The following is a 57,671-nucleotide window of genomic DNA, read 5'->3' as shown; positions in this document are numbered from 1 at the left end:
AGCAGGAGGGCATCTTTCGAAAGCCGGATCCCTGCCGAGTTACGAGCCTGAATGGAGGCGGACTGGCCACGGAAGAAGACCGAGGGTGGAAGCACGGCTCCAGCTTCTCCCGATTTCATAATTGTGGAGGCGGAGCTGGAAGCTGCCGTCTGTGAGATGCCGAAGGGCGTGCAAACGAGGACAAGGGCGATCGCAACAATCAGGAGGCGGCGTGGCATGCGCTGCCATCGTACTTCTGTTCTTCAGGCGCCGCAAGAAGCGAAACAGGCTCGAACCTCAGTCGCCGCTTTTGAGAAGGATGGCCGCGGGCTGCCGCGCCGACCCATGCTTTCTAGAGGGCGACTTCGCGGCGGGTGCGCTGATCTGCAGCCGATTAAGAACCGGATCGGGATCGTAGTCTCGGTATGCTGCTGCTGCGGCACGTTTTTTCGCGGCCGTGGCCAATAAATTTTTCATCTGCAGGTAAACGCCATTGGTCCAGCCAAAACCCACCACGTTGCTTTTGTAGCCGGTCGCCACGGCCACGTTGGCCGATCCGCTTACGACGTTGTACTTCTCGCGGATGGTTCTGTCGTGGAGGAAGTTATCGAGAATGGTGGCTGAGAACTTGGAAGCAATGCGTTCTGCGTCCGAGGTGAAGCCGTACTGCGACAGTCCCTTCACAGTGAGCCAGGTGGTGGGTGCCCAACCGTACGGAAGGTCCCATTGGGTACCGGAGTCCAGATCGCTCATGGCGATGCCCCCGGCTCGCTCCATCAGGGGAAGATGGAGGCGTAGCGCAGCGGCCTGCGCCGGAGTCGCCAATCCTGCCCAGAGCGGATAGAAGGCGGTGATGTAGTTGTAGGTGGAAGGACGGTCGTTCACGAAGTCGTAGTCGTAGAACATGCCTGCCTTGGCGTTCCAGAGATATTTGTTGACCGCGGTTTTGCGAGCCTCCGCTCGCCGAGTCCACTCTGCCGCCTCCTCGGAGCGATGAAGGAGGGTTGCGAAGTGAGCCATGTCGCGTTCGTATTTATAGAGCAGGCTGTTGAGGCAGACGGGCGCATAGTGATCGGTCGATCCACTGAACGGACCGAAACGGAAGCTGGGATCGAAGCCGGATTCGCGCATGGCCCGGTCGCCCCGATAGAAGGCCGCCGTTAGACGGTGTCCGTCGAGATGGGCGGCGGCACAGACCTTTGAGGCAGCGATATCGCAGCTGGTCTGGGCTAGAGTAGCCGCCTCGGAAGGGGTGGGATCGTCCGGCGCATCGATGAGGTAGTCGGTGTGTACGCTGGGATGCGAGAGAAGCCACCGGATGACGTCCGAATAGTAGGTGCTGTCGTCGGCCATCTCTGGCACCGGCCCTGCGCCGACATCGAAGTAGCGAGCAAGTCCAGTATCTCCGGCGAGATGCGGCGGGGTGATCCAGACGTTGTAATCGCGTTTGGCGTAGTCGTAGGCGCGGGCCAGCCAGGCTCGGGTCACTGGGTGTCCGGAGGGATGCTCATAGAGCTCCCGGATCATCGACGTGAGAAACGGGGGCTGGGAACGAGTGAGCTGATACGTTCGATTGGCGTTGAGGATGGACCCGTAGTTCTCTATCTCGAAGAAGAAGTTTTCCACCATGCCACGCGCCAGGTCGGTACGGCCGTCGGCGACGAGGCCCAGGATGATGAAGTAGCTGTCCCACCCATACATCTCGTTGAAGCGTCCACCCGGAACGACATAAGGATTTGGAAGATAGAGCAGGCCTTCGTCCTTGAGGTCTGAGGCAGATACATCTCCCATGTGGGAGATTTTGCGGGGTAGATTCTGAACTTCCACCTTGCATTGTTGCTGCATCGTTGCGACCGATGCCGGAACTCCCATTCCCGCAGGGAGGTAAAGTACTGAAACGGTCGTAACCTTGGGGTCGACTACGGATTTACAGCTGAACATGGAGCGCGACAGGGTGTTCCAGCTGTTGTGGATGTAAGAAAGGATCTTCGCCTTGTCTTGAGCGGATGGACCGGCAGGCTGTGCGCTCGCCGTAACTGCCGAGAAAGGCAGGAGAAGAAGCAGCAGCAAATGGCGGCGAAGGAATCGCTTCATTGAGATATCTCCGCTGTGTAGCGCATGGTCTTTCTGTTATTGTAGGCTGCTGCGGAAGGCAGAGGACAGTGGTCAGACAACTTTGCCGGTCCGGTAAAAAGGTCCAACTCTTCATGAGGTGTCCCTTGTACGAAAAACCCGATTTGAAGGCTTCGAATCGCTTGCATAAAAGTTAGTTTCAATAGAGACTTATTTTCGGAAAGGGAACAGTGAGCACCATGACAAACAACGGAACGTCGCAGTCAAAGAAGGATAGGGTCTGGGCGGCTCTCGATCAATTCCGAATTGAGATTCCTTCATGGGGGTTCGCCAATACCGGCACTCGTTTCGGAAAGTTCGTTCAGAGTGCTGCGGCTACCAGCATTGAAGAGAAGTTCGCAGACGCCGGCGAGGTGAATCGCCTTACCGGAGCCAGCCCTACCGTAGCGTTGCACGTGTTGTGGGATGTTCCTAATGGAACAGCTGACGTGGCGAAGATCCGGGCACTCGAGAAGCAGCACGGAGTCAAGGCGGGTTCCATCAATCCGAACCTGTTTCAGTCGCAGGAGTACAAGTTTGGCTCGATCGCCAGTCCGAGCGCCGAAGTCAGAAAGATCGCCCTCGGTCATCTGCTGGAGTCCGTAGAGATTGGCCGAGCGCTGGAGACGCGGGACATCTCGATCTGGGTCTCGGACGGATCGAATTATCCCGGAACACAGTCCATCAGCCGTCGAATCGGATGGATGGAAGAGGTGCTGTCGGCTATGCACGCCGCGACCACCGAAGGCCAGCGTCTGCTGATCGAATACAAGCCGTTCGAGCCGGCCTTCTACCACACCGATATCGCAGACTGGGGGATGGCGCTGCATCTTGCGCAGAAGGTGGGTCCGCGCGCCAAGGTGCTGGTCGATACAGGACACCACTATCCCGGAACCAATATCGAACAGATTGTCGCGTGGCTGCTGCACCTGGATGCACTGGGTGGTTTCCACTTCAATGACCGGAAGTACGCAGATGATGACCTGACGATCGGCTCCATCGATCCGTACCAGGTCTTCAGGATCTTCCACGAGATCCTGAGTGCTCCGAAGGCTGCGACCGAGGGCATCGCTTACATGATCGATCAGAGCCATAATCTGAAGGGCAAGATGGAAGCGATGGTGCAGAGCGTCGTGACCGCGCAGGAGCTGTATGCGCGTGCCGCACTGATCGACCGGGAGGCACTCAGCAAGCTGCAGGACGATTGCAAACTGGTGGAAGCCGAGGAGATGTTCCGGGACGCTTTCTGGACCGATGTGCGGCCGATGGTGAGGGCATGGCGTGAGGCGCGTGGGATTCCTGCTGATCCTCTGCAGGAGTTGCGCGACAGCCGATACGTCGAACGCATCTCGCAGGATCGCGGTCAGCGGAACAGCAATGCGGTTTCAAGCTATGCCTGATAGTTTGAGCATGAAAATAATCCGAGGGTTCAGGTAATAATGGTCGCGAGCTATTGAAGGAGTTGTACGCGTTGGCCAAGACATCGAAGCGTCTTTACCTTATTCCGGTCCTCTCGAAATCCCTCGACATACTTGAGTTGCTGCAGGCCGAAACCCGGCCCATGACTCTTGAGGCCATTCACCGCCGAACCCGTATCTCCAAGACGACGGTTTACCGCGTCTTGAAGACCCTCGTCCACCGTGGCTACCTGGCCCAATCGCCGGATGGGATGTACCGGCACGTGATGCGGCCCAAGAAGCTGCGTTTTGGATTCGGCGGTCAGAGCGCCGACATGCCGTTCTCCGAAGAGGTCACGCGCAGCCTGCGGGACGCAGCTTCCGCCTCCGGCGTCGACCTGGTTGAATTGGACAATCGCTACGACGCCACCACGGCCGTACTGAACGCGGAGGAATTTATCCGCAGCCGCGTGGATCTGATCATCGAGTTCAACGTCGAGCAGTCCGTCGCCGCCATTATTGGCGACAAGGTTGCCTCCTCCAATATTCCGCTGATTGCCATCGATATCCCTCACCCCAATGCGACTTACTTCGGGGTCGACAATTACCGGGTCGGGGTGGAGGCAGGAGAGATGCTGGCCCGCTACGCTCAGAGCGAGTGGAATGGCAAGGTCGATCGCGTCATTGGGCTGGATCTGCGGGAGGCCGGTCTATTGGTTCAGGGCAGAATTTCGGGCGCCTTTGAAGCAGTAAGGTCCGCACTGCCGAACCTTCCGCCGGAGGCTTTTCTTCGATTGGACGGGCGCGGCCTGCGGGATACGAGCACCCGGCTGATCACCGATTACCTGAAAAATCATCCGAAAGAGAAACATATCCTTGTGGCCGCGGCTACGGATACGAGCGCACTGGGCGTCGTGGACGCTGCTCGCCAGCTCAAGCGTCAGCGCCATATCGTTGTCGTCGGTCAGGACTGTATTCGGGAGGCCCTGGAGGAGATCAAGTCCGGCACCTCGCCCCTCATCGCATCGGTCTCGCACGAGACAAACGCCTATGGTCCCAACCTGATGCAATTGGGGCTCGCGCTGCTGAAAGGGCAGATCGTTCCTCCTTATAATTATGTGTCGCATAAGCTGGTGACCCGGGATTCGTTGCCCTGACTCACTTTGAAGTCGAGCAATCGAAGAAGGTTCAAATACCAGGTTGGTCAGCGTTTTCAATAACTCCCATGCGATGATTTATTTCGAATAAGGAACATTTGCCGTATTGGTCGTCGCTATGGAATGATGGTGGTCGAATTTCTGAAGGAGAGAGCTCAATGGCAGCGCAAGGAAAACTGAAGTTTCTGGAAGATAAATGGGATGAGGCGATCGCTCAAAAGCTCGATCCGCCAGAGCTTCTGCGCTATCGCAGCAATCTTCTGGGCTCAGACCTGCGGATTACGAACTTCGGGGGCGGAAACACCAGCTCCAAGCTTGACGAAGTGGACCCGGTCAGCGGGGAGAAGGTCAAGGTTCTATGGGTGAAGGGGTCTGGCGGCGACCTGGGCAGCATTAAGCGCTCCGGTTTCGCGACGCTTTACCTCGATCGCCTTCTGGAGCTTGAAAAGCAATACAAGGGAGTAGCGGAAGAGGACGCAATGGTGGCGCTCTATCCGCTGGTCACCTTCAACAACAATCCGACGGCAGCTTCAATCGACACGCCGTTGCACGGATTCCTTCCCTTTGCTCACGTCGACCATCTCCATCCCGACTGGGGAATTGCGTTGGCTGCCTCTGCGAACGGAAAGCAGAAGATGGAAGAGTTCAACAAGGAGTTCGGACACAAGCTGGCTTGGCTTCCCTGGCAGCGGCCCGGTTTCGAACTGGGCATGATGTTGCGCAAGATCGTCGAAGACACGCCGGGATGCGATGGTGTGGTGCTGGGCGGCCACGGCCTGTTTACGTGGGGTGAGACGCAGCGGGAAGCCTACCTCAATACGATTACGATCATCGATCAGCTGGGGCAGTTTATCGAGCGCCACGCGTCTCAGGCGGGCTACAGCCGCTTTGGCGGCGTGAAGAGCAAGCCCCACGCAGAGCGAGAAAAGATTGCCGCCGAGGTAATGCCTTATCTGCGCGGCGCGGTCTCTCGCAAGCAGCGCTGGATCGGGAGCTTTACGGACTCCGATGCGGTGCTGGGCTTTGTGAACTCAAAGAACGCAGAGCAGCTGGCCCATCTCGGAACGAGCTGCCCGGACCACTTCATCCGCACCAAGATTCGCCCCATGTTCCTCAAGTGGGATCCGACAGGGGATCCGAAGGAGATCCCGGCGATCATCGAGAACTCTCTCGAGACGTATCGCGCCGAGTATTCGGAGTATTACACCCGGCATGCTCTGCCTGATTCTCCCAAGCAGCGCGACGCCAGCCCGACGGTGGTGCTGCTGCCCGGAGTAGGCATGTTTACCTTCGGCAAGAGCAAGACCGAAGCACGTCTTACGGGTGAGTTCTACATCAATGCCATTGGGGTGATGCAGGGAGCAGGAGCGCTCGGCGGCGGCGTTGAGTGCAAGGACATTCCGCAGGCGGGACCCGCAGCCTCGGCAGATCAGTTCACGGTGTACGACAACTATGTTGCGCTTCCTCCAAGCGAGGCCTTCCGGATTGAATACTGGGCTCTCGAAGAGGCCAAGATTCGTCGCCAGCCGGCCGAGAAGCAGTTGAGCCGCCAGGTTGCGCTGATCGTCGGTGGGGGTAGCGGCATCGGCCATCAGGTCGCGTTGATTGCCGCTGAGCGTGGAGCTCACATTGTGATCGCGGATCGCGATGTTGCAGGCGCGGAGCGTGTCGCAGAGGAGTGCAAGGCCATTGCGGGCAAAGAGGCCGTAGGCTTCACCTCCATCGACATCCGTGATCGGGGTGCCATTCGGGGCGCACTGGAGGCGGCGATCCGGCAGTTTGGCGGAATCGACATTCTCGTGAATACCGCCGCGATGTTCCCGTCTTCCGCCGATGGCATTATCACCGATGCCCAGTGGGCGTTGACGCTTGAGGTGAACGTAACCGCCAACTACCTTCTGGTGGACGAAGCGAAGAAGGTCCTCAAAGACCAGGGACTGGATGCAAGTATTGTTCTGACCAGCTCGGCGAACGCGGTGGTTGCAAAGCGCGGAAGCGAGGCCTACGACGTCAGCAAGGCAGCATTGAGCCACCTGGTGCGCGAGCTTGCAGTGAGCATGTCGCCCAAGGTGCGGGTGAACGGCATCAGCCCGGCAACCGTGGTGAAGGGCTCGACGATGTTCCCGCGCGACCGGGTCAAGGCGTCTTTGACCAAGTACAACATCCCGTTCAGCGAGTCGAGCTCGGATGACGATCTGCGGAATGCTCTCGCAAAGTTCTATGCGGAGCGCACGTTGACGCACACGCCCATCGACCCGAAGGACTGCGCGGAGGCGATCATGTTCCTCGCGGGCCCGCTGTCGCGATGCACGACCGGCCACATCATCCCCGTTGATGGTGGCCTGGTGGAGGCTTATCTGCGATGAGTGAGGCGGCGGGGACACGTTTACCCTACGACAGGCGTGCCTCCATCGCGATTGATCTGGGCGCGGAAAGCTGTCGCGTAAGTCTGTTGCGCTGGCATGATGGCACACCGCAGATGCAGCTGGTCCATCGCTTTGGGAATGGTCCGGTGCAGCGCGAGGATGGGCTGCACTGGCCGCTCGATCGGATTGTGGAGGGAGTGGAAGAGGGCTTGCGCATGTGTGCTGCCCTCGTCCCTGAAGGAGTTCGATCGATTGCGGTCGACGGATGGGCGGTAGACTACGTCCGTCTTGATAGCCAGGGAGCCCCTCTGGCGGAGCCCTTCTGTTACCGGGATGAGCGCAACGTCCGCGCGGAGACCGATCTGCATAAGACGATCTCCGCTGAAAGGATGCGTGAGATTACCGGCGTCCAACAGCTTTCCATCAACACGGTCTACCAGCTGTTCGCGGACCGGCAGGCCGGGTACGCTCCCGCACGCTGGCTAAACCTGCCGGAGTACATGCTGGCGCGGCTCGGAGGCTCTCCGGTGGCTGAGTTTACCAACGCCACCCACAGCCAGCTCATCGATCTGCACAGCCGCGAGTGGAGCCCTGAGATCTTTCGCGAGGCGGGCCTCAGCCTGGAGCTGGCGCCGAAGATTGTTCCTCCTGGAACCCGCGTTGGCAGGTTGTCGGGGCCTCTACAGGAGCTGGATGCGTTCCGCGATACTGAGCTGATCGCGCCGGCCTGCCACGACACGGCATCAGCAATTGCGGGGATTCCTGCACTGGGCGAGGACTGGGCCTATATCAGCTCCGGAACGTGGTCGCTGGTCGGTGCGTTGATCCATCAGCCCGCCAACAGTCCTGCTGTCCGTGCGGATAACTTCACTAATCTCGGAGCGGTGGGCGGCGCCATCTGCTTTCACAAGAATGTCAATGGCATGTGGCTGCTCAAGCAGTGCGAGAGCGCATGGGCAGAGAAGGGTTTCAACCCGGGAGTGGTCGAGCTGCTGCGCTGCTGCGAAGATGTGGCTGCCCCGAAGATGCTGCTCGACGTTGATGATCCCGACCTTCTGTTGATGGGCGAGATGCCACAGCGGATCAATCGGCAACTTGTGGCAAAGGGCGCGAAAGCGCTGGATGAATCTCCCGATGGAGCGCCGGCGATGGTATCGCTCATCCTGCACAGTCTGGCTTCTCGCTACGCTGAGGTACTCCGCCGGGTGGAGCAGCACACGGGAAAGAAGCTGCGGCGCCTGTTTGTTGTTGGCGGCGGATCGCGGAATGCTTTCCTGAACCGTCTTACCGCGGAGATGACCGGACTTGAGGTCTGTTGCGGCTCCGCGGAAAGCTCGACCCATGGAAACTTTGCGGTTCAACTGGCCGCCCTGGAGTCATCCTGGCTGCCTGACTCCTCCGGGTTTGCTGCGGAGGTCTATGAATGGGCTCGTCAACTGTCCTGAAAACATCCTGAAGTGGAGCGGTCGATGAAACGTATTGCGGGTTCTGGAAGAGGCCGTTTTCTTACGGCTATGCTGTCCGTTGCAGTCGTGACAGCAGTGGGAGCGGCTTCGCTGCAGGCGCAGCAGAACATCGATCAGCTTAGGAAAGAATTCGCTGAACCTCCTAACGACGCGCGACCCATGGTCCGCTGGTGGTGGTTCGGTCCCGCAGTCACCAAGGAAGAGATCGCGCGAGAGATTCACCAGATGCAAGAGGGCGGGTTCGGGGGATTCGAACTCGCATCCGTCTACCCGCTCGCCCTCGACGACCCTCAGAAGGGAATCAGGAATCTCCCTTACGCCTCGCCGGAGATGGTGGACATGCTTCACTTCGCCCGGCAGCAGGGAAGCGCGCTCGGCATGCGGGTCGACCTTACCTTAGGCAGCGGCTGGCCCTTCGGAGGGCCCCAGATACCGATTGACCTCGCAGCGGGACGTCTCAAGATTGTTACGCTGGCTTTGCCTGCGGCAAAGTTGCCGGAGATGGCAAAGGGCGACACGCCGATCGCAGCATTCGTCGCAGCGGGGACTGTCGACCACTACGATGCCGCGACCGCGAAGCAGATCGAATTTCCCGACACAACGGCTTCTCTCCCTGCGTCTTCTGGCCCACAGGTTCTGCTGCTGTTCATCAGCAGCCATACGCGTCAGATGGTCAAGCGTGCGGCGGTGGGCGGAGAAGGCTACGTGCTCGACCATATGTCACGCGAGGCAATCGACACCCATCTGCATACGGTCGGAGACGCTCTGCTGAAAGGTTTCTCTGATGCGCCTCCATACGCTATCTTCTCCGACTCGCTCGAGGTCTACGGCAGCGACTGGACCCGAACCCTGCCGGAGGAGTTCAAGAAGCGTCGCGGCTACGATCTGATTCCTCATCTTCCGGAGCTGGTGGAAGGCGGAACTCCCCAGGCGGAGGCCGTTCGCCACGACTGGGCCGAAACACTCTCCGATCTGGTTCGTGAAAATTATCTTCGCCCCATGGCTGAGTATGCCACGGCTCACAAGACGCGCTTCCGGTCGCAGACCTACGGAACTCCCGCCGCAACTCTGAGCGACGAGAGTATCCCCCAACTGCCGGAAGGCGAAGGCCCGCAATGGGATCGCTTCTCCTTCACTCGTTGGGCTTCCTCAGCCAATCACCTCTTTGGAAACAACGTCACCTCCGCAGAGACATGGACATGGCTCCACTCGCCTGCGTTTCGCGCGACTCCATTGGACATGAAGGCAGAGGCGGACCGGATGTTTGTTGAGGGAGTCAACCAGATCATCGGGCATGGATGGCCCTATTCGCCGCCTTATGCGACCGAACCGGGATACTCGCTCTATGCCGCGGCGGTCTTCGATGCGCACAATCCCTGGTGGCCGGTGATGCCGGACGTGACGAAGTATCTGCAAAGGGTAAGCTGGGTTCTGCGCCAGGGCGAGCCTGCCAACGACGTCGCCGTGCTGCTGCCTGAGGACGACGCACAGGCAGACTTCCGGCCTGGGCATGTCTCCGTCACCGATGAGATGAGGACCAGGATCTCTCCCGCTTTGATGGAGGCGATCCTTGGGACCGGTCACAACGTCGATTACGTGGACGCGGCTGCCCTTGCACGCCTTCATGAGCATCCGTTGCTTATCGTTCCTCCAACCCAGCGTATGCGCCTGAGCGAGGTCGAACAGATGTCCGCCTATGCCAAGGCGGCAGGCAAGATCCTCTTCGTCGGCACCACGCCTTCCATGGCGACGGGTATGGAGGACGCGAAGGAGACTCCGCAGATCAAGGCCGCGGTGCAGCAACTGGTCGCCAAATCGACGCACGTGCAGAGCGAGACTGAGCTGCCGTCTGCCATCAACCGCAGTCTTCGTCCTGACCTCGATGTTCACTCGGCAGAGGGCGCCATTGGGTTCATCCATCGTCGCCTGCAAAACGCGGACGTGTACTTCATCGCGAACACCTCGCCACAGCCGCAGACGCTTCCTCTGCATACCGCAAGCAGCTACACGACTGCGGAGTGGTGGGACCCTGAGGATGGCGCAATTACAGCCGCTCACCTGGAGAAACCACTTACGATCGAGCCTTATGGTTCCCGCCTGCTTATCCTGCATGCAGGCCCCTCTTCGGCAGGCGTCACCAAATCCATGGTGCTGACCGCGGAGGCAAGCGCACCTATCGATCTCGCGCATTGGTCAGCAGCTTTTCCGGGGAGCAAGGGATCGCCTGCCTTGCCCGCGAAGAAAGATGCCGATACCGTCTGGACCGACGACTCGAGTGAGAAGTTCTACTCCGGGGAGGTGCGTTACAGCACCAGCTTCGAGGCTCCCGCCCCGAAGACTGGCGAGCACTTCCTGCTACGATTCGCCGATGGCAAGGCCGTGCCGGAGACTAAGCCGGAGCCCCGGGTCGGCATGCGCGCCTGGTATGATCCACCGATCCGCGAAGCAGCGATCGTCTTCCTGAATGGCAAGCGGGTCGGCTCCCTCTGGCATCCGCCCTACCAACTTGACCTGACGAAGTTCATGCATGCCGGCAAAAACACGGTCGAGATTCGCGTTTACAACACGGCCGTCAACGAGATGGCCGCACAGCCACCGCGCGACTACACCGCTCTCAAGGCAAAGTATGGAGATCGGTTCCAGATGCAGGATATGGAGAATCTCCAGCCGGTTCCGTCCGGAATCTTTGGTCCGGTCACGATTGTGCGCGAGAGGGAGCAGTAGCGAATACCTTCTTTCGAAGGGGGCTGTCCCTTCGAGTTGGGCGATTTTATTGAACGTGCCCTTCATACCAGCCAGAGAATTTGCTGCGTTCTGCTCCTACGAAGTGGAAGGCATACCTCTCTCTGAGATCAGCGCGCAGATGCAGCTTCCGGAGTCGTCGCTGTTCCATGTGCTCAGGACGCTGGAGCACCATGAGTACCTGCAGCAGCATAGTGACGGAACGTACCAGCTCTCTCCGCGGCTGATCTCTGGATGGCTGGTCCGTGCTGCGGAGCATGTGCGCGAAGTCGCTCGCCCCGAGATGGAGAAGCTGGTTAATGCCTTCAACGAGACGGTCAGCCTGGCCTACCTCTTCGATGACCGGATTCATATGCTGGACTGTCTGGAGACGTTTCACGAGATCCGTATGACCAACAAGATCGGACGCGTTCTTCCCCCACACTGCTCCGCGATGGGAAAGTCGATCACAGCCTTCCAGGACCGTGCACTTGCAGACCGAATGCTCGAGGTCTACGGTCTGACGCCGCGCACGGAACACACCATCACAGACCGCAAGAAGCTCTTCGCCGAATTTGAGGATATCCGCAAATTCGGAATTGCCTGGGACAGGGAAGAGTCGATCCGTGGACGAATCTGTTTCAGTGCGCCCATCCGCACGGAAGGAGACCGGGTGGTTGCAGCGATCAGCCTTTCCACCCCGACCATTCGCATGGACAAGAAGCACGAAGCAGAGGTTCAGGCGGCTCTTCTGGAAACGGCCAGAGCGATCTCGCGTAGCTTGGCGAAGGGATAGAGTGGCCGGGAGCCGAACCTAGCCAGGGACCTGGACCATGATCTTTGTGAATGATGCCGGCGCATCTGACCATTCCTTCAGTATTGCGGGGGCTTCTTCCATTCCTACCACCGCCGACACGGCGCGTTCGACAGGGAAGTTTCCCCGCTCGAGCATTGCAATCACTTCGCGAAAGTCTGTGGGCAGGGCGTTCCGCGAGCCCATAATATCCAGCTCTTTCTGGACAAAGAGCTTCGTCTCGTAAGCGACGGGCTCTTTCGCATAGCCGATGTAGACGACGCGCCCGGTAAACGCAACCTCTTCCACCGCCGCGCGAAATGTCTCCGGCAGGCCGATCGCTTCGATCACGACATCCGGGCCGTGGCCATCGGTAAGCTCGCGGAGACGCTGGCGAAAGTCTTCGCGGGCGGAATGAATCAACTCAGTGGCACCCGCGGCACGTGCTGTCTCGAGCTTTGTATCGTCAAGATCAACTGCGATCGTGCGTGCTCCGCGAAAGGCTGCTCCAGCAATCGCACCCAGCCCAACGCCGCCACATCCAAAGACAACGACCGTATCGTCCGCTGTGACCCGGCCTCGGGAGACGGCGTGTACTCCGACCGTCAACGGTTCCACCAGGCATAGTTCCTTCAGAGACAGATGCGATGGATAGACCTTCTCCTCGGGGACCGAGAGCCACTCCGCCAAGGCTCCATCCCGCTGCACGCCGAAGGTCTGGTTCCCCTGGCAGGCGTTAAACCTCTGTCTGCGGCAGGAGGCGCAGGTACCGCAACTTGTGTACGGGGACACCGTGACCCGTGTGCCAGCGGGCATCGTCGCCGATCCCCTGGCAACGGTTGCTGCGATCTCGTGTCCAAGAATGCGAGGGTAGCTAACCAGTGGGTTTTTGCCGCGGAAACTATTCAGATCGGTGCCGCAAAGTCCAACCATCTCGACCTTCAGCAATAGCTCCCCGGAAAGATTTTCAGGCTCAGAGGTCTCAATAACCCTCGCCTCTCCGGCCCGCAGCAGTGATACAGCCTTCATCTCGCCTCGATTCATGGCATTGCTGCCATAACCGTCTATCTAGTTTCAGTAAAGGATAAACGTTTATCGATGCAGGTGTTGCTGTGGCTGGACAGATGCATCAGCCTTAGCTTCGATTCAGGAGCGCTGGTATAGGATGCGGCCAGAGGGCATGAAGGGTCCAGCAGGCTGAACGATGCTTCGGACCTTGCTCTCAGGAGTGAGAAGAAGGTCCGGAGCATCGTACGCACTCCAGAAATTTGCCTGAGCCAGAGCGGCGGACGAATAACTAAAAGTTTGGCTTAAAAGAGACCAGAAACGTGACGAAGATAATTCCGTAAAGAATCACAAGCCAGTACCAGTTACGATCAAGCCAGTGGCTCGATTCACTCGACAAACTCATCAATCTCCTCCTACTTCGAAAATCCTATCACTTCGTGGGAGGTCAGCTTAAATTAGCTGAATGGTTCGGCTTCTTGACCGTGAAGCAAGCATGGCAGCTTTTGTTCGTCAAAAACGTCTTGTGCCGCCGATGCATGGATCAGGGCTCAGCGTACTATCTGGTGCAAAGCAAGATTCAGTTGGAGAACATTGACTCTTGGCTCCCCGAGCAGACCAAACTGTCTGGGCGTAATGAATCTCTGAACCAGGCTGCGCACCGTCTCGGGACTAAGATGACGCTCTTTCGCTACACGATCTACTTGATAAAAGGCGGTCTCGGGGCTGATGTCTGGATCGAGCCCTGAACCCGACGTGGTCACCAGATCTACGGGCACATCGGCGCCGTCTTTCTCTTTTGCCACGCTCGCCGCTACGCGATCGGGCAGCGCCTTATTCGTAGGCGCAAGGTTTGAGCCGGATGAAGCGGATGCGTCGTAGCCGAGTCCAGCAGCAGAGGGACGGCTGTGGAAATAGCCCGGTCCCGTGAAAGGCTGGCCGATGATACGTGAGCCAATCAACTTGCCGTTGTAGCGAATGAGTTGACCGTCCGCATTATCGCGAAAGGCGAGTTTTGAGATCCCGGTAATGACAGCGGGATAGACCAGACCCAGGCCAACTGCCGTAATCAATGTATACAGGCATGCGGTGATGAGGTGCTTTTTCATATCTGCTTCCTTATGCAAGATGGAGCGCGGTGATGACGATATCAATGGCCTTTATGCCAAGGAACGGAATGATGATTCCGCCGCCGCCATAGACGATCAGATTGCGACGAAGCATTGCGGCCGCCGACATGGGACGGTAGCTTACTCCGCGAAGAGCCAGAGGGATGAGTCCTATGATGATGAGCGCGTTGAAGATAACTGCGGAGAGCACCGCGGATTCGGCGTTGTGCAGATGCATGATATTCAGAGCATTGAGTACAGGAAAAACACCCGCGAACATTGCCGGAATGATGGCGAAGTACTTCGCAACATCATTCGAGATGGAGAAGGTAGTGAGAGCTCCACGCGTCATGAGCAGTTGCTTTCCGATCGCCACGATCTCGATTAACTTCGTTGGGTTCGAGTCAAGATCGACCATGTTGCCAGCTTCTTTTGCAGCCTGGGTACCGGAGTTCATCGCGACGCCTACATCCGCCTGCGCGAGCGCGGGTGCGTCGTTCGTTCCGTCACCGGTCATCGCCACAAGCTTTCCATCAGCCTGTTCGCGCTTGATGAGGTCCATCTTGTCCTTCGGCTTCGCTTCGGCGAGGAAGTCATCCACACCTGCCTCCCGGGCGATGGCTGCGGCGGTAAGGGGATTGTCTCCGGTAATCATGATGGTGCGTATCCCCATCGCCCGGAGTTGTTCGAAGCGCTCTTTCATGCCGCCCTTCACAACGTCTTTCAGATGAATCACGCCGAGGGCTTTGCCGTTTTCGGCAACCACTAACGGGGTACCGCCGCTCTTCGCGATAGACTCAACGGCCTGGCGCAACTGGCCCGGCATCTCCGAGCCGTGGTCCTGTAGATGGCGAGCGATTGCGTCAACCGCGCCTTTGCGGATACTGCGGCCATCGACTTCAATTCCGCTCATGCGGGTGGTTGCGGAGAAAGGAACGAACTCGACATTGAGCTGTCCCAATGCACGACCGCGAAGGTTGTACTTCTCTTTCGCGAGAACCACAATGGAGCGGCCTTCGGGAGTCTCATCAGAAAGAGATGAAAGCTGTGCCGCGTCCACGAGAGCTTCTTCTGTAACACCGGGGGCGGCTATGAATTCAGATGCGTGGCGATTGCCGGTCGTGATCGTCCCCGTCTTGTCGAGCAACAGCGTACTGACATCGCCTGCGGCTTCAACGGCTCGTCCGGAGGTCGCAAGCACGTTGTGTTGCACAAGCCGATCCATTCCTGCGATCCCGATAGCGGAGAGCAGGCCCCCGATGGTGGTGGGAATCAGGCAGATCAGCAGAGAAATCAGCACGAAGATAGTTTGTGGCGCGCCGGAGTAGACAGCAAACGGCTGCAGCGTGACAACGGCAAGCAGGAAGATGATGGTTAGTCCTGCAAGCAGGATATTCAGAGCGATTTCGTTTGGTGTCTTCTGCCGTTCAGCCCCTTCGACCAGAGCGATCATTCGGTCCAGGAATGTTTCTCCCGGGTTCGAGGTGATACGGACGGTGATGATATCGGAGAGAACGCGAGTTCCGCCCGTTACAGCCGAGCGATCGCCACCTGCCTCGCGGATCACTGGAGCGGATTCGCCGGTGATCGCCGACTCGTCAACAGAGGCAACGCCCTCGATTACCTCACCGTCACCGGGAATCATCTGACCGGCAGCGACGCGGACGACATCATGGATGCGCAAATGGGAGCTCGGGACCTCCTGGACCTCTCCCTTGGTGACACGATAGGCAGTCGTCTCAGATTTTGCCAGACGCAGTGCGTCAGCCTGCGCTTTGCCCCGTCCTTCTGCCATTGCCTCCGCAAAGTTCGCGAACAGCACCGTGAACCACAGCCACAGCGTGATTTGAAGATTGAAGCCAAGATGGCCCTTGTGCTGTATCGCATTGCTGATGAGCAGAACGGTGGTGAGTACGCTGCCGATTTCCACCACGAACATCACCGGGTTGCGCATCATCACACGGGGATTCAGCTTCACGAGCGTATCGATGGATGCGCGACGGACGATTGTCGCATTGAAGAGTGAACGACGATTGGATTGTGTAGACATTCGAATCTCCTTACTCCGCGCTCAAAATGCGTGACCGGCACGCAACAAGAGGTGTTCAAGAATTGGCCCAAGGGAGAGTGCGGGGAAGAAGGTGAGCGCACCCACGATGACTATAACGGCGGTAAGCAGGAGGGTGAAGAGGGGAGTCGTCACAGGGAATGTACCCGCCGATGCTGGTGCGATCTTCTTCTGTGCGAGATTGCCTGCGACGGCCAGCATGGGGACGATCATGAAGAACCGTCCGAAGAACATAGCGGCTGCAAGCGAGTAGTTATACCAGTGCGTGTTTGCATTGAGCCCTGCAAAGGCCGAGCCGTTGTTTCCGGTCGCCGACGTGTATGCGTAGAGGATCTCGCTGAGACCATGGGGGCCGTGGTTTGCCAGACTGCTGAGTCCGAGATCCGGCATAAGAACCGCTACCGCAGCGAAGCCGAGTATGAGGAGCGGAAAGATCAGAAGGTACAGCATGGACATCTGAACGTCGAAGGCCTCGATCTTCTTGCCGAGGTACTCCGGTGTTCTGCCCACCATCAGACCCGCAATGAAAACCGCCATAATGACGAAGATCAGCATGCCATAGAGACCTGCGCCGACCCCGCCGAAGACGATCTCGCCTAATAGGATGTTGACCATCGGGACCATGCCGCCAAGAGGCATGTAGCTGTCGTGCATACTGTTCACCGCGCCGCAGCTGGCGTCGGTCGTGACGGTGGCGAAGAGTGCCGAGTTCGCGATACCAAAGCGAACTTCTTTGCCCTCCATGTTGCCCCCGGACTGCGTCGCAGAAACGTGCTGATCGACACCATGAAGCATGCGATTCGGTTGCGATTCAGCCCAGTAGCAGGTAAACACTCCAACGAACCAGAGAACCACCATGGCTGCAAGCACTGCCCATCCATGCTTAGGTGAGCCGGTCATCTGTCCGAGGGAGATTGCCAGTCCTGCCGGGATAAGGAAGATGGAAATCATCTCCAGGAGATTGGTCAGTGGCGTTGGGTTTTCGAAAGGATGTGCGCTGTTGGCGTTGAAAAATCCTCCACCATTCGTGCCGAGCATCTTAATCGCTTCCTGCGAAGCGACTGGACCCTGCGCTATCGTTTGCGTCGTCACAATCGAGGCTTTCCCATCAGATCCGATCACAGTCTGTGGTTCGACGAGGTTTACTGTGTCGTAGGCACGGAAGTTCTGCACGACACCTTGAGACACCAGAGCGAGTGAGAATACGATCGAGATAGGCAGTAAGACCCAGAGCGTTCCCCGCGTAAGGTCGACCCAGAAGTTGCCAAGCGTGTTCGACTCCCGCCTTGCAATGCCGCGGATAAAAGCAACGGCAAGTGCCAGTCCCACGGCTGCCGACCAGAAGTTATGCGTGGCCAGCCCGAGCATCTGCGTGAGATAGCTCATGGTGGCTTCAGGAACATAGCTTTGCCAGTTGGTGTTGGTCGTGAACGATATTGCGGTGTTAAGAGCGAGCGCCGGCTCAACTGCTGGCAGATGCTGCGGGTTGAGAGGAAGGACGTGCTGCAGACGCTCCACGACGTATGTGAGGACCATGGTCGCGGAGCTGAAGAGGAGCATTGCCACGGCGTATTCGGTCCATCGCATCTCTTGCTCAGCCTTCACGCCTGTCAGGCGATAGAGCAAGCCTTCGCACGGTGTGAGCACAGGATCCAGAAAAGTTCTTTGTCTATTGAAGACGCGTGTCAGATAGCTGCCCATGGGCTTCGCAAGTAACAGAACAACGATGATGAAGAGCAGGATTTGAAGCCAACCGTTGAGAGACATTTAGAACTTCTCCGGACGCAGCAAAGCGTAGACGAGATAGGTGAGCAAAGCGGCAGAGATGGTAAGCAAAAGGATGTTGACCAGCATCAGTGTTTTCCTTTCAGTCGGTCACAGCCATGCACATAGGACATGCAGGCAGCGAAGAGGATGAGAAACGAGATAATAGCGACGATGTCGAGCACGGAACCTCCTGTTACCAGCTACCCTGTTTCATGCCCCACCAGTACACGAGGCCGAGTGTGGCCGTGCTCTGCGCATGCACGAGAGCTCCCTGTGTATCGGTGAGAAAGAATGATTGATTCGAGAAATCGCGGCGGAACTCAGCACGTGCGAGGAAGCCAGGTGCGAACTGATGATCCAGAGAGACAGTTCCCTCTTTCAAGGCCTGCGTCTTACCGCTGAACAGACCGCCTCGATCATCGAAATACTCTGCGCGTGCTCCCAGGTTCCAGTGATGTGCCAGCGCATACTTCGCCGTGAGGCTGCCGATGGTTACACGCGGCGGCTGTTGCTGCTGCAGCGTGCGGTTGAGAACGTAATCCGCTTCCCCAACCAGAGTGAGTTTCGGTGTGGCGCTCCATACCGCATACGTGTCGAAGATATGCTCCCGGCCGTTCGGGGCGGGATTTATGTTTGTGGTCGGAAGGCCCGGCTGCGTCGGAGAACTCGGAGCTGCAGGGTTCAGCGTGGAAACTACATCCCGAGCTTCCTGGCCGAAGTAGTAGTTCACGTTCCAACTCAACGTGGAAGCCGGTTTGATTGTGAAGAGGAAGGCCTGCGATTTGAACCCATTGAGATCTTCGGTGTCGTTCGCTCCGTTTACGAGCCAGTAGGCCACGTTCAGCTTCGGTGTGATGTTGTAGTTCGCTCGGAGGCCCATGTGATAGAAGGGGAGATAGTTGAAGCTGTAGGAGCGCGAGTAAGTGATCTGATCTTTGGTGTAATTGCCTTCGTTCCCGAGAGAACTGGCGAACTTGCCGAAGTCGATCTGCAGTCCCGAGCCGACAGGAGCGAGATAGCTGCCATAAGCTTGAAAGAGATTCCGCCAGACCTGCGGGCGTTGTTCATTGACCGATGATCCCTGCAGCGTCTCGGTCGCCTGACCAAACTGCAAGTCAAGACGCCCGCCGAAGCGCTGCTCAGGACTCGGCAGGTGCTCAACGATCATGCCCGCCTGGTTGATGTTGAAGCTATTCGATGTCACATCGTAGGCACGCAAGAGATTAACCCGACCGATGGGCGCGTTGAAGTTGTAGCCGTAGTAACCGTCAACGACAAAGCTCAGGGTGGTGCCGCGAAAGAAGGTGAGGGTCGCCTCATCCATCTTCGATGTCTCCGAAGAGAGAGGCTGGTTGGATGTTGCCGCGGATTCACCTGGCGAACCTACGGCGGTTGCAGCTGATGAAGGATTCCCGCCGGCGCCCGGACGAACAACCTGATTGGGACTGGATTCGAGAGCTGCCAGGCGTGCTGCGAGCGCGTCGAGTTCGGTGTGCAGTTGCTTTATCTCTGCATCCCGCTGCGCGTCGGTTAGATTGGGGGGAACGGCTTGCTGCGCGTGCAGTGCAGTGACAAACGCGCTGAGTATGAGAGTTCGGAGGATTAGGATGACAGACTTCATTGCTAGCCTCGGAGACTATTGAAGCTCCGGGAACCATTGAAAGTCCGTAGAGAAGGCGTTAAGAAGTCATAAGGTTTTGACGAGCTAGCCCTCTGTCGATGTGAATCCTGACGGCAGGAAGCGATAACCGACCCACGGCTCGCTTTGGATATATCGTTTACCTTCGAAGCGTTCGATCTTCTTCCGCAGTCCCGCTACCAGCACTCTCAGGTACTCAGGCTGGCCATCGCCTGCAGGTCCCCAAATCGCGCGGAGCAGTACTTTGTGCGTGAGGACCTTACCTGGTGCCCGAGCAAGCAGGAGCAGCAAATCGAACTCTTTGGGGGTGAGGTGAACTGCCGCATGCTGCACAGCTACCGTATGTGCTTCCGGGTCAACGACGAAATCACCCACTTCGATAGGTCCGGACTCAACAGGCATCGCCGGCGTGCGCCGAAGCTGTGCGCGCACGCGCGCCAGCAGCTCGGGCATGCTGAACGGCTTCGTTAGATAATCGTCTGCACCCTCATCCAATGCATGTACCTTCATGGCGTCAGCATCCCGGACGCTGAGGACAATGATCGGCGTTGTACCCAGGCGACGTACGGCCTGGGTCAGTTCCACACCGTTTAAATTCGGCATGGCCAGGTCTGTGATGATCAGATCAGGGCGCTCCTCTTCGAAGTGTTTGAGGCCGTCTGCCCCATCCAACGCGAGGACGACCTCATAACCACTACTCTGGAGCGAAGTCCTGAGCATGCGACGAATCTGCGGTTCATCATCCACGACGAGAATGCGATTCAACGGGTCTCCTGGGTAACAATATGAAGGTCAACGTTGGGAGCTTCCGACATGAGCTTCTGGATAGCAAGATAGTAGAGATAGCTCTTCAAGCCGTGGGTCGCCGAACGGCCCACAATCGCCTGCGAAATCCTATTCTCTCGTATGAACGTCGCTGTGGCGCGCGCCGTATCAGGGCCAATCAGGTCGATCACTGCGGCTCCGATGTTTCTCGCGAACTGCAGGCTTGCATCCAGCATGCGCTTGCGATCGGGTTCCTGATCGCGGTCGCTGAAGACGTGAAGGATGTATAGCTCAGCATTTAGCGCTTCGGCCATTCGTGCTCCTCGAGCAATCAGATCATGTGCCTGGGAGTTAGAACTAATGCAGACAGCGATCTTTTCTGCGACAGTCCAGTGCGCTCCAAGGTTCTTGCGCTTCACATAATCGTCAAGGCTACGGTCGACGGCGCGCGTGACTCGCTGCAGTGCCATCTCCCGTAACGCGATCAGGTTGCCGCGCCGGAAAAAATTAGATAGCGAGCGCTCTACCCGGTCCAGCGGGTAGATATCGCCACGTCGCATCCGTGTGACAAGTGCTTCAGGCGTCAGATCGCTGATGACAATCTCGTCGGCGCGATCCAAGACCCAGTCAGGTACCTGTTCGCGAACGGTGACACCGGTGAGCGCCTGTACGCGGGAAGACAAACTTTCTACATGCTGGATGTTGATTGTGCTAAGAACGTCGATCTTGTTCTCGAGCAGGATTAGGACATCTTCGTACCGCTTGGAGAAGCGGCTACCCTCGATATTGGTATGCGCAAGCTCATCCACCAGAACGACTTGTGGCATTCTGGCCAGGATCGCATCGACATCCATCTCTTCGAACAACGTGCCTTTGTAATCGATCTCACGCTTGGGGACAAGCTCCAACTTCCGGGCCAGCTCAGCCGTCGCCACACGGCCATGCGTTTCGATCACGCCGATCACAACATCCTCTCCACGACTGCGGCGTCGGATGCCTTCGCTCAGCATACTGAAGGTCTTGCCGACGCCGGGCGCATAGCCAAGAAAGATCTTAAAACGCCCTTTCTGCTTCTCCGTCTCGGTGGACTGCAGCCAGTCTTCGGGCGATTTGATCGAAATGCTCAAGTCGTACAATTCCTCCATGAACTCCCGCCGCACACTCGTGATCACAAAGTGGCTGCTGGCAACATGTGCTCTCGCCGGAATTGTACTCGTCTACAAGCGGTGGCTTCATGTAAACCCGACGACGGTCGCGCTTTCACTGCTCCTGCTGGTGCTGGTGCTGGCGGCAGAGTGGGGTCTGCGATACGCGGTCGTCATTTCAATTGTGGCTGCAGGCTGCTACAACTACTTCTTCCTTCCCCCGTTCAATACATTCACCATCGCGGACAGCGAAAACTGGCTGGCCCTTCTGGCCTTTCTTGCAACCTCAATCATTGCGAGCCGGCTCTCCCAACGCGTTCGCGATGAGGCTGATGACGCCCGAGCCCACCAGCGCGAACTGGATACACTGTTTCGCCTGAGCAGAGAGCTGCTTCAGCCGGAGAGTGTGGCAACACTCCAAAGCGCCTTACCCGCCACAGTGGTGGGTATTACGTCAGCAACCGCAGGATACCTCTATCTGATTGAAGGGAACCGTCTGTATCAGGCAGGTGCGGCATCTGTGTCGGAGGTGGAACTCCCACATCTTGCGAAGCTCGCAAGCTCGCTCACGAGTACTCAGATAGAGGGTGATGATTTCCAAATCCCACTGAGGTCTGGCGTTCGTCCAAAAGGTCTGTTCGTTCTGCATTTACCGGAACTCTCCAAGGAGACGGCAGATGCGATAGCAGGACTAATCTCGCTGGCCCTAGATAGGGCTCAAGCGTGGGAGAATTTAGCTCGCGGCGAGGCGGCTAAGGAGAGCGAGCGGCTGCGAACGCTCATGATCGATTCCATTACTCATGAGTTGCGTACTCCGCTCACTTCAATCAAAGGGGCTGCAACGACACTTCTCTCCGGGGGGATGGATGGAGAGTACGCTCACGAGTTGTTGAGCATCATCGACGAAGAGAGTGACAGGCTGAATCATCTGGTGTCTGAAGCTGTAGAGATGTCTCAACTCGATACCCAACAGGTCCAGATGCATATGAGAGCGGAAAGTGTGCAGAGCCTTGTCGACGAAGCCGTTGAAGCGTGTGGGTGGGTCAAAACGCAACACCCGCTGCGGATCGATGTGTCGGAGTCGCTGAGGGTGAAGGTGGACGCCGTCTTCTTTGAGAAAGCTTTGTGCAATCTGCTAGAAAATGCGGCGAAGTATTCGGAACCGGGGACGCCAATAGCCGTTTCCGCCGGTCTTGCGAACAGTCGAGTCAGTATCAGTGTGGCGGACCAGGGGTCTGGTATCGATGAATTCGAACAAGGCTTGATCTTCGAGCGCTTCTACCGCTCTCGAACTCGCACAACTGGCGCTGCGGGAACTGGAATGGGTCTAGCCATCACCAGAGCTATCGTCCACGCACATGGGGGAGAGATCACGGTAACCAGTCAACGGTCTCGAGGGTCTGTTTTCACGATCTCTCTGCCAGATGCTGGGGCTTAGTTGGGAACCAAGATTCCTTCCGCGAGCCGTATCCGGTAAGACTGGGCGACGATAATGGAATGGCCAAACCATCGCGAGCACGCGATGCTCTGAATCACGCGACGGCTTACAATTTCGTCGACCACATAAGTTGGGAAGCTGTTCTCGATGTGCGAACGCATCCAATGCAGAACTAGGAGAAGCAGCGCTGATGCGATCGCATCTTGCCAGCCTCGTAGATGATTTCCGTCGACACGCACAAGAGACGGCCATCGTTTCGCATCGCGGCGTGCGAAGCTATCGTACGACCTATGGTGAACTTGCGCTGCTTGCCGGAAGATTCTCATCGGAGTTGACGCGCCGTAAGATCGGTCCGGGTGAACGCGTCCTGCTCTGGGGCGAAAATTCAGCCGAGTGGATGGCGGCGTTCTTTGGATGCCTGCTCAGGGGCGTACTTGCGGTCCCGCTCGATGCTGCTGGCTCGTCCGAGTTCGCCGCACGCATTCTGGAAGAGGTTAAGCCGCGCCTCGTTGTTGCCAACGCAAAAAGATCCCACCTAGCCTGCGACGTTCCCATGCTCGATCTGTCTAAGCTACGGCAGTCATTGCCGCCGGAACCCAACTTCAGCGTCGATCCTTCCGTGCAGGAAAGCGCGCCGTTCCAGATCATCTTCACCTCCGGGACTACATCTGAGCCGAAAGGGATCGTACATACCCACCGCAATGTGCTCGCCAGCCTGGGGCCCATCGAAGCGGAGATTAGCAAGTACAGGCGCTACGAACGATGGGTTCATCCGCTGCGGTTTCTGCAGACCCTGCCGCTAAGCCATGTCTTCGGACAATTCATGGGCTTGTGGATACCGGGTGTGCTGGCTGCCGAGGTTCACTTCACGGATGGGTTGGATTCCGGTCGTCTCGTTCAAATCATTCGCAGTAATCGCGTCTCGGTGTTGGTTGCAGTGCCGCGCGTGCTTGCGCTGATGCGCTCGCATCTGCTCGCATCGCGACCGCAGCTTGAAGAGGAGATCAGTAACTCCATTGGCTTGTCTATTCTGAAACGATGGTGGCGCTTCCGCGCAATACATCGTGTCTTCGGATGGAAGTTCTGGGCCGTCATCTCTGGCGGTGCGGCATTACCGGCAGGCCTGGAGATCTTCTGGAATCGGCTGGGCTTTGCCCTGATCCAGGGGTACGGTATGACGGAGACTGCCGCACTGGTCACGCTGAACCATCCATTCGGCATCGGCCAGGGCACGATTGGCAAACCGCTGCCCGGCCGGGAGGTTCGCTTGAGCGGCACTGGAGAGTTGCTGGTGCGCGGCGACATGGTAGCGGACACAACCTGGGAGCAGGGCCGGCTCCTGCAGCGCGAAGGAGAGTGGCTGGCGACCGGCGATCTTGCGGAGCAGACCGAATCGGGTGATTTCCGCTTCGTCGGGCGCAAGGGAGATGTCATCGTCTCATCCAGCGGCTTGAATATCTATCCATCCGATCTGGAGGCCGCTATGTTGGTACAACCCGGAGTGCAGGCTTGCACCGTTGTGCCTTGCGATCTTGCATCCGGACCGGAGCCGGTCTGCGTGGTGCTCTTTGAGGGAGAGGATACCGCCCTGCAGCAGGCAATCCGTGATGCCAACCGCAGCCTTGCCGACTTCCAGCAGATGCGTCGTGTACTGCGCTGGCCTGAGATTACATTTCCATATACATCCACGGGCAAGCTGCTGCGACGTACTCTCCGCGACTGGGCCTGTCGCACTATCCGCAGTCAGGGTGCGGAGGCTTCCCCGCCGCAGGACTTCCTGCTGACGACAATCTCCTCAATAACTGGGGAACCGGTTTCTGCAAATGGCAGTGATGATCTGCGACTCTCAGAAGACCTGCATCTCGATAGCCTTGGCCGCGTTCAGCTTGTCTCTGCCATCGAGCAACGAACCGGCATATTGATTGACGATGCTCAAATGGCAACCCTCAACACACTGGGGGAACTCCGTCGCGCCGCCTTAGGCAGGCCTGCCGCGGAGCAGCAGGCAAATGGCACCCCAGTAGTTACACGTGGTGGACCTTCGGATATAGATCATCTAGCGGTCAGCTCGCATACGGCAGAGAGCGCGCCGGCACCCGCAGCCAGCGAAACAAGCGGCGAATCTTCGGCAGCGCACTATCCCCGCTGGCCATGGTCCCCTCCCGTACGTCTGCTCCGCAGCATCTTCATAGATGTTATTCTGCGGCCCATTGTGCATGTGCTGCTTGCTCCGCAAGTCACTTCGTCCGACGTACCTCCGCATGGACCATTGTTGATTGTGGCGAACCATGTCACGGCTCTGGATGCCGCACTTGTGCTGTACGCGCTGCCCGCCTCTCTGCGACGACGCGTCGCTATCATGATGTCGGGCGAGATGCTGGCGGATTTCCGCTCCGGGAAGTCGCACGGTGTCGCAGGCCGCGCCGCCTCCTGGCTCCTAACGGCGCTGTTTAACGTCTTCCCGCTCCCTCGACTGCAAGGATTCCGGCAGAGCTTCGCCCATGCGGGCGAGGCTATCGATCGCGGCTACTCCGTTCTCATCTTTCCGGAGGGAACAAGAAGCAGAACGGGAGAGACGGCACCGTTTCGACAAGGGATCGGTCTGCTATCCGCGCAGGCAGGTGTACCTGTGCTCCCGGTGGTACTGATCGGGCTGGAGAAGATTCGTGGGCGAGGAGTGAAGTGGTTTCGCTCACGGAAGATTGAGGTACGGATCGGGGAGCCGGTGAAGTGGACGGAATCGAGATCTGCGGCGGAATGGACTTCCGCACTGGAGAAAAATGTGCGGGATCTACGCAGAGGTTCCAACTAGATGTCGGGTACAGCTGTTCGGTGAGGGCCGCTCTTGGCTGGCCCACACTCTGACCGAAGTTATCCGGGAAGAGCATGGGCGCAGCCTCTAGCTATTGGCTAATTGCAGCAATTGGTGTTGTCGCAGCAAGCAGGATAGTCGCAACAGGTGAAGACAGTTGCAGCCTGGGCTGACAGGGAAAGAAACAGAACTGCGAGAACCGCGAACACTTTGAATTTCATGGTATTGATCTCCTTTTTGAGCAAGCTGTTGAGGGATATCGCATACCGGAGTTTTCGGGCATGCTGCTCATGGGAAGAGGGAGATCATCTCTAAATGCGAAGGTCGTCTTTGAGCGCAAATACAACACGCTGATACCTGAAGCCCGGAGTCATCTCGCGAGTAGATGCGAGATGACTCGGACGATGGCTTCGCGTAATCTTTGCCTGTGAAGCAGGCCGCGATCGCTCTTGTTCGCTCTTGTCCTTAGCTGCAATCGGCACAGACAGGCGGCAAGCCGGGCAGGATACATTAGTAGTGTTTGTCGACGACGGGCAGCAAGGCGAACTTTCAGGCTGACACAGCGGGAACTGTGCGGAGGCGTGTTCAGCGAAGGCCCCGGTCGCAATCCATATACAGACTAAGAACCAGGGTAATAGTCTGCGACGATGAATCCAACACTTCACACTCAGACTGTAGCCCCTTCGGGAATGAAGAGCAACCATGCGGTTAGGCTGATGCGTCCATGCCACGCTGAGCGTCCAGGGCAATGATTTGTAGGAGGGGCTTTTAAAGCAAGAAGTAGCAGTTATCTGATCGATTGTAGGTGGGCTAAAAGAGCAATGGCGGAGAGGGAGGGATTCGAACCCCCGATAGCCTTGCGACTATGTCTGATTTCGAGTCAGGTGCATTCAACCGGGCTCTGCCACCTCTCCGTTGGTTCAGTTTACCCTGAACAAGGGGTCCAATGAAAGCGGAGGAACTGGAGCAGAAGAACTCGTTTGAGTGGACTCCTGAGCTCACCGCGTTGATGGAGCAGAAGGCGATGAGTCTCGGCTTCGACGCCGCGGCTGTCGCTCCCGTACCGGAGTCAGGTAGCGACATCGCGGAGCGGGATGCCGCACGCTTTTCTTCCTGGATCCAGGAGGGCCGCGCGGGAGAGATGGAGTACCTCAAACGGCGAGGCGAAGGCGGCGTCCTGCTTCGCAGCAGTGTCCGGGCGGCGATTCCATGGGCGCGTTCGATCCTTGTGTGCGCATGGAACTACAACGCTCCCGCTCCTGTCTCGACTGTCCCGGCTCCGGGAGCGGGTTGGATTGCCCGATATGCCTGGAGCGGACGGGTCCTTGAAGAGCCAAAGACAGAAGAGCCACAGACAGAAGAGCCACAGACAGACGAGCGACAGACCGATCAGCAACAGACAGTCCCGACCGATTACCACGATGAGTTGCTCTCCAAGCTGCGTTCTCTCGAAGTGCTTCTCAAGGAGCTCGCACCGGCAGATACACGCTGCTACGTCGATACGGGGCCTTTACTCGAACGAACCGTGGCTGCGCAAGCGGGCCTTGGATGGATTGGCAAGAACACCTGCCTCATCAACCAACACCTTGGATCGTGGTTGCTGCTTGGAGTTCTCGTCACCTCTATTCCTGTCGCCGCTGAGGCTGTTCCGCAGCTGGCTGCTGACCGCTGTGGAAGCTGCACCCGATGTATTGACGCCTGTCCCACGCAGGCCCTCATCGCCCCCGGCCAGATGGATGCTTCACGCTGTATCGCTTATCTCACGATCGAAAAGAAGGGAAGCATCCCGGAGGAACTTCGTGAGCCGATAGGCCGGCAGGTCTTCGGTTGCGATATCTGCCAGGAGATCTGTCCCTGGAATCGCCGTGCGCCGATTGCCTCAAAGCAGGGAACCAGACCGCGCCCGGAGCTCGTAAATCCCGCCCTGAGCTGGCTCGCTTCTCTCGATCCTGCGCGGTTTCGGCAGAATTTCAAGGGTTCTCCGCTGGAACGAACCCGCCGCAAACGGCTGCTCCGCAACGTGGCGATCGCCATGGGCAACAGTCGCGACAAAGGTTTTTTACCTCAGCTTACCGCGTGGAGCCAGGCAGAGGATGAGGTATTGGCGGAAAGCGCACGCTGGGCCATCTGTAAGATCGATTCTTCTGACAGATAACGCTCTCTCTTGGACCCGGGATTGAGGTGTCTGCCCCTTTGACGATTTCGCAGTTACCTCTGCTAGCATCGAAGATGGATTACGGAGGGATTCTGGCACTCAGGCAAGTGTGTCCATCCCTGTCCTTCCTGGATCTTTATGTTCTCGATTCGACCAAACAATCCAGATCCTGTCGACGCTTCCAAGCCAGAGCGCACGATGGAAGTGCCGTCTGAAGAGCCCGAGTCTGGCTCCGAGATTCCCATTGAAGCGGTACACCCAGTCGTTCCGCAAGATGGTTTCTGGGCACAGGTTGTAGCCCTTGTGCAGTACATGACGCGTACTGAGGTTCACACCTACGCATTCAGTGTTGCCGCAAATGCAATTCTGTCGCTGTTTCCCTTCATCGTACTTCTGTTGACGGTGTCTCGAAGAGTCTTTCACTCCAGGGCAATGGAGCAGGTCGTGGAAGACATGATGCATGGCTTCCTCCCGGTGGGGCAGGACTTCGTCATGCGGAACATGCAGCTGCTGGCTCACCCGCGAAAGGGCGTTCAGGTCTTCTCGCTTGTCATGCTTCTGATTAGCTCGACGGGTGTATTTCTTCCGCTGGAGGTCGCCCTCAACAGCGTCTGGGGAGTGACGAAAAATCGCAGCTATCTCCGCAACCAGATCGTCTCTCTTGGTCTTGCGTTCGCCGTCGGTGTTCTCGCGATAACGTCAGTCGCTTCCACGTCAAGTTCCAAGGTACTTCTGACCTACCTGTTTTTCGGCCATACCCGGAATGCTCCATTCGCCTTCGCGTCGCAGTGGTTTATGCAGTTCTGCGGAATCGGTCTTAGTATCCTTCTCTTCTTCCTGATCTATTGGATTCTGCCGAATCGCAAAGTTCCTGCCCGGGCTGTAATGCCGACTGCATTAATCTTCGGTCTGCTTTGGGAGCTGGCGAAGTATCTTTATGTAAGAGCCCTACCGTGGCTCGACTTCCAGTCGGTTTATGGCCCGTTCTACATCTCCGTCGGGTTGATGATGTGGGCCTTTCTTTCGGGGCTGCTGGTTCTGGCAGGTGCGCACATCTCTGCAACCCGACATGCGCTGCGGCTGGCCCGGGAAGCCAAGCAAGAGGAGCGTCGGGAGGCGGCGGAAGCAAAGAAAGAGGAAGATGCAGAGCGCTAGCGGAAATCAACGCGCAGTACCGATACTCAGGAACTTCCCAAAGGGCCTGCCTGGTGCTGTCGTATGGCTGGCGATCTGGTTCTGCCTGCTGTTCCTCTTGCGAATGCTCCCGGGAAGTGCAGGATTGCTCTTCGCCGTCGTTCAGGTGCTGGTCGGGATCGCCTTGGGCTGCGCTGCGATTCCACTGCTTGTGCGTTTCGTGCGGCGACGAATGTTGTGGAGTCTCCGCAACAAGCTGGTCGTCACCTACCTTCTGGTCGGCCTGGCTCCGGTTGTTCTGTTCATGACGCTGGTGTTGATCTCCGCGTATGTGGCAGCGGGACAGTTCGCTATTCACTTGGCAGACTCGCGTATGCAGGAGGAGGTTGCCCAGATGAGCAGTGACAACGGACACCGGGTGGAACTGGCCGCCCGTCTTGTCGAAGGCGACGACCGAATTCCGGTTACAGTGCTGAGCAACGGGGACGTGGTTACAAATAGCGTCAGCCACAGAAAGCTTTCGCTCGAAAGCTCGGTGTATGTGAATGGCGCTCCGGTGATGACGGAGTTGCGTCACAACAAGACTCCGCTTGGCCTGCCGGCATGGGCTGCTGAACTGAAGGACGGCCAGTTCAGTGGCCTTGTTCTTGACGGTGGCGACGTTTACCTGGCGGCTGTCAATCAACGCCGCCTTAAAGACGGGCGTCTGCTGAGCCTGGTCACCAGCTTGATCGTGGACGGGCAGGTGATGGATATGATCTCCGCCGGGCTGGGTCGTGCGCAGATCTTTACCGAGAAAGTCGCCGCGAAGGACGCGCGCGGCGACCAGCCGAGGGAACGCTTCCGACGCCGGGACAGCTCGGTCTCGGGAGGCATGCAGGCAGAGGGCGCCAACCTTGCCGATATCCAGGTGCATTTCCTTTCCACGCTGGGGATCACGGACTGGGGAACAGGGGAGCGCGACAGCGTGCTTATCAAGGTGGATTCGCGTCCGTCTCTGCTCTACAACCAGCTCTTTGGATCGTCGCTCGGCGGTCTTTTTACCGACGCTTATAAGACCGGGTTGATCTCTCTCTGCATCCTGTTCGCCATGATTGAGTTGCTGGCGCTCATCATGGCGATTCGCCTTACGAAGACGATGACGGCTTCGGTAGCGGATCTCTATGAGGCGACCCAGAGAATCGATCAGGGCGACTTCAATCACCGGATTGCCATTACGCGAGAAGATCAGCTTGCCGAACTGAATCGTTCCTTCAACGCAATGACCGGTTCGCTGCAACGCCTGCTCCAGGAGCAACAGGAGAAGGAGAGATTGCAGAACGAGATTTCGATCGCGCAGGAGGTGCAGGCGAACCTGTTTCCGCGGCAGATTTCGAGTCTTCCTTCGCTCGAGCTGCATGGGGTCTGCCGTCCTGCCCGCTCGGTCAGCGGCGATTACTACGACTTCCTCGTATTCCATGAGGCAGCGCATAACGGCGAGGCGAGCCGTAAGGAGACGGGAGTGGGCATCGCGATCGGTGATATCAGCGGCAAGGGAATTTCAGCCGCGCTGCTGATGGCGACGCTGCACTCCGCCGTGCGTGCCTACCGTTTCGCGAGCGAGGAGCTCGTCTACAGCGAGTCGGCACTCGCCGGGCTGCTGGCGAATCGCGACGATCTTGGGAGCGACTGCGATGAGCTGTTTCAGTCGCCGGGCCGGATTCTGTCGCTGCTGAATCGGCATCTTTATCGCAGCACACAGCCGGAAAAATACGCGACGTTGTTCCTGGCGCATTACGATGCGCGCTCGGCGATGCTCACATACTCCAACGCCGGCCAGCTGCCTCCCCTGGTGCTGGGCCGCGATGGAGGAGTGCGGCGGCTGGATCGCGGAGGAACGGTCGTCGGGTTGATGGACGGCATGCGCTACGAAGAAGCCCGTTTCCAGATGCTCGCGGGAGACATCGTGGTCGGCTACTCCGACGGCGTGACCGAGCCGGAGAACGACTTCGGTGAGTTCGGAGAAGAGCGCCTGATGGAGGTGGTTCGCCGTTACCGGAACGAACCACTCCATGTGATCTCGAGCCAGGTGATGCAGGCTCTCGATGCCTGGATCGGAGCCGAGGAGCAGCCGGATGACATCACTCTGGTTTTGGCCCGGCAGGTGTAGTCCCCCCTCGTTTTTGCGCAAATCCTAGAATCATTAGACTTATGTCCGGACCTCGGTGTGGATCTGTCGTTGGACAGAGAAAAAGCCCCGGCTTGGTGCCGAGGCTCTTCTCTTACTGATTTAATTCTAGCAAAGCGATGGGAATTGATCGGCAGTTGGGTGTCTGTATTTTTCAGGTCGCTGCGCGTTCGGTTTCGCTCCGGCCTTCGGCAGAGTGGAGCACCGCTTGCGGTGGGTCTTTTGGCACGGCTGAAGCCGCGCCTTGACGATGCGGTTCGAGCTTCGCTCGAATGGCCACCTTAGGCGCGATAAGGGCGCGCCGAAGACCGCAGATCCTGACTGCGCCCCTTCGGGGCTTCGCTCAGGATGACACTTCGGTGGGAACGGGCGTTCGACTGCGGCATGGATGGGAACCGGTTTCGGTCGAGAGCCCACCCTTAGCGACGATGAAGCTGTCGCAAAGGTGGGGCACGCGGCAGATCGCGCCCTGTGCGATGTACCTGTTTCCCCTGTCTACCTTGAAGCAGTTCTCGCCGTCCGTTTCACGAGGTTTTCGGCGGTCGGAGATTCAGCTGAAGGATGAGATTCAGCTGTGGGGTTGAATGGCCTTGACCGCGATGGCGTTGGGGGAAGAACCGGCGGGGAGCATGGTGAAGAGGGCGGCGCCCTGCGTTCCCTGAGTTCTCACGACGGCGATGTCACCGGAGCGAGTATCGGCGGCCAGCAGGATGTGCTCGTCAGCGGAGAAGGCGAGTACGTCGGGAGCGGATCCGGTGTGAACGGTGGTTACAAGCTGCCCGTCATCGATGCTGTAGATGCTGATGAGGTCGGAGGCAAAGTCCGTCACCCAGAGGGTGGAGTTATCCCGGGTGATGACTCCGTAGACGGGCTTGTTCCCGATCATGTAGGTCCCGAGGACCTGGTTGTTCCAGGTATCGATCTCGGAGATGGAGTCGGAGTCGAAGTTGGAGACAAAGATCTCTCCACCGTCCGGCTTGAGAGCCAGATGGACCGGAGTGGCCCCCACATCGAGGAAGGTCAGCAGATGATCGGTGAGAGCTGCGGAATCCTGCCGCGCCGGCCACGAGCCCGGTGCTGCGGCAAGAGAGACGACCATCACCTGATTTCCGCCGGAGCAGGCGATGAAGGCCTTGGAAGAGTCGGGCAGAATGGCGATGTCGGTAGCGCCCGGGCAGCCGGAGAAGGTTGCCCGGAACCTGAGGGGAGGTCCAGGAGGCTCATTGGGAACCGGCTGCGGAGCCTCAGAAGAGCCCGGGCTGACTGTTCCCGGACTGGCATACGGGACTGCGCTGTAGATGGAGACGCTGCCGGAGCCTCGGTTCGAGACGACGACAGAGCGCATGTCGGGCGACACGCGCGCGATTCCGGGCTGCTCGCCGGTGCCGACGACGGCTATCTCGCGGCGACGGTCGAGATCAATAACGCTGACGGAGTTGGAGCCGGAGTTGGCCACGTAAGCACGTCCGCCCGCAGCATCGACGCTGATGAAGTAGGGCTGACGGTGAACCGCGATGGTGGAGAGGACCTTGTTGGCGGAAGCATCAATCACCGTCACGGTGCCGGATCCGGTATTGACGGCATAGACCTCGTTACGACGGGGGTTGGGGGCGATCCCGGTAGGGTTGTCTCCGACCCGGAGGGTACGATCCGGACGCAGGTTCACAAGGTCCAAGACACTGACCGTGTTCGACTTACCGTTGGTAACGTAAGCAAATTCCCGGTACCCGGCGGGAACGTCGGGGAAGCTGTTTCGGCGGCAACCCGAGGGAACGAGCAGGGCAAGGAAAAGCGCGGCGAGGACTGCGACTCGCTGGAAATCAGGGGATTTGGGCACTGTTGCGAGTCTATCGGTGGGCATCGCCGGGCCGCAAGCGTGAGTCCCCAAAAAAAGATTTTGAAATTTGCGAAACATTTCGTTCAGTAAATGTGTCTACGAGAGTGATGCACAGAGTTGCCAGATGGGGAGCTCGAGCATCGTCTGTAAAATCCTTCTCGGACAACGAAGCTACTTCTGTAGCTTCGTTGATTTTTTTAAATGCGCTGATTGCGTGATCTCCGGACGACTGCAACCGCAGATCCTTCGACTGCGCCCTTCGGGCTTCGCTCAGGATGACACGGGAAGAGGGCGTGGATCGTTACTGGGGCCGTCGTGAGCGGAGAAGATTCTTTTCAGGAGATCAGCGGTGCTTCTGAACCGGCTTTTAGGTGCTTCGGACCGCCTTTTACTAGCCGTGAACCGACATGGAGAATTCAAGCGCGAGACGGAGAACGACCGCGCCTCAGGGCCGGAGCCTATCGAGAAGATGTGGCGTGAGAGGGATTGTAGAGATTACTGGCGGCCGATGCGCGACCAGTTGCGGGCGACCCAGCCGACGTAGGCCAGCTGAACGGCGATAACTCCGCCATAGACGAAGACGAGGTGGCGGTGAGCCATGCTGGAGAAGTCGAAGAAAGTTTGCCAGGTCATGTGTGCGCGGGCTCCGTTTATTGAGGCGTCTCGAGGGAGGCTTCGAGGGCGAGGAGGGCTGCTTCCTGCTCGGCGAGTTGCCGGCGACGCTCCAGGGCGAAGCGGAAGCCGATCAACAGAAGTCCCCACATGGCCCAACCTGCAAGGTTCCACAGGACTGCGGGAACCATGCCGGGATCGATACCACCGCCGTCAGAGCCAAAGACGGGCGCAGGATGCTGGGTGCGCCACCAGTGGATGGACATATAGACGATAGGGACGTCGACGGCCGCGAAGACCGCGAGAACGGCCGAGAGAACACCCGTCTGTCCCGCAGGAGAGAAGCGGCGAAGCATCAAGTAGCTGACATAGAGCAGCCACAGGATGAGCTCAGTCGTGAGGCGAGCGTCCCAGGCCCACCAGATCCCCCACGCGGGCTTTCCCCACAACATTCCGCTGGCGAGAGTGATGCCAACGTAGAGGACTGTAATCTCCGCTGAGGCCACGGCGAGCGCATCGGCAGAGAGCGCCTTGAGAGGATCGCGACGACGCCAGTACAGATAGCCCAGCGAGGCGGCCAGATTGATGTAGGGGAAGATGAGTCCGAGGATCGCGTGCGGCAGATGGTAGTAGAAGATGCGCTGCAGATTTCCCATAGTCGCTTCCATGGGAGCGAGAAAGATCGCCTGACGGAAGCCGACGATGAGCACTGCGATCGTAGCTGCGAGCCAAAGCCAAGCGAAGTTTCGGACTGTGGAGGGACGCGCCACGATGTTTATTCTAGCGCGAAAGTTTGACGGCGGAGAGGGTTTGCTTGCTGGACTGCCGCAGGGTGGGGGCGGACCTCGGCGGATTGAATTGTGGGGTGGGCTGGAAGAACCGCAGATCCTTCGACTTCGCCCTCCGGGCTCCGCTCAGGATGACACGAATCAAGAATTTGGGCGGAGGGGAGGGACGATGTGGTTTCGGACGAGGGGGTGGCGAGGCGGAGTTGAACGAGCTGGATCGGGCCGGAGCGGAGATTCTTCAGGCGGACTTGTTCGCAGTAGAGGCCAGGAACTGGGGAAGGATTGTCGGGTACTCGACAGTGGCGGCTAGTCGGCGTTGAGGACGGTCTCGAAGAGCAGGATGCAGACGGTGGTGTAGATGAGGTCGTAGCCGGCCAGCTGGGTGATCCAGGAACGGAGGTAGACGGGATCGAGCTCAGCGGTGAGGACTCCCGTGGTGGCCTGGACCATCATGAGGACGGCGGGAAGCGAGAGGGGCAGGAGGATCAGCGGGAGGAGGAGCTCACGGTTTCGGGCGCGGAGGCCGAGAGCGGCGAAGAAGGTTCCGTTGACGACGAGGGCCCAGGTTCCGAGAGGAAGGATGAGGGCGAGCAGCCAGGCGTTTCCGAGAACGTGAAGATTGAAGAAGATGACGAAGATGGGGGCGAGCACGATTTCGACGACGAGCACGAAGATCATGTTGGCGAGGGCCTTGCCGACGAAGAGGGCAGAGGCAGGTGATGGCGCCATTCGCTGGGCTTCGAGGACCTGATTGCGCTGTTCGCGGGTCCAGGACTGGTTGAGCGCGGTCATGGAGGCGAAGAGGAGGCCGACCCAGAGGATGCCTCCGGAGATCTGGCGGGTGACGGCGGGGTATCCGGCGGGGTCGAAGGCGATGGAGAAGACGACGACCATCAGGAGCACGAAAAAGAGCATGCCGTTGATGGAGTCGCGGGAGCGCCACTCGAGACGCAGGTCTTTGCGGAGATGGTCGAGGACGTAGGTGAGATACCTCAACGGGTGTCTCCGGAGAGTGTGGCCTTGGTGAGGTCGGCGAGGGTGAATTGAGAGGCGCGAAGATAGTCGGCGGGGGAGAGGAGGACCTGGAGGCCGCGCTGTCCGGCGGATACGCTGATGATGTCGAAGAGCTCGATGGTCTCGTCGGCGAAGGCAGGGAAGGGCTTCTTCGCGCCCATGACGGTGACTCCGCCGCGGATGTAGCCGGTGAGGGGCTCGACGTCCTTGAGAGAGGCGAGCTCGGCTTTTTTGGCACCGGCGGCGTGTGCGAGCTTTTTTAGGTCGAGCTCGGTGTCGCCGGGGACGACCGCGAACAAGTATTCGCCAGTATTGGTGTGAGAGAGGAGGGTCTTGAACACCTGCTCGGGTGGAAGACCGATCTTGCGGGCGACGGAGATGGCGGTGAGGTCTTCGGGATCGACCTCGTAGGCGCGGAGCTCGTAAGAGATACCGAGAGAGTCGAGGAGGCGCGCGGCGTTGGTCTTGCTGGGTGCGGCTGCTTTCATCCGTGGGTTCCGGTGACGGTCTCGATGATCTGACCCTGGCGCATGTGGAGGGTGCGGTCGGCGAGAGGCTCGGCGAGCGAGGCCTGGTGGGTAGTGAGGATGAGGGTGCGGGCTCCTCCACCAGCGACGGGCCAGGTACGAAAGTCGGAGAGGAGCTCGACGAGGTGCCCGGCGCTCGCGACGTCCAGATTAGAGAAGGGCTCGTCGAGAAGGAGGAGCTCGGGGTCGGTCTGGAGGACGCGAGCGAGCGAGGCGCGCTGCCGCATGCCCTGCGAGTACTGTCCGACGGGGCGGGTGAGCGCGGGGTCGAGGCCGACGGCGCGGAGGGCCATCTCGGGAGAGCCGACGCAGGCGCAGCCCTCGCCGCGGTGCAGGGTGGCGAAGTAGGTCAGGTTCTCCATGGCGGTCAGCTCGTCGTAGAGCATTGTGGAATGGCTCATATACGCGATGCGATGACGGTGTTGATGAGGTGAGCCACCGAAGACGGCTACTTTGCCGCGGGTCGGAGTGATGAGTCCAGCGACGACGCGGAGCAGGGTGGATTTGCCGGCTCCATTTTCTCCGAGGACGATGGTGGAGGAGCCAGCGGGAAAGGTTGTCGAGACGTTGCGAAGAGCGGCGAAGGAGCCGTAGATCCTGGAGACGGAGTCGAGCGACACGGCCGCAGTCGCAGCGGAGAGTTCAGCACGGATTGGGGCGGCAGTCGACATGCGCAGGTGTGCCCGAGGCTTCTTAGCGAGTATAGAGCCTGGGCTCAGCGAAGAAGCTTCAGCGTGCGACGGGCATGGCGGATGCGGTGTTGACCGGCTTCTGATTTGCAGCCGGGGCGTACTTGGAGGCGCACTTGGCCTGAAGCTGAGTGGCGTGGAAGACGCCGTCGTGACCGAAGGTTCCGATGGCGAGGGCCTGGGCGTCGTCCTTGAAGGTGTCAGGCGGGGGCTCGGAGCCGTTGTAGACGACCCGCAGGGTGTGTCCCTGCTCAAGGAGATTGAAGGTGGCGTTGGTTCCGGAGCGCTGGATGGTTCCCGGGGCGACGTTGCCGGCGACGCGAAGATGCCGCGTGTAGGCCTTGTTGCCCATGCCCTGAAGCTCGCTGATGGTGACGTAGTAGCTCTTGTTGTCGCGCACGCCAGTGATGGCGAGATAGGCTACGGTGCCAAGGATGAGGACGGTGGCGACAATGATCTTCAGCGGGCTTTTGCGGTCGGGATTCGGCATGGCGTCTGTCTCTCATTATAGAGACTCTGTTGACTGAAGAAGGAAAGAATAGATTTCTCTCGGCTGGAGATGGATGTCGGATAATGTGCTGACAGATGAAGAACCCCCTATTCTTGCTGAAGTTGAGCTTCTGTTGTCTCCTCGTTGTGGGGGCGGGCAAGGCGTGGCCGCAGACCTCGAATGCTGGCTTCGAGGTTTATGCAAACTGCAAGATTACAGACGGACCTTCGGTTGTCGAGATAGCGCCGCTCGCCCCGGGAATCAGTTCGAGGACCGTAGAAACGATGAATGGTCCCAGGCAGATCCCGATGGTATCCGGGAGGCGAATCATGTTTGCCTATCCAGACAAGGATTTCTACGCCAATGTGAAGGTGGAGATCCTTCCTGCGGACAACTATGCGGAGACGCGTCAGTACCTGATCGATAACTTCGATCACATCCTGGCCTCGGGGGAGACAGAACGCAATTACCGTCTCAAGCCCCTGATGAACGGGCTGGATACAAGAGGCATGGACAGGACGAAGATCGAAGGCGGGGTGCTGGGGATCTATCTGATCTTCGATGATGCAAATCGAACTGTGAGCACGATCTATTTCCTCAATCAGGATGCTGAAAAGAGGAGCTTCCAGACGATTGAAGAGTACCGGCAGCAACGGGATCGCTTTCTTGCGGCGTACACGGGCTGTGCCCACCCAAAGATCAGATCGGGGAATTAGGAAAAGAAAACTGAAAATGGCGGGAACCTTTTGCTTCCTGTGGCGTAACCACATGTATAAATGTGGGGATGCCACAGGAGAGACGCATGGGAGACGCGAAGCTGGACCTTTTGCAGGGGACGCTGGATCTGATGGTGCTGCAGACGCTGGCGGCGATGGGCGAGATGCACGGCTATGGGATTGCGCGGCGGATCGAGCAGGTGAGCGGCGATGAGGTGCTGCTGAACCAGGGGACGATCTATGCGGCGCTGGTGAGGCTGCAGCAGAAGGGATGGATTGAGGCGGAGTGGGGGGCGTCGGAGAACAATCGCCGGGCGAAGTTCTATTCGATCACAAAGCGGGGAACCAAGCAGCTGGCCGACGACACGGAGTATTGGCGAAGGCTGGCGAGTGTGATGGGCCGCGTACTGGCGATGGGAGAGGAGGGCGCGAGGCAATGAAATCCGAAAGAAAGAGATCGTGGAGGACGGAGAGAAAGAGATCGTGGATGGATTCGTTGCGTCGTGGTGCGGCTCGGATGGGCGGCTTCTTTCGTAAGGGCACCATGGATCGCGATCTCGAGGAAGAGATCGACTCCCACATAAGGATGGCGACTGAGGAGAACCTGCGCGCGGGGATGGCGCCGGAAGAGGCACGGAGGAAGGCTATGGTGCGGTTTGGCGGCGTGGAGCAGGCAAAGGAGCAGCAGAGAGAGTCCCGCGGTCTGCCGTGGCTGGATACGGTGCTGCAGGATCTTCGCTATACGTGGCGGACACTGCTGCGAGACCGGGGATTTGCGACGGTTGCGATCCTGATTCTGGCGCTGGGGATCGGGGCCAATGTGGTCGTCTTCAGCGTGGTGAATACGATCCTGCTGCGGCCGTTGCCGTTCTATCAGCCGGACCGGCTGGTGTGGATTGCTCCGGAACACACAGAAGGACTGTCGGGCTCGACCTACTCGGTGGACGCGTTTGAAGATCTGCGTTCGATGAATCGGTCGTATGAGGATGTGACTGGCTATTTCGCATTTTCGACTCCTGACAATTACAAGCTGACGGCAAAGGGAGATCCGAAGCCGTTGACCGGCATCATGGTCGCGGGGAATTTCTTCCATGTCCTGGGAGTGAATCCTGCGCTGGGCCGGTTGTTCACGGCAGATGAGTCGAGAAAGGGCGGCCCTGCGGCGGTTCTGCTGGCGTATCCGTTCTGGCAGAGGCAGTTTGGCGGTGACCGGTCCATCGTGGGTCAGGCGATCACGCTGGATAACCATCCAGTGACGGTCGTCGGGGTGCTGCCGGAGAGCTTCGATTTCGGGGCTGCATTTTCGCCGGGATCGAAGGTGGACATTCTTACACCCGCGATCATGGACGATTTCCGGTATGAGGGAAATACGCTGACATTCATCGGGCGTTTGAAGCCAGGCATATCTGTGCAGCAGGCGCGGGCCGAGGCGAAGACGCTGTTTCCCCAGTTCTATTGGGGAAAGAAGTATCCGGACTCGAAAGGGAATTACACCGGTTGGCCGGTTCCGCTGAAGGACTACATCAGCGGAAAGCTGCGGCGGTCGCTGGTGGTGCTGTGGTGCGCGGTGGGACTGATCCTGCTGATTGTGTGCGTGAATCTTTCGAACCTGCTGCTGGCGCGAGCAGCGGCGAGGAGCAAGGAGTTCGCACTGCGCAGCGCGCTGGGGGCAGGGCGGGGAAGATTGATCCGGCAGCTGCTGACGGAGAGCCTGGTGCTCGCGGGAGCGGGAGCGGTGCTGGGCCTGGGGCTTTCGTATGTGCTGCTGCGCTATCTCGCACATCAGGGATCCATTGCGCTGCCGTTGTTGAACAGCGTCCGGCTGGATGGAACGGCGCTGGTGTGGACGCTCTCGATTACGGTCTCGACGGCGGTGCTGTTTGGCCTGCTGCCGGGAATCAGGGCCTCCCGGGCGAACGTGCAGGAGGCTTTGAAGGACGGTGGCCACGGAGCCACGGAGGGACGGAAGCACGAGGCTATGCGCACGGTGCTGGTGGTCTCCGAGGTGGCACTGGCCTGTGTGCTGCTGATCGGGGCTGGTCTGCTGCTGCGCAGTTTTCTGAAGGTTCTTGATGTGGATCTCGGCTTCCAACCTTCAACCGCTGCAGCGATGAAGCTGGACTACGACGACGGCAACAACACGGATCGGCGCAGCGCGATTCTGCAGAACGTGGCTCGCCGCGTGAGCGCGATCCCGGGAATTGACGCGGTTGGGTTTTCGGATAATCTACCCCTCGATCGCAATCGAGGGTGGGGAGGTCCGCGTGTCAAAGGCAAGACCTACAAGCCCGGCGAGGTTCCGGGAGCGTTCGTCTACATCGTCGCGCCGGGGTATGTGAAGGCGATGGGTATGCGTCTGCATGGAAGAGATTTTGCCTGGTCCGATAACGACAAGAGCGAAGGGGTCGTGATCCTGAACCGGAAGGCGGCCAAGGGCCTGTGGCCGGACGAGGATCCAGTGGGCAAGATCGCGGTGGTCGGGAAAAAAGATGTTCGCGTGATCGGCGTGATCGACGACGTGCGCGACACCAACATCGAAGGACAGACCGGCTGGCAGATGTATCTGCCGATGACGGAGAGCGACTGGGGACCGGATGGGGCTTACCTGGTAGTGCGGACGAAGCTGCCGCCAGCACAGCTCTCCGGCACGGTACTGCGGACGCTGCGGGAGATCAACCCGAACCAGCCCTCGGTTGAGTTTCGCCCGTTGCAGAGCATCGTGGACCATGCAGTTTCGCCGCGGCAGTTCTTCGTATTGCTGGTGGGGACCTTCGCAGGGCTGGGGCTGTTGCTGGCATCACTGGGGATTTACGGCGTTATTTCTTACTCCGTTACGCGCAGAACACAAGAGATAGGGATTCGCATGGCGCTTGGAGCGTCGCCTGGAAATGTGCAGATGGGAGTCATCAAGAAGACGTTGCAGATGGCGTCGCTTGGAATCTCGGTCGGCGCCGTGCTGTCTGTCGCCGCTGCGCAGCTGATTGCGACGCTTCTGTTTGGAACAACGCCTACCGATCCACCGACTTTCGGGGTAATGCTGGTGCTGCTGATCGGGGTTGCGGTGCTGGCTGGGTACCTTCCGGCGCGGCGCGCCTCGAGGATCAACCCGATGGTCGCGCTGAGAAACGAATAGATCTTCTCGAACGAAGGCCGCAGGAAAGGTTCCCTGCCGGCCATTTTTTTCCATACGGGGAGAGTCTTACGCTGCAGCCTGCAGATTGACGCCGTCGGAGATGTTGCTGAGCAGCTTGTCGGCTTCTTTCTCTTCGGCGAGGATCGACTCGATGGTGCGGGCGTCTTCGGTCAGGCCCAGGATGTTGGCCCAGGTGCGAAGGGTCCCGTAGACGGCGATCTCATGATGCTCGACCTGCTGACCGCAGGCGATCAGAGTGATGTCGCGGATGCTGCTGTCGGAGGCGTCCTTGATGCTGTCCTGGGCCTCGGTGACGAGGCCGCTAATCGCTTTACAGGTTTCGGTATCGGCATCGCCGGTTGCGTTGCGGAGCAGAGCTTCCACGCTGGCCACATGGCCCTCGGTTTGACGCAGGTGATCGCGAAATGCCGTTGCGAGTTGAGGATCGGTTGATTTTTCAATCATCTGTGGAAGAGCGTCGGTGATCTTCTGCTCCATATCGAGAGCCTTCTTGAGGTTGGTGATATAGAGCGTACGCAGATCTTCGATGTTGGCTGAGAATATTTTCATGGATCGAACTCCCTTTCGTTTTTCGGCTCAGAGGAGGCCGTTGGCGCCACAGAGGCGCGTAATGGTGAATTCCGTTGTCTTCGGCGGTGAGACGGCAACGTGCGCCGGTATGCTCACGGTCGTGCGCGTTCTGAGTGGTTTGGATGCGAGAGGATTGGTTAGGTTGGCCGCGAAGATCGCGGCGAAGACTGGGAAGCAGCGGCAGCGAACATGTCGTGTGCGGTGCAACAGCGATATACTCGGTGGTACGTCAGCATGCGGCGCAGCGATTGGTGGAAAAGAGGTTTGGTATGAGCACAAATGGCAATCATCATCCGGGTGGGAACGGCGCGAACGGCAACGGGTACAAGGTTCCGACTGGCCGTGCGGATTGGATCGTCAAACGCAAGGCCGAGGCCGAGCGGACCGGCGACTGGAACATGTCGCAGATGCACTTCGCACGCAAGGGTCTGATCACAGAAGAGATGGCGTTCGTGGCCGAACGAGAGAAGATCTCTGCGGAGATGGTGCGCAGTGAAGTCGCCAAAGGAACGATGATTATTCCGGCCAACATCAACCACGTTGAGCTGGAGCCGATGGCGATTGGAGTCGAGTCGCTGTGCAAGATCAATGCGAACATCGGCAACTCGGCACTGGTTTCGAATGTGGATGAGGAGCTGCGCAAGCTGCACACCGCCGTGCACTTCGGTGCGGATACGGTGATGGATCTCTCGACCGGCGGCGACATTCCGATGATCCGCGAGGCGATCCTGCGGCACAGCCCAGTTCCGATCGGAACGGTTCCGCTGTACGAGGCGCTGAGCCGCGTCAAGCGCGTGGAAGACCTAAACATCGACCTCTACCTGGAAGTCATCGAGGAGCAGGCTCAGCAGGGTGTGGACTACTTCACGATCCATGCGGGCGTGCTGGTCCAGTACATTCCGATGGTGGCCAAGCGCATCACCGGCATCGTGAGCCGTGGCGGCGCGATTATGGCGCAGTGGATGACGCACCATCACAAGCAGAACTTCCTGTACGAGAACTTCGACCGTATTACGAAGATCATGGCGAAGTATGACGTGAGCTACTCGCTGGGTGATGGCCTACGTCCCGGGTCTGTCGCGGATGCCAGCGACGAGGCGCAGTTTGCCGAGTTGAAGACGCTGGGCGAGTTGACGCGCGAGGCGTGGAAGAGCGATGTGCAGGTGATGATCGAAGGTCCGGGCCATGTGCCGATGGACAAGATCAAGGAGCAGGTGGACAAGGAGGTCGAGTACTGTGACGGAGCACCGTTCTACGTGCTGGGACCGCTGGTCACGGATATCGCTCCGGGATACGATCACATCACTTCGGCGATCGGCGCGGCGATGATCGGCTGGCATGGAGCAGCGATGCTTTGCTATGTCACTCCGAAGGAACACCTTGGACTTCCGAACGAGAAGGACGTCAAGGACGGCATCATCGCCTACAAGATCGCTGCCCATGCGGCCGATATTGCACGGCATCGTCCTGGCGCGCGCGATCGCGATGATGCGATCTCGCATGCACGCTACACCTTCGACTGGGACAAGCAGTTTGCGTTGTCGCTGGATCCTGACACCGCCCGAGGCATGCACGATGAGACGCTTCCGGACGACTATTACAAGGAAGCGGCATTCTGCAGCATGTGCGGCCCGAAGTTCTGCTCGATGAACTGGTCGAGCAAGGTTGACGAGTTCAATGAACGCGAGCACGGATTGAAGAAGCCGGATCTTACGCAGATTGTGACGGAACAGATGGCTTTGCGAAGCTAGCAGGATTCGACTGGTAAAGAGCAAGAACCACATAGAAGGGCCGTTTCCGGGAATACCGGAGCGGCCCTTCTGCTTGTCGCTGGATGAGGGACCACGATTCTGTGGTTCGGGTTCGCAAAGAGGAGGCCGGGAACAGGGTCGGGCCGCGCAGAGATTATCCACAGGATGCACAGATTCGTTGCACAATGATGAACGCCGGGGACAACGTCAAAGGCAGAGACACGATCTTATGTGGTAACGGAAGAGAAGTCTTCCAGAAGGAGAGAGTAGCCTATGGCCAACCAAAAGATCAGGAACAGTCCTGATCGGAACGACCGGGAAACCGGAAGTACCAGTGGATGGCACGAAGCAGTTCAACCCAACCAGAATGACATGAATCGAGGAAGGGAGACGAGGGCAGAACCCTCAGATCCTCAACGAGGTTAAGTCGTATAAGGTGGGAACCGGTATTCGATACGGTTCTCCGGAAATCGAAGAAAAGGTGCGGGTCTCTCGGGACCCGCACTTTTTATGTGCGTCATTGTTTCGAGGCGGATTCGAGCAGTGCGGCAGCCCGGTTCAGCGCTTGGCTGAGTTGCAGGAGTTGGGCAGTGGCGCGGGGGGCGTCGGATTCTGCGACGGCTTCATTTACGCCGGGAATCACGACAGCCGCGTAGCCGGTGTATTCGCCCGGCGCGTAGATGGTGTGTTTGTACCAGGGACGGTGAGGAAGTCCCTCAGGAGACAGGAGAGCGCTCTCAGCCGCACGCAGCGCCTTGTTGAGCGAGGTTGTCTCTGCGGGAGGATGGGCCTGCAGATTGCGGACCGCTGTCCCGGCAGCCTCGAACCGCTGAGCAGCAGCCTGTGCGGTGCTGAAGTCCAGGTTCAGCTTGTTGGCAGCGGCATGTTTTTGAGCACCCTGAAGGTAGGCAGCGATGTCCCTGCCATACGTCTGGTAGTCGTAGGGGAGCACATCGGCATCGGCCATATGCAGGATCTCGAGACCGAAGATCCGTGCCTGCTGCTGTTCGTAGACAAAGGTCGGGTCTGCGAATTTGATGAACCAGTTGTAATTGTCGAATACGGAGTGATAGACCCCGTACGGTCCTTCTGAGCCGATGTCGGTTGAGGGAACGCCGAGGTGCTGGAGGAACGGGGTGTAGTCGGAACCGGAGCCGAGGTCGCCTACGCGGACATCCTGCTGGTCGAGCCCTCCGATGTGGTTAGCGCCGAGAGTGGCGGTGATGTGGTTGGTCGCATCCGTCTCCTGCTCGTCACGCCACTGCTGGTAGACCGTGCCTCCCCTGGGAGAAGGAACCTCTTTGGTGACTTCGCGGACGAACTGCTTGAGGGAAGGGACGGCTGCCGCGTTGAACTTCGGTCCGGAGACACCTACGTCCGTGTTGAAGTAGGCGACAGCTTTGACCAGGTGGTTCGCATGCTGTTCGACCCATTCGGTGGACCCGATGAGGCCCTCTTCTTCGGCGTCCCAGGAGGCGATGACGATGCGGCGGCGCGGGCGCCAGCCCTGCTTGAGCAACTCGCCAATTCCGTGAACGGCTTCAAGCATGGCGGCGGTCCCGGAGTTGGGATCGACTGCGCCGAAGACCCAGGCGTCGCGATGGTTCCCAGCCACGACCCACTGATCCTTCTTGGAGGGATCGGTGCCTTCCACGGTCCCGATGACGTCCCAGATGGTGCGGAGAGCGATGTCCTGCTCCAGGTGCATGTGGACCTTTACGTGTCCGGTTCCGCCGAGGTGATAGGTGAAGGGGAGTGCTCCCTGCCAGGAACGGGGGGAGACCGGTCCGTCGAGGCACTTCAGGATGGGGGCCGCATCCTTGTAGGAGAGTGGGTTGGAAGGGATTGAGGGCTCGTTCCCTTTGAGGCCATTGAGGGGAATTCGCTGGGAGTCGGGGAGGTCGGGCGTAGAGGCGATGCCCGGGGTCTGGGGGTCGCCTGGATAGATGGGAAGGAACTGCACGGAGCCACGCTGAACGCCGGATTCGGGACGGAAGGGACCCTTGGGGTAGACGTCGCCCCGGTAATAGCCGTCGTCCGACGGGTCGGAGTAGATCAGGACGCCTTTAGCGCCGTTCTGTTGAGCGAGGTAGACCTTTACTCCGCGAAAGTTGGCGCCGTAGCGGACGAGCACGATCTTGTCCTTGACGCTGATGCCCATGCTGGCCAGCTTCTTGAAGTCTTCCAGACTTCCATAGTTGGCGTAGACGACATCGGCAGTGACATCGCCGGAGGGGGAAGATCCATTGAAGGCCGGGAGGATGTCTGGCTGATCCTGGTAAGGATCGCCGCCATATTTCTGCGGGTCTACGTGCTCAGGGGATGGCCCTGACATCAACTTCTCCCCTTTGGAGTTGAAGGCTTCGATGGAGATCGAGACCGGCTTATTGAGCAGAACTTTGTAGGGAGTGATCTGGGTGTCCAGACCCGCTGCTTTGAACTTATCAGCGACGTAGAGGGCGGTGGCGTAGTCCTGCGGAGAACTGGCCCAATGGGGAGAGGCAGTCAGGGTCTTGAGGTGTTCTCCGGCGAGCTTGGCGTCCGGGACAGAGAGGAACTTCGCATCCCACTTTGCCTGCTGGGAGAAGTCGCGGTAGCCGAAGACCTGCTGCGTTTGAGCAGAAGCAGAGAGAGCACCGATCAACAGCGAAAGGGCGAGGGGCCGGATAACGCGCAAGAATAACCTCTAAAGCAGCTTTTAGAGGTTAGAGTACAGCATTCGTGAGGGAGTCAGCCGCAGCCTGGACTCTCTCACGAATGCCCTGCCGCTGAGAGTTGCAGGTTGGCGTCAGGCTGCGACGGGCTGACCGCAGAACTTGCAACGATGTGCTGCAACAGGGATGTCGGAGAGGCACTCCGGGCAGGCCTTGGTGGGCGGAGGAGCAGCTTCCTGCGGCTTGAATTTTTTGAGCAGATACTGCGAGGGAAGAACGAGGAAGAAGTAGACGACTGCAGCGATGAGCAGGAAGTTGACCACGGCCGTCAGGAACTTGCCGTATTCGATGACTCCACCATTGATGTGGCCAACCATGTAATCGAAGTTGGGTTTGCCAACAATGGCACCGAGCAGGGGATTGATGATGTTGGCCGTCAGCGCGGTGACGATGGCTGTGAATGCCGCACCGATGATGACGGCGACAGCGAGGTCCATCACATTCCCGCGGAGAATGAAATCACGAAACCCTTTGAGCATGAATATCTCCCAATTCGTTGGAGTGAAGTGACTGAGTCATGGAGTATACGACAGGCGTAAGCGCAACATTATGCAGATCGAGTCATCCAGAGGGCGTAAGGGTAGAGGAGAAAGAAGAGGATCATCCCCAGCGCCATCATGTCCATATAGATGAGAAGGAGGACGCCGCCGTGGTATAGGCTCCATCGAGTTCTCACGCAACGCAGATGGTCGATGGTTCCGGCTATGGCAGTAATCGTCGGCAGGATGAGGAGAAGCGTTGCGCGGTTGTTGGGAAAGTCTGAGAGCAGGACCGAGGCGCCGAGGCTAAGGAGGACGAGGAGGGTGCCGCGAAGGATAGAACGGCAGCGCGGATTGAAAAACCGATAGATCACCTTGCTCTCTCCAGAGTAGATCGTTTTGAGCCGGGCATCCATACGGACCGCCGTTTGCGCCCACGATATGATGGTTCAGAATCCCCAGACTCGATTCCAGAGACCATGTGAGGAGTACTTGGAAAGAACGGGTGTTATGGAGCCGAGGGAGGCGACGGAGACCAGGCTGCGGTCGTGGCGAGCCTTCGCATCTGTCATAGGATGCAGCCTGCTGGTTCGGCTGTTGGTGCTGCGGATGCTTGCGGCGACACCGCTGGTGTCCGACTCAAGAGATTACCGCGAGATGGCGCTCCGCCTGCTGGATGGCAGGCCCTTCGTGCCCTACTGGCCACCTGGCCTTTCTCTTTACCTTGCGCCGTTTCTTGCGGCAGGATTGGGAGATATTGCACTTCGAGCCTCGATGCTGGTGTGGTGGGTGGTCTTCTGCGTGGCGCTCGTTCGAGTGGCGAAGGATCTTTGCGTCAAGGACAGCATCACGCTGATTCTGCTGGGGCTGTTCAGCATCACTCCGGCGTTGATCCATTTCTCCCTTGAGCCGATGACGCAGATGCCGTCTGCCGCCCTGCTGCTGGTTGCGGTAAGCGCAGCCGTGAGGTGCTGGAAGAGACCCGGGTGGGGTGAAGCGCTGCTGCTGGGCGCAGCAACGGGAGGTCTCTCGCTGGTTCGCCCCAGCGCTCTCCCGCTGCTGGCCGTGCTTCCGGCTCTGCTGTATGTCGGGCGCAGGCAGGTTCGAGAGCCACTCATTGCCCTGACGCTGGGATCGCTGATGATTCTTGCTTGGGTCGCCAGGGTTCATCAGTTATCGGGGCAGTGGACGATCAACAACTCGAACGGAGCCAATCTCTATTACGGAAACAATCCCTGGACGCCGCTCTACCGGACCTGGTACTTCGGTTCGCACGCCAAGCTGGGGTCGGAAGAGATAGAGCAGTTTCCGGAATACGGCACGATCGTCCGGCAGATCGTAGAGCTTCCTAAGACGGAGCGAGGAGCTGCCTTCCGAGAGAGAGCGGTCGATTATGTGCTGCACAGACCGGACCTGTTCGTTCTGCGAACGCTGAACCGAGTGCGCTGCTTCTGGGGATTCGATATCTTTACTGCCGCGAATGTGCGGAGCGCGGGGCCGGCGGTAAGCCGCTGGTTCCCAGTGGTTCTGGCGATGGATGCGGCCTGCTATCTGGTGATCGCCGGATTTGCTTTCTTCTGGATTGCAACAGCCCAGGGAAGTTTCTGGACGCAGTGGGAGACCTGGCTGCTCACATCTACGGTGGTGCTGTACGGCCTGCCGTACTGGGTGACGATGTCACATCCCACCTACCATTTCCCGGTTGTGGCACCCCTCGCGCTGCTGGGGGTGATGGCCTGGCAGATGGTGCGCTCGTCAGGCCTCGGGAACAGGAGACGGGGATGGATTGCGCTGGCGGTGCTGGCGGTGATCCAGGTGGAGTGGGCGTTTTATATTTCGCGGGCATAAAACGGTCCGGCTCTCTGGGAACCGGACTAGACCAAACTGGGAGCCGGACTAGACCGGACTGGAACTATACCGTTGCGAGCTCGGGTCCGGCAGCGACCTTCTCAACCATTTTCCGGATCGATTGATCGTAAGGAGCCCGGAGAACGCCGTGCTCTGTGATGATAGCGGTGATGTATTTCGCAGGAGTTGCATCGAAGGCGGGGTTCTGAATCGCCGCTCCGTTCGGGGTCATCTGCTTTCCATTCGAGTGCGTGACCTCGGTTGCGGCGCGCTGCTCGATCGGAATAGCGTCTCCGTCCGGTGTGTTCACGTCGATGGTTGAAAGTGGAGCGGCGACGTAGAACGGGATGCCGTGCTCTTTAGCGAGAACGGCTACTGAATAGGTGCCGATCTTGTTGGCTGTGTCGCCGTTGGCGGCGATGCGGTCGGCGCCGACGATGACAGCCTGGATCCGGCCTTGGCGCATGAGCGCGCCTGCCATGTTGTCGCAGAGGATGGTGGTAGGGATGTTGTCCTTGAGCAGCTCCCAGGCAGTGAGGCGCGCGCCCTGAAGGAAGGGACGAGTCTCATCGGCATAGACATCGATCTTGTGACCGCGCTCGATGGCTGCGCGGATGACTCCGAGTGCAGAACCATAGCCGCAGGTGGCGAGAGCTCCGGCGTTGCAGTGAGTGAGGACGGTGCCCTGCTGGGGCATAAGGGAGGCTCCGTGCGCTCCCATGGACTTGCAGGCGGCGATGTCTTCGTCGTACATCTGCCGGGCGCGAGCGACGACGGCGGCCTTGATCTCGGGAATGGGAGTGTTGCCGTCGACGAGCCGGTTGTAGAGGCTGCGAATCTCTTCGATGCCCCAGAAGAGATTGACTGCGGTCGGGCGGGTCTCGGCCAGGGTCCGGGAGATGACTTCCACCTCAGCGTTGAGGCTGGGAATATCAGTTGCTGTGCTGCGGTCGATGCCGAGGGCTACGCCCATGGCGGCGGAGACGCCGATTGCAGGAGCGCCGCGGACGATCATGTCACGGATGACGGTGGCGACCTGCTTGTAGTCGGTGGCGAGGACGTAGGTCTCTTCGAGGGGAAGCTTGGTTTGGTCGAGGAAGTTAACGCCTTCAGGGAGCCATTCGAGGGTGGGAATCATGTCCCTTATAGTTTATCGGAGTTACGGGCGGATGGGGTCTACCCACCGAAGGCGGTTGTCGAGCCCGGCGGACCAGAAGGCCTCCTGGATGACCTGCCTGGATTCAGTGAAGTGCGTCCAGCCTTGAAAGTGCAGCGGAACGATAGTGGCTTCAGGCATGGCCTTCGCGACCTCGATTCCGTCCTCGGCGGTCATGGTCAGGGGCGCGGGGCCTGCGGCCTGAACACGCGCTGCTCCCATATTGAGCACGGCGGTGGAGACGGGGATCCAGCGGGCGACCTCGGCGATGCCTTCGTACCAGACGGTGTCGCCGGAGAAGTAGAGAGCGCCGTCGGTTGGGTCGTCCTTGCGCCGGAGGGCGAAGCCGACGACGGGGCCGCTTCTACCCTCGCAGCCGACCGGGCCATGACGCGCGGGGGTAGCAGTGATCAGCAGCGGGTAGTCTTCGGGGGTTGTGATCTCGATGGTCTGCCAAGGGACGAAGCCAATGGCGTTGCCGCCGAGGCGTTTCGCTCCTTCGGCTGTGGTGAAGACCGACTTTGCGCACGAGAGCATTTTGCGTCCGGCGTGGTCCAGATTGTCGGAGTGCTGATCGTGACTGAGGAGAACGTAGTCGATGGGGCCGAGATCGTCGACGCTGACCTGGGGATCGCTGATCTTGTGCAGGGTGGTGGGACCGGCAGGGTAGTCTTCGCCGGCTGGATCGAAGGTCGGGTCGGTGAGGAAGCGCAGCCCGTGAAAGGTGATCAGCGCGGTTGGGCCTCCGACGTAGACGATTTCAGGCTGGCTGCTCATGGTTATCACTCCAGACTTCTCTCGTACCGACTTTACCTGCTGCAACTAAAATCACACCGATAAGCTTTGCCCAGTTTTTATCGTCATCGCCGGGTACTGCAATCTCACGCGGGATTTAGAGCGATGTGTGCGGCGCGGACGTCGCTCGCGGTGAAGACCGAATAGAACGGCGCGTGTGGCGCAGCGGCTTCGATGTTAGCGCGGCCGCCCTGCTCGCGGTCAACCAGGCAGAGGACGCCGAGGACGTTCATTCCGGCTTCGCGGGTGGCCTCGATAGCAGTGATGGTGGAGCCTCCGGTGGTGCAGACATCGTCGACGATGACGACGTGTGCGCCGAGCTTGTGGAAGCCCTCGAGGCGCCGACCGGTGCCGTGGGTCTTCTCGGCCTTGCGGACAAGGAAACCGTGGACCAGAGCATCGCGTTTGTGGTGCAGATGATGCCACGCGGATGCGGATGCGGTGTTCGAGACCAGTGGATCCGCTCCCATGGTCAAGCCGCCGACGGCATCGGCTTGGGGGAAGTACTGACTGATGAGGTCGTACATCAGAAGCCCGGAGAGACGGCCTCCCTCGGCATGGAGGGTAGTGGTGCGGCAGTCGATGTAGTAGTCGGACTTCTGGCCGCTGGCGAGAGTGAAGTCGCCGAGGCGAAAGGAGAGGGTTGCGATCAGATTGAGAAGGTCAGTACGGTTGTCGGACATGGCGTGTACTCCCCCGGTATGCTAAATGGCTCAAAATCTTGATTACAAATGACTTGCTTGAGGACCACATTTGTAAAATATTGCATTCAAATGGTTTAATGGCAAAGTATTGAAAACATGGTATTTACGAGTGGATCTGGGGCTCAGAACACTGTTAACAGTATAGCGGTTGGGAGTGGCGGAATCGGCAGATGGATGTTGCTGATTGTCAACGGGTTGGGGTGGTTGCCGGGTTGACATGCTTTGGGACTGGGCTGGAACTGAGGGTACCGGGTCATCCTGCGAAATCCACATGCCGCCGTAGGGCGGCTTAATGTATGAGGCACCCAGCACCCCGCTTCTGTGAAAATCGTCAGCCGGTGAGTCCCTCGAAAGGGAGGAAGATGGTGAAGAGTGTCCCGTGTCTCTGAGGATGCTGGCTGGTTCGAATGCGGATGCGGCCCTTGTGGCGCTCCACGATCTCCTTGGTGACCCAGAGCCCGAGACCGGTCCCGCGATTGCCCTTGGTTGTAAAGAATGGGTCGAAGATGCGGATTATGGCCTGAGGAGAGATGCCGCTTCCAGTGTCGGCGATGGTAAGGCGAAGTCCCTGAGTGCCGTTGCGCCAGTCGGTAACCTGATGGCTGCGGATGAAGAGTGTTCCGCCGGTAGGCATGGCGTCTACGGCGTTGCCGACTAAGTTACTGACGACCTGACGGATCTCGCCCTCATAGCAGACGATGGGGCGGCTGGCCCAAGGCCCGCCGATGACACGAATGCCTCCGTTATAAATTCTGCTCTGGTACACCCGAAGCGTGCTCTTGAAGATGGCTTCCTCTTCAACAAGAGCGGGCTTTGAGAGCTGTCGATGGAAGCGCAGGGTCTGGGAGGTGATGGCGGCGACGCGTCGAAGCTCCTCCTCCGCCATCCCCAGATACGCGTGGATCTCGGCTGTCTGTGTGCTGTGCCGGCAGAGATAGAGCAGATTTGTGACCGCCTCAAGGGGGTTGTTGATCTCATGCGCGATGGTGGACGCCATCTGTCCGACAGCGGCGAGCTTCTCTGACTGAAGCAGCATCTGCTCGGCGCGGCGCCCCTCGGTCACGTCCACTCCGAAGACGAGGATTGAAGAGACGGTCCCGTCGATCTCGCGCATCGGCTGGTAGATGAAATCCAGGTAGCGGAGCTCCGTGGAGGAGGCGGAGCTGCGGTAGAGCTCGACGGGAGTGGCGCGACCTACGTGCGGGACCCCGGTCTGGTAAACCTTATCGAGCAGCTCGCCGAAGCCCTGGGCGAAGGTTTCGGGCAGCGCCTCTTGGAGTGATTTGCCAAGGACGTTTCGATTGCCGATGAGCTCCTGATAGCTCCGGTTCGTCATCTCGAAGGTGTGCTGAGGGCCACGGAGGACGGCGAAGAATGCGGGGGCCTGCTCGAAGAGATCGGCGAGACGCTTCTTCTCCTGATGAAGCAGATTGCGGGCGTGGACGGTGTCGGTGGTATCGGTGCAGACGACGAAGGTTCCGCGAATGATTCCGTCCGGATTGCGTACGGGAGTGTAGCTGTAGGTCCAGTAGGTGTCCTCGTGAGATTTGCTGCGTCGGCCCGGAAAGAACTCGTCTTCCAGGAGGATTCCTTCGCCATGGAGCATGACGGAGTCGAGCTGCGGACCGATGATATGCCAGATGGTGTCCCAATATTGCCGGCCCCGCGCTCCGAGGGCGTGGGGGTGCTGAGTGTCATCGAAGGTGGCGCGGTACGCGTCATTGTAGAACTGGACGAGTTCGTCGCCCCAGAAGAGGAACATGGCGTCGCGGGACGCCAGGATGACGTTGACGTTGGTGAGAAGAGTGTCTTCCCATTCCTCAATCGGGCCGACGGGAGTAGCGCTCCAGTCAAAGGCCCGGATGCGGTTTGCCATCTCACCTGTGCCAAAGATGGCGGCAGCTCCGGCGTTGCGCACCAGGGGCAGCGGTTTTGGTGTGAGGGGGGATAAGGGCATGACTTTGGCGAAGGCGTGTGGCTGCGCAGCTCCGTCAGTTTACCTCAGTGTTTCCAATCCAGTAACGGTTTTAGTGCAGTCCTAAGTGCGCCTGCATGCCCTCGAGGGTCTGGCCCTTGGTCTCCGGATAGAGAAGCAGAACGGTGAAGAACTGAACGACCATCATCGCTGCGAAAAATGCAAAGGGCATCGCCCGGGAGTGCGCGGCTACGTAGGGAAAGGTATTGGCGATGAGGCCGTTTGCAATCCAGTGCGACGAAGAGCCGAGACTCTGGCCCTTGGAGCGGACGTTGGTGGGAAAGACTTCCGAGAGGTAGACCCAGATGACGGATCCCTGCGAGAGGGCGAAGAAGGCGATGAAGCCGATAAGCAGCGGCAGCAGAAGATTGAGGTGTTGGCCGGTGTGGAAGACCCATGCGACTCCGGAGAGGGCAAGGCAGGTTCCGACGGCTCCAATGAGCAGCAGGGGCTTGCGTCCTATCCGGTCGATGATGGCGATTCCAACAAGCGTCATGACCAGGTTGGCTACTCCTACGAAGACCGCCTGGGTGGCGCTCGAGACGGAGCTGAAGCCAGCCGAAGCAAAGATGTCGTTCAGGTAATAGAGGATGGCATTGATGCCGGAGAGCTGATTGAAGAGCCCTATAGAGACGGCGAGAAAGATCAACTTGCCGTAGCGACGCTGGAAGAGGGTGTGCTGCGTTCCTCCTCCCTCGGAGCGAAGCGAGGCAGAGATGGCATCGATCTCGGCCTGGGAGTCGGGCGAGCCAAGTTCCGCGAGGATGCGGTAGGCCTCGTCGATGCGGTTCTCGCTGACGAGCCAGCGGGAGGACTGAGGAACCGTGTAGAGAAGGGCCAGGAAGAGAAAGGCAGGGAAGATGCCGATTCCAAGCTGAACGCGCCACTCGATGGCTCCAAGGGCAAAGTGAGCGACGGTTGCGTTGGAGAGATAGGCGAGAAGGATTCCGACGACGATGTTGATCTGGAAGAGGCCCACGAGGCGACCTCGCCACTTTGCGGGAGCGAGCTCGGCGATATAGACGGGACCAAGAACAGAGGAGCCTCCGATGCCGAGGCCACCGAGAAAGCGGAACGCAAGGAAGCTCCACCAGGGGCCGGCGAAGGCGCAACCGAGCGCTGAGACCACGTAGAGAACGGCCATGATGCGAAGAGCGGCGCGGCTGCCGATCTTCTGGCCGAGTGGTCCGGCGAAGATGGCTCCAAGGACCGTTCCATAGAGAGCGATCGCGACGGTGAAGCCCTTTTCACCCTCGCTGAGCGCGTAGTGAAGCTGCAGCGAGTGAGTGGCCCCGGCGATGACTGCGGTATCGAAGCCAAAGAGCAGGCCGCCGAGTGCTCCGGTGAGAGCGCTCTTGGCGAGGAGATAGATGGATCGATTCCTGGATGAGCTCATGCGGTCAATGGGAGGGTAAATGGTTGAGCGGGGCTTGTCGATGATTTCGAACCAACTCGCGAGGAGTGCGGCAAAAGCTCCCTAAACGATCTTCCGGGAGATCGAATTCCGAGTCGTGGGAGTGGTGCAATCGCGGACGCGATTGAGCAAAAACGTCTGCTCGCGGGCGTTGCGGGTGAGGGAAGCGGCACGTTCGAACTCAGCACGAGCCTCCTCGAGACGGTCAAGCTTATAGAGGAGATCGCCGCGGACGCTGGGAAGCAGATGGTAGTTCTTCAAGCTTGCTTCCTCTCGGAGCATGTCCACGAGCTGGAGACCGGCTGCCGGACCCTGGGCCATAGAGACAGCGACAGCGCGGTTGAGCTCGACGATGGGCGACGGTGTGACCTGTGCGAGTTGACCGTAGAGAGTGGCGATTCGGGACCAGTCGGTAGCTTCCGGAGCGGCGGCGCGTGCGTGGCAGGCGGCGATGGCCGCCTGAAGGACGTATGGGCTCGGCTGCCGCGTGAGCTGCTCGGCTCGCTCCAGACCTGCGAGGCCACGGCGGATGAGAATCTGGTCCCAGCGTCCACGGTCTTGATCGAGCAGCAGGATTGGCTCACCGTTGGGACCGATGCGGGCATTGAGACGCGAGGCCTGGATCTCCATGAGTGCGGCCAGACCGTGAACTTCGGGTTCGTCGGTCACAAGCTCCGCAAGGATTCGTCCGAGGCGGAGGGCATCTTCGCACAACGTAGGACGGGTCCAGTCGTCGCCTGCGGTGGCGGAGTAGCCTTCGTTGAAGATGAGATAGATGACCTGCAGGACGGAGGCGAGCCGAGCGGTGAATTCCTCGCCCTGGGGAACTTCGAAGGGAACTTTGGCTTCGCTGAGAGAGCGTTTTGCGCGAACGATGCGCTGGGCGACGGTGGGTTCAGCCAGAAGAAAAGCCCGTGCGATCTCGTCGGTAGTGAGCCCTCCGAGCAGACGGAGGGTGAGAGCAACGCGAGCCTCTGGCGACAGAATGGGATGACATGAGATGAAGATAAGCCGCAGGAGATCGTCACCGATGGTCTCATCGATAGCTGCATTGATATCGTCGGGGGTGAGTTGCCGGGTTGATTCGAGCTCATAGCCTATCTGCTGGTGCTTGCGGTCCAACAGCCTGTTGCGGCGAAGCAGATCGATGGCGCGGTTTTTAGCCGCGGCCATCAGCCATGCGGCGGGATTATCCGGGATGCCGGTCCGCGGCCAGCGCTCGAGCGCAGCGACGAGAGCGTCCTGCGCGAGATCTTCGGCAAGACCTACGTCACGTACGATGCGTGTCAACGCGGCGATAAGCCTGGGCGACTCGATCCGCCAGACCGCGTCGATGGCGCGGTGGAGGGGAGGGCCGAGCTGAGGTTCTGAAGGCATCTCAAATGATGACAACATCTTCGATCGGGAGTGACAAGGTTGAAGGGAAAAACGGTCGTGTGTAATGGAATACAGGGTGGTCCGTCTGCATGGGTGAAGGAGAATCGGCAAGATGAACGAGACAGCGAAAGATCCGGTCTGCGGGATGCAAGTAAAGGTGGGCACGGCAAAGTGGACTGCTGAGCATGATGGCCGGAGTTGGTACTTCTGCAGCGAGGGTTGCAAAAAGAAGTTTGAGGCGGACCCGGAAAAGTATGACGGGTCTCAGCCTGTGGGCGTAGAAGGCGCGGCCAGGAGTGGGGGTTGCGGATGCGAAGGGTCCGCGGCGGTCGAGTCTGAGGCGGCGCCGGAGACCGGCGGAGGGTGCTGCGGGGGAGCGACAGTCGCACCGGTTGCGAAGGCTCCGATGGCGGGAGCCGGGGGGAAGTATACGTGCCCGATGCACCCTGAAGTGATCTCAGACAAGATGGCGACGTGTCCCAAGTGCGGGATGGCGCTGGAGCCGCTTGAGCCAGCTTTGTCGCGGGTGGAGTACACGTGCCCGATGCATCCAGAGGTAGTGAAGGATGGGCCGGGAAGCTGCCCGATCTGCGGGATGGCGTTGGAGCCGCGCGAGGTCATGGCGGATCAGGAGAATCCCGAGTTGAAGACGATGCTGCGGCGCTTCTGGGTGGGAGTTGCGCTGACACTTCCGCTGCTGGCCGTGATGGTGATGGAGATGTGGCCGGGGCATCCGTTCCGAGATCTACTTGCAAGTCCGTGGATGGGATGGGCACAGATGGCGTTGGCAACTCCGGTGGTGCTGTGGTGCGGCTGGCCGTTCTTCGAGCGCGGGTGGGCTTCGGTGGTGCATCGGAGTCTGAATATGTTCACTCTGATTGCGATGGGCACGGGAGCAGCCTATGTGTACAGCGTGGTGGCTGTTGTTGCGCCGGGTATCTTCCCGGCCTCGTTCCGTGAACACGGCGGAACGCTGGGGCTCTACTTCGAGGCCGCTGCGGTGATTACGGTCCTGGTGCTTCTGGGGCAGGTGCTGGAACTGAAGGCACGAGACAGGACGGGTGAGGCTATTCGTGCTCTTCTGGGGCTGGCTCCCAAGACGGCGCGGAGGATTGGGCGAGACGGCACGGAGAAGGATGTGCCGCTGAGTGAGATCGTGGTGGGGGACAGGCTGAGAGTTCGGCCGGGCGAGAAGGTTCCTGTCGATGGCGTGGTTCGGGATGGACGGAGCGCGGTGGATGAGTCCATGGTGACAGGTGAGCCGGTCCCGGTGGAGAAGACAGAGGGTGAGCGGGTTGTGGGAGGCACGATCAACGGCACCGGTTCCCTGGTTATGGAAGCCGACCGGGTGGGCGCCGATACGCTGCTGGCCCAGATTGTGAAGATGGTGAGTGAGGCACAGCGGTCAAGAGCGCCGATTCAGCGTCTGGCTGACCAGGTAGCGTCCTACTTTGTGCCGGTGGTGCTGTTTGCTGCCGCCGCCGCTGCGATTGCCTGGGCGGTGTGGGGGCCGGAACCGAAGCTGGCGCATGCACTCCTGATCGCAGTTTCAGTGCTGCTGATCGCGTGTCCGTGCGCGCTGGGACTGGCGACTCCTATGTCGATTATGGTGGCTACCGGACGGGGAGCCCATGAGGGCGTGCTGGTACGAAATGCCGAGGCGCTGGAGACGCTGGAGAAGGTTGACACCCTGGTGATGGACAAGACGGGAACTCTGACCGAAGGGAAGCCTCGTTTGACCCAGATTGTCGTCGCCGACGGCGTAAACGAAAACGACCTGCTGCAGATGGTGGCGAGCCTGGAGCGAGCAAGCGAGCATCCTTTGGCCGCAGCCATCGTCGCAGGAGCAGAAGAATGCGGGGTTGC

44 protein-coding genes and 1 tRNA gene (1 of these 45 running past the window's edge) are annotated in these 57,671 nt (G+C 59.0%); 17 read left to right on the top strand and 28 right to left on the bottom strand.

Annotation, left to right across the window (positions count from 1 at the left end; all coding sequences use genetic code 11):
- On the bottom strand, positions 1-218 hold the 5' end (the start) of the coding sequence (locus JAO29_RS19255; RefSeq protein ID WP_334269895.1) for a hypothetical protein. The gene continues 322 nt to the left of window position 1, outside the view; 218 of the gene's 540 nt are visible here — the first part of the coding sequence; it begins with the start codon at positions 216-218; its stop codon lies beyond the left edge, outside the window.
- 58 nt (positions 219-276) lie between these two features.
- A complete protein-coding gene (locus tag JAO29_RS19250; RefSeq protein WP_334269894.1) occupies positions 277-2,073 on the bottom strand; it encodes a trehalase family glycosidase in 1,797 nt (598 codons plus the stop codon).
- Between the two features lie 218 nt (positions 2,074-2,291).
- Between JAO29_RS19250 and JAO29_RS19245 the strand changes: the two genes are divergently transcribed.
- The 6 genes from JAO29_RS19245 (at position 2,292) to JAO29_RS19220 (ending at position 11,994) form a co-directional block, all read left to right on the top strand.
- Complete coding sequence (locus JAO29_RS19245) at positions 2,292-3,491, top strand: TIM barrel protein (RefSeq protein ID WP_334269915.1); 1,200 nt, start codon at positions 2,292-2,294, stop codon at positions 3,489-3,491.
- 71 nt (positions 3,492-3,562) lie between these two features.
- On the top strand, positions 3,563-4,645 hold the full coding sequence (locus tag JAO29_RS19240; protein WP_334269893.1) for a substrate-binding domain-containing protein: 1,083 nt from the start codon (positions 3,563-3,565) through the stop codon (positions 4,643-4,645).
- Between the two features lie 158 nt (positions 4,646-4,803).
- On the top strand, positions 4,804-7,011 hold the full coding sequence (locus JAO29_RS19235) for a bifunctional rhamnulose-1-phosphate aldolase/short-chain dehydrogenase (RefSeq protein WP_334269892.1): 2,208 nt from the start codon (positions 4,804-4,806) through the stop codon (positions 7,009-7,011).
- Entirely contained in the window at positions 7,008-8,456 is a 1,449-nt protein-coding gene (locus JAO29_RS19230) for a rhamnulokinase (protein WP_334269891.1), read from the top strand. The genes JAO29_RS19235 and JAO29_RS19230 overlap by 4 nt, the downstream gene beginning before the upstream one ends.
- Positions 8,457-8,480: 24 nt before the next feature.
- Positions 8,481-11,201, top strand: coding sequence for a glycosyl hydrolase (locus tag JAO29_RS19225; protein ID WP_334269890.1), 2,721 nt, complete (start codon positions 8,481-8,483; stop codon positions 11,199-11,201).
- 55 nt (positions 11,202-11,256) lie between these two features.
- Positions 11,257-11,994 (top strand): IclR family transcriptional regulator, encoded by a 738-nt coding sequence (locus JAO29_RS19220; protein WP_334269889.1) that lies wholly within the window; start codon positions 11,257-11,259, stop codon positions 11,992-11,994.
- Between the two features lie 18 nt (positions 11,995-12,012).
- Here JAO29_RS19220 and JAO29_RS19215 read toward each other — a convergent pair whose 3' ends face one another.
- From JAO29_RS19215 to JAO29_RS19185, 8 genes are all read right to left on the bottom strand, one after another.
- Entirely contained in the window at positions 12,013-13,020 is a 1,008-nt protein-coding gene (locus tag JAO29_RS19215; RefSeq protein ID WP_334269888.1) for a zinc-binding alcohol dehydrogenase family protein, read from the bottom strand.
- 527 nt (positions 13,021-13,547) lie between these two features.
- Entirely contained in the window at positions 13,548-14,105 is a 558-nt protein-coding gene (kdpC, locus tag JAO29_RS19210; RefSeq protein ID WP_334269887.1) for a potassium-transporting ATPase subunit KdpC, read from the bottom strand.
- 10 nt (positions 14,106-14,115) lie between these two features.
- Positions 14,116-16,155 carry a potassium-transporting ATPase subunit KdpB gene (gene kdpB, locus JAO29_RS19205; protein WP_334269886.1) on the bottom strand — a complete coding sequence of 680 codons (2,040 nt, stop codon included), beginning with the start codon at positions 16,153-16,155 and terminating at the stop codon, positions 14,116-14,118.
- 21 nt (positions 16,156-16,176) lie between these two features.
- Positions 16,177-17,940 (bottom strand): potassium-transporting ATPase subunit KdpA, encoded by a 1,764-nt coding sequence (kdpA, locus tag JAO29_RS19200; protein WP_334269885.1) that lies wholly within the window; start codon positions 17,938-17,940, stop codon positions 16,177-16,179.
- Positions 17,941-18,027: a K(+)-transporting ATPase subunit F gene (gene kdpF / locus JAO29_RS23640; protein ID WP_442886440.1), complete on the bottom strand. Its 87-nt coding sequence runs from the start codon at positions 18,025-18,027 to the stop codon at positions 17,941-17,943.
- 106 nt (positions 18,028-18,133) lie between these two features.
- Positions 18,134-19,561, bottom strand: a complete 1,428-nt coding sequence (locus JAO29_RS19195) for an outer membrane beta-barrel protein (protein WP_334269884.1) — start codon at positions 19,559-19,561, stop codon at positions 18,134-18,136.
- Between the two features lie 84 nt (positions 19,562-19,645).
- Positions 19,646-20,344, bottom strand: coding sequence for a response regulator transcription factor (locus JAO29_RS19190; RefSeq protein WP_334269883.1), 699 nt, complete (start codon positions 20,342-20,344; stop codon positions 19,646-19,648).
- On the bottom strand, positions 20,341-21,471 hold the full coding sequence (locus tag JAO29_RS19185) for a universal stress protein (protein WP_334269882.1): 1,131 nt from the start codon (positions 21,469-21,471) through the stop codon (positions 20,341-20,343). Before JAO29_RS19185 ends, JAO29_RS19190 begins: the two co-directional genes overlap by 4 nt.
- 16 nt (positions 21,472-21,487) lie before the next feature.
- Here JAO29_RS19185 and JAO29_RS19180 point away from each other — a divergent pair, with 16 nt between their 5' ends.
- Together JAO29_RS19180 and JAO29_RS19175 are read left to right on the top strand one after the other, a co-directional pair.
- Positions 21,488-22,927, top strand: coding sequence for an ATP-binding protein (locus JAO29_RS19180; protein ID WP_334269881.1), 1,440 nt, complete (start codon positions 21,488-21,490; stop codon positions 22,925-22,927).
- A gap of 190 nt (positions 22,928-23,117) precedes the next feature.
- The gene (locus JAO29_RS19175; RefSeq protein WP_334269880.1) at positions 23,118-25,739 is read left to right on the top strand and encodes an AMP-binding protein; all 2,622 of its coding nucleotides are present in this window, start codon (positions 23,118-23,120) and stop codon (positions 25,737-25,739) included.
- An 822-nt stretch (positions 25,740-26,561) separates the two neighbouring features.
- Here the strand turns inward: JAO29_RS19175 and JAO29_RS19170 are convergent.
- Positions 26,562-26,653, bottom strand: a tRNA-Ser gene (locus JAO29_RS19170).
- A gap of 32 nt (positions 26,654-26,685) precedes the next feature.
- On the opposite strand from JAO29_RS19170, the gene queG reads away from it, so the two are divergent.
- From queG to JAO29_RS19155, 3 genes are all read left to right on the top strand, one after another.
- Positions 26,686-27,894 carry a tRNA epoxyqueuosine(34) reductase QueG gene (queG, locus tag JAO29_RS19165; protein ID WP_334269879.1) on the top strand — a complete coding sequence of 403 codons (1,209 nt, stop codon included), beginning with the start codon at positions 26,686-26,688 and terminating at the stop codon, positions 27,892-27,894.
- Positions 27,895-28,092: 198 nt separating this feature from the next.
- Complete coding sequence (locus JAO29_RS19160; protein ID WP_334269878.1) at positions 28,093-29,049, top strand: YihY/virulence factor BrkB family protein; 957 nt, start codon at positions 28,093-28,095, stop codon at positions 29,047-29,049.
- The gene (locus tag JAO29_RS19155) at positions 29,036-31,177 is read left to right on the top strand and encodes a PP2C family protein-serine/threonine phosphatase (RefSeq protein WP_334269877.1); all 2,142 of its coding nucleotides are present in this window, start codon (positions 29,036-29,038) and stop codon (positions 31,175-31,177) included. The genes JAO29_RS19160 and JAO29_RS19155 overlap by 14 nt, the downstream gene beginning before the upstream one ends.
- A 586-nt stretch (positions 31,178-31,763) precedes the next feature.
- Here the strand turns inward: JAO29_RS19155 and JAO29_RS19150 are convergent.
- From JAO29_RS19150 to JAO29_RS19120, 7 genes are all read right to left on the bottom strand, one after another.
- A complete protein-coding gene (locus JAO29_RS19150) occupies positions 31,764-33,056 on the bottom strand; it encodes a YncE family protein (protein ID WP_334269876.1) in 1,293 nt (430 codons plus the stop codon).
- A gap of 471 nt (positions 33,057-33,527) precedes the next feature.
- On the bottom strand, positions 33,528-33,665 hold the full coding sequence (locus tag JAO29_RS19145; RefSeq protein WP_334269875.1) for a hypothetical protein: 138 nt from the start codon (positions 33,663-33,665) through the stop codon (positions 33,528-33,530).
- A 17-nt stretch (positions 33,666-33,682) separates the two neighbouring features.
- A complete protein-coding gene (ccsA, locus tag JAO29_RS19140) occupies positions 33,683-34,414 on the bottom strand; it encodes a cytochrome c biogenesis protein CcsA (protein WP_334269874.1) in 732 nt (243 codons plus the stop codon).
- Between the two features lie 324 nt (positions 34,415-34,738).
- Positions 34,739-35,428, bottom strand: a complete 690-nt coding sequence (locus tag JAO29_RS19135; RefSeq protein ID WP_334269873.1) for a heme exporter protein CcmB — start codon at positions 35,426-35,428, stop codon at positions 34,739-34,741.
- On the bottom strand, positions 35,425-35,934 hold the full coding sequence (ybaK, locus tag JAO29_RS19130; protein ID WP_334269872.1) for a Cys-tRNA(Pro) deacylase: 510 nt from the start codon (positions 35,932-35,934) through the stop codon (positions 35,425-35,427). The genes JAO29_RS19135 and ybaK overlap by 4 nt, the downstream gene beginning before the upstream one ends.
- On the bottom strand, positions 35,931-36,644 hold the full coding sequence (locus JAO29_RS19125; protein ID WP_334269871.1) for an ABC transporter ATP-binding protein: 714 nt from the start codon (positions 36,642-36,644) through the stop codon (positions 35,931-35,933). Before JAO29_RS19125 ends, ybaK begins: the two co-directional genes overlap by 4 nt.
- Positions 36,645-36,702: 58 nt before the next feature.
- A complete protein-coding gene (locus JAO29_RS19120) occupies positions 36,703-37,152 on the bottom strand; it encodes a cytochrome c maturation protein CcmE (protein WP_334269869.1) in 450 nt (149 codons plus the stop codon).
- Between the two features lie 95 nt (positions 37,153-37,247).
- Between JAO29_RS19120 and JAO29_RS19115 the strand changes: the two genes are divergently transcribed.
- The 3 genes from JAO29_RS19115 (at position 37,248) to JAO29_RS19105 (ending at position 41,001) form a co-directional block, all read left to right on the top strand.
- Positions 37,248-37,868, top strand: a complete 621-nt coding sequence (locus JAO29_RS19115; protein WP_334269868.1) for a hypothetical protein — start codon at positions 37,248-37,250, stop codon at positions 37,866-37,868.
- 86 nt (positions 37,869-37,954) lie between these two features.
- The gene (locus JAO29_RS19110) at positions 37,955-38,308 is read left to right on the top strand and encodes a PadR family transcriptional regulator (protein WP_334269867.1); all 354 of its coding nucleotides are present in this window, start codon (positions 37,955-37,957) and stop codon (positions 38,306-38,308) included.
- A gap of 47 nt (positions 38,309-38,355) precedes the next feature.
- Positions 38,356-41,001: an ABC transporter permease gene (locus JAO29_RS19105; RefSeq protein WP_334269866.1), complete on the top strand. Its 2,646-nt coding sequence runs from the start codon at positions 38,356-38,358 to the stop codon at positions 40,999-41,001.
- A gap of 66 nt (positions 41,002-41,067) precedes the next feature.
- On the opposite strand, the gene JAO29_RS19100 is transcribed toward JAO29_RS19105, so the two are convergent.
- Positions 41,068-41,571: a YciE/YciF ferroxidase family protein gene (locus tag JAO29_RS19100; protein WP_334269865.1), complete on the bottom strand. Its 504-nt coding sequence runs from the start codon at positions 41,569-41,571 to the stop codon at positions 41,068-41,070.
- A 290-nt stretch (positions 41,572-41,861) separates the two neighbouring features.
- On the opposite strand from JAO29_RS19100, the gene thiC reads away from it, so the two are divergent.
- Positions 41,862-43,343 (top strand): phosphomethylpyrimidine synthase ThiC, encoded by a 1,482-nt coding sequence (thiC, locus tag JAO29_RS19095; protein WP_334269864.1) that lies wholly within the window; start codon positions 41,862-41,864, stop codon positions 43,341-43,343.
- Positions 43,344-43,860: 517 nt separating this feature from the next.
- Here the strand turns inward: thiC and JAO29_RS19090 are convergent.
- The 3 genes from JAO29_RS19090 to JAO29_RS19080 form a co-directional block, all read right to left on the bottom strand.
- Complete coding sequence (locus JAO29_RS19090; protein WP_334269863.1) at positions 43,861-46,020, bottom strand: M28 family metallopeptidase; 2,160 nt, start codon at positions 46,018-46,020, stop codon at positions 43,861-43,863.
- A gap of 111 nt (positions 46,021-46,131) precedes the next feature.
- Entirely contained in the window at positions 46,132-46,536 is a 405-nt protein-coding gene (gene mscL / locus JAO29_RS19085; RefSeq protein ID WP_334269862.1) for a large conductance mechanosensitive channel protein MscL, read from the bottom strand.
- A gap of 68 nt (positions 46,537-46,604) precedes the next feature.
- Positions 46,605-46,952: a permease gene (locus JAO29_RS19080; RefSeq protein ID WP_334269861.1), complete on the bottom strand. Its 348-nt coding sequence runs from the start codon at positions 46,950-46,952 to the stop codon at positions 46,605-46,607.
- 76 nt (positions 46,953-47,028) lie between these two features.
- On the opposite strand from JAO29_RS19080, the gene JAO29_RS19075 reads away from it, so the two are divergent.
- A complete protein-coding gene (locus tag JAO29_RS19075; protein ID WP_334269860.1) occupies positions 47,029-48,384 on the top strand; it encodes a hypothetical protein in 1,356 nt (451 codons plus the stop codon).
- Positions 48,385-48,448: 64 nt separating this feature from the next.
- On the opposite strand, the gene mtnA is transcribed toward JAO29_RS19075, so the two are convergent.
- The 6 genes from mtnA to JAO29_RS19045 form a co-directional block, all read right to left on the bottom strand.
- Complete coding sequence (gene mtnA / locus JAO29_RS19070) at positions 48,449-49,522, bottom strand: S-methyl-5-thioribose-1-phosphate isomerase (protein WP_334269859.1); 1,074 nt, start codon at positions 49,520-49,522, stop codon at positions 48,449-48,451.
- A 21-nt stretch (positions 49,523-49,543) separates the two neighbouring features.
- Positions 49,544-50,317, bottom strand: a complete 774-nt coding sequence (locus JAO29_RS19065; protein ID WP_334269858.1) for an MBL fold metallo-hydrolase — start codon at positions 50,315-50,317, stop codon at positions 49,544-49,546.
- Between the two features lie 104 nt (positions 50,318-50,421).
- A complete protein-coding gene (gene pyrE / locus JAO29_RS19060) occupies positions 50,422-51,018 on the bottom strand; it encodes an orotate phosphoribosyltransferase (protein WP_334269857.1) in 597 nt (198 codons plus the stop codon).
- 352 nt (positions 51,019-51,370) lie between these two features.
- Positions 51,371-52,996, bottom strand: coding sequence for an ATP-binding protein (locus JAO29_RS19055; RefSeq protein ID WP_334269856.1), 1,626 nt, complete (start codon positions 52,994-52,996; stop codon positions 51,371-51,373).
- Positions 52,997-53,066: 70 nt separating this feature from the next.
- The gene (locus JAO29_RS19050) at positions 53,067-54,410 is read right to left on the bottom strand and encodes a sugar porter family MFS transporter (protein WP_334269855.1); all 1,344 of its coding nucleotides are present in this window, start codon (positions 54,408-54,410) and stop codon (positions 53,067-53,069) included.
- An 81-nt stretch (positions 54,411-54,491) separates the two neighbouring features.
- Complete coding sequence (locus tag JAO29_RS19045) at positions 54,492-55,805, bottom strand: RNA polymerase sigma factor (protein WP_334269854.1); 1,314 nt, start codon at positions 55,803-55,805, stop codon at positions 54,492-54,494.
- Positions 55,806-55,917: 112 nt separating this feature from the next.
- Here JAO29_RS19045 and JAO29_RS19040 point away from each other — a divergent pair.
- Positions 55,918-57,671 (top strand): heavy metal translocating P-type ATPase (locus JAO29_RS19040; RefSeq protein ID WP_334269853.1); only part of this gene is annotated, 1,754 nt, incomplete at its 3' end.

It is taken from the genome of Edaphobacter sp. HDX4 (assembly GCF_036877565.1).
GTDB lineage: Bacteria > Acidobacteriota > Terriglobia > Terriglobales > Acidobacteriaceae > Edaphobacter.
The sequence above is the reverse complement of the archived record's forward strand: the minus strand, read 5'-3'. Positions and strand labels throughout refer to the sequence as shown.

Excerpts from the sequence above, each read along its gene's own strand:
- kdpB (WP_334269886.1), bottom strand. The coding sequence starts at position 16,155 with ATGTCTACACAATCCAATCGTCGTTCACTCTTCAATGCGACAATCGTC.
- JAO29_RS19215 (WP_334269888.1), bottom strand. The coding sequence starts at position 13,020 with ATGAAGGCTGTATCACTGCTGCGGGCCGGAGAGGCGAGGGTTATTGAG.
- kdpA (WP_334269885.1), bottom strand. The coding sequence starts at position 17,940 with ATGTCTCTCAACGGTTGGCTTCAAATCCTGCTCTTCATCATCGTTGTT.
- JAO29_RS19150 (WP_334269876.1), bottom strand. The coding sequence starts at position 33,056 with ATGCCCACCGATAGACTCGCAACAGTGCCCAAATCCCCTGATTTCCAG.
- JAO29_RS19120 (WP_334269869.1), bottom strand. The coding sequence starts at position 37,152 with ATGCCGAATCCCGACCGCAAAAGCCCGCTGAAGATCATTGTCGCCACC.
- JAO29_RS19175 (WP_334269880.1), top strand. The coding sequence starts at position 23,118 with ATGCGATCGCATCTTGCCAGCCTCGTAGATGATTTCCGTCGACACGCA.
- JAO29_RS19125 (WP_334269871.1), bottom strand. The coding sequence starts at position 36,644 with ATGTCGACTGCCGCCCCAATCCGTGCTGAACTCTCCGCTGCGACTGCG.
- JAO29_RS19160 (WP_334269878.1), top strand. The coding sequence starts at position 28,093 with ATGGAAGTGCCGTCTGAAGAGCCCGAGTCTGGCTCCGAGATTCCCATT.
- JAO29_RS19045 (WP_334269854.1), bottom strand. The coding sequence starts at position 55,805 with ATGCCTTCAGAACCTCAGCTCGGCCCTCCCCTCCACCGCGCCATCGAC.
- JAO29_RS19235 (WP_334269892.1), top strand. The coding sequence starts at position 4,804 with ATGGCAGCGCAAGGAAAACTGAAGTTTCTGGAAGATAAATGGGATGAG.
- JAO29_RS19080 (WP_334269861.1), bottom strand. The coding sequence starts at position 46,952 with ATGGATGCCCGGCTCAAAACGATCTACTCTGGAGAGAGCAAGGTGATC.
- JAO29_RS19195 (WP_334269884.1), bottom strand. The coding sequence starts at position 19,561 with ATGAAGTCTGTCATCCTAATCCTCCGAACTCTCATACTCAGCGCGTTT.
- mscL (WP_334269862.1), bottom strand. The coding sequence starts at position 46,536 with ATGCTCAAAGGGTTTCGTGATTTCATTCTCCGCGGGAATGTGATGGAC.
- kdpC (WP_334269887.1), bottom strand. The coding sequence starts at position 14,105 with ATGAAAAAGCACCTCATCACCGCATGCCTGTATACATTGATTACGGCA.
- JAO29_RS19145 (WP_334269875.1), bottom strand. The coding sequence starts at position 33,665 with ATGACCTGGCAAACTTTCTTCGACTTCTCCAGCATGGCTCACCGCCAC.
- thiC (WP_334269864.1), top strand. The coding sequence starts at position 41,862 with ATGAGCACAAATGGCAATCATCATCCGGGTGGGAACGGCGCGAACGGC.
- mtnA (WP_334269859.1), bottom strand. The coding sequence starts at position 49,522 with ATGATTCCCACCCTCGAATGGCTCCCTGAAGGCGTTAACTTCCTCGAC.
- ybaK (WP_334269872.1), bottom strand. The coding sequence starts at position 35,934 with ATGAAAGCAGCCGCACCCAGCAAGACCAACGCCGCGCGCCTCCTCGAC.
- JAO29_RS19180 (WP_334269881.1), top strand. The coding sequence starts at position 21,488 with ATGAACTCCCGCCGCACACTCGTGATCACAAAGTGGCTGCTGGCAACA.
- JAO29_RS19105 (WP_334269866.1), top strand. The coding sequence starts at position 38,356 with ATGGATTCGTTGCGTCGTGGTGCGGCTCGGATGGGCGGCTTCTTTCGT.
- JAO29_RS19250 (WP_334269894.1), bottom strand. The coding sequence starts at position 2,073 with ATGAAGCGATTCCTTCGCCGCCATTTGCTGCTGCTTCTTCTCCTGCCT.
- JAO29_RS19110 (WP_334269867.1), top strand. The coding sequence starts at position 37,955 with ATGGGAGACGCGAAGCTGGACCTTTTGCAGGGGACGCTGGATCTGATG.
- pyrE (WP_334269857.1), bottom strand. The coding sequence starts at position 51,018 with ATGTCCGACAACCGTACTGACCTTCTCAATCTGATCGCAACCCTCTCC.
- JAO29_RS19245 (WP_334269915.1), top strand. The coding sequence starts at position 2,292 with ATGACAAACAACGGAACGTCGCAGTCAAAGAAGGATAGGGTCTGGGCG.
- JAO29_RS19115 (WP_334269868.1), top strand. The coding sequence starts at position 37,248 with ATGAAGAACCCCCTATTCTTGCTGAAGTTGAGCTTCTGTTGTCTCCTC.
- JAO29_RS19155 (WP_334269877.1), top strand. The coding sequence starts at position 29,036 with ATGCAGAGCGCTAGCGGAAATCAACGCGCAGTACCGATACTCAGGAAC.
- JAO29_RS19055 (WP_334269856.1), bottom strand. The coding sequence starts at position 52,996 with ATGCCCTTATCCCCCCTCACACCAAAACCGCTGCCCCTGGTGCGCAAC.
- JAO29_RS19225 (WP_334269890.1), top strand. The coding sequence starts at position 8,481 with ATGAAACGTATTGCGGGTTCTGGAAGAGGCCGTTTTCTTACGGCTATG.
- kdpF (WP_442886440.1), bottom strand. The coding sequence starts at position 18,027 with ATGCTGGTCAACATCCTTTTGCTTACCATCTCTGCCGCTTTGCTCACC.
- JAO29_RS19100 (WP_334269865.1), bottom strand. The coding sequence starts at position 41,571 with ATGAAAATATTCTCAGCCAACATCGAAGATCTGCGTACGCTCTATATC.
- queG (WP_334269879.1), top strand. The coding sequence starts at position 26,686 with ATGAAAGCGGAGGAACTGGAGCAGAAGAACTCGTTTGAGTGGACTCCT.
- JAO29_RS19230 (WP_334269891.1), top strand. The coding sequence starts at position 7,008 with ATGAGTGAGGCGGCGGGGACACGTTTACCCTACGACAGGCGTGCCTCC.
- JAO29_RS19050 (WP_334269855.1), bottom strand. The coding sequence starts at position 54,410 with ATGAGCTCATCCAGGAATCGATCCATCTATCTCCTCGCCAAGAGCGCT.
- JAO29_RS19065 (WP_334269858.1), bottom strand. The coding sequence starts at position 50,317 with ATGAGCAGCCAGCCTGAAATCGTCTACGTCGGAGGCCCAACCGCGCTG.